This window comes from Amycolatopsis sp. lyj-112, from assembly GCF_046549055.1.
Classification (GTDB): Bacteria; Actinomycetota; Actinomycetes; order Mycobacteriales; family Pseudonocardiaceae; genus Amycolatopsis.
In genome coordinates this window covers 574233-631903 of sequence record NZ_JAJPWS010000004.1, presented here as the reverse complement: position 1 = coordinate 631903, position 57671 = coordinate 574233, and the positions used below count along the sequence as shown (strand labels likewise).

Here is a 57671-nt window from a genome sequence, read left to right as displayed (position 1 = left end):
GCTGAAGGAAGCGTTCCGTGGGGGCACGCCGGTGATCCTGTCCGGCCGGTCCGTGTACGGCCACGAGATCACGGTGTGGCTGCGGGGGCAGGGTTTCTCCGGCATCGCCGAAGGCGCCGTGGATGCGCTGCTGGTCAGGATCTGGCAGCTCGGCGCGCAAGGGTGTATTCGCTCAATGTTCAGGGCCATGAACATCTTGCGGAGTCTTGGAGGAACTGGAGCTTCCTCGATGAGCGGCCAGAACAGCTCCACAAAGGAGGAAAGTAATCATGTCCGATGTCGAAAAGGGTGGGTTGATCACGAAGGTGTTCGGCCCCAAGAAGCGCTGGAAGGCGTACAAGGCACGCGCGGAGCAGCTTCCCGAGAACTACCGGACGACGGTCAAGGCGATCGAGCGGTACCTGATGCACTTCGTGCCGACCGACGCCGACAGCAACGCGTCGATGTTCGAAGACCTCGCCGACCTGTTCGAACAGGCAGCGGCGGACGGAACCCCGGTCCGCGACATCGTCGGGAAGAACCCGGCCGAGTTCGCCGATGCGTTCGTCCAGAACTACTCGCAGGGTGGCTACGTCCCCACCCGTGCGCGGAAACAGCTGACCGACGCCATCACGCGTGCCGAGGAAGAAGGACCCCGATGACCGCGCGCACGACCTCCGAACCGGCGATCCGCGTGCGGGGTTTGGAAAAGTCGTACAAAGAGTTGCAGGTGCTGCGTGGCGTGGACTTCGACGTGGCGCGGGGCAGCATCTTCGCCCTGCTCGGCTCGAACGGGGCGGGCAAGACCACGGTCGTGAAGATTCTCTCCACGCTGCTCAAGGCCGACGCGGGCACCGCGGGCGTCCACGGCTTCGACGTCGCCACACAGGCCGCGGACGTGCGGGAGTCCATCAGCCTCACCGGACAGTTCGCCGCCGTCGACGAAATCCTCAGCGGGCGAGAGAACCTCGTGCTCGTCGCCAAACTGCGACATCTCAAGGGTCCGGGCAAGATCGCGGACGGTCTGCTGGAACGGTTCTCGCTGACCGACGCGGGCGCGCGGAAGGTGTCGACGTATTCAGGCGGCATGCGCCGCCGTCTCGACATCGCGATGAGCCTCATCGGGAATCCGCCGGTCATCTTCCTGGACGAGCCGACGACCGGCCTCGACCCACAGGCGCGCATCGAGGTGTGGGACGCGGTGAAGGACCTCGCCGAGCGTGGCACGACTGTACTGCTCACGACGCAGTACCTGGATGAGGCCGAACAGCTCGCCGACCGGATCGCGATCCTCCATCAGGGCCGGATCATCGTGAACGGCACCCTCACCGAACTCAAGCAGCTGCTCCCGCCTGCCAAGGTCGAGTACGTCGAGAAGCAGCCGCGTCTCGAGGACGTCTTCCTCGCGCTCGTCGGTGACAACGGCAAGAACGGCGACACGGCACGGACGAGTAAGGAACAACGATGACCACGCACTTCGTCGGCGACACCACCGTCCTACTGGGACGATCCCTGAAGCACGTCACGCGCAGCGTGGACACCATCATCACGACCGCGATCACGCCGGTCGCCATGATGCTGCTGTTCGTCTACGTGTTCGGCGGCGCGATCAACACAGGGTCGGCTTCGTATGTGAACTACATGCTGCCCGGCATCCTCTTGATCACGATCGCGTCGGGCATCGCCTACACCGCACTCCGGCTCTTCAACGATATGAAAGGCGGCATCTTCGAGCGGTTCCAGTCCATGCCGATCGCGCGGTCGTCCGTGCTGTGGGCGCACGTGCTGACCTCGCTGGTCGCCAATCTGATCTCGCTGGTGATCGTCGTGGGCGTGGCCCTGCTCATGGGTTTCCGCTCGAGTGCCGGAGTGCTGACGTGGCTCGCGGTCGGCGGCATCCTGCTCCTGTTCACCCTGGCGTTGACGTGGCTCGCTGTGATCGCCGGTCTCTCCGCGAAATCCGTGGACGGCGCGAGCGCGTTCTCCTACCCGCTCATCTTCCTGCCGTTCCTCAGCTCCGCGTTCGTGCCCACCGCCACGATGCCCGGCCCGGTACGCGCTTTCGCCGAGCACCAGCCGGTGACGTCCATCGTCAACGCCGTCCGCGCCCTGTTCACCGAGCAGCCTGTCGGCACCGACATCTGGATCGCCCTCGCCTGGTGTGGCGGCATCCTCATCGTCGCCTACGCCTTCGCGACGATCACCTACCGCCGCAAGATCTCCTGATCGGGCGAATCCGCTTCTCAAGAAATCTCAGCTCTCCGGAAAGGATTACAGCAATGACAGATACGACTGGGGGAACAGCCGGCCAGGGGAACTTCCGACGCAGGACGCTGTTAGGAGGCGTGCTGGGTGCCGGCGCGCTCGCCGGTCTCGCCGCCGGCACCGCCTCCGCGAGCACATCGAGGAGCGGCGATGGCGGCTGTGACGAGAACGGCGTCGAGCACGGCTGGGGAAAGGTCGCCGACGCGTTCCGCGCGAACTTCAAAGGAAACCCCGGCGAGATCGGCGCGGCATGCAGCGTCTACGTGGGCGGCCGCCCCGTCGTCAACCTCTGGGGCGGTCTCGCCGATCGTCAGGCGAACCGGCCGTGGCGCAAGAACACCATCGTCCGGGTCGCGTCCACGACGAAGGGCATGACCGCGATCTGCGCTCACATCCTCGTGCAGCGCGGACAGCTGGATCTCGATGCCCCGGTGACCCGGTACTGGCCGGAGTTCGGTGCCGCCGGCAAGGACCGGATTCCGGTGCGCTGGCTGCTGTCGCACCAGGCCGGTCTGCCGATCCTCGACGGGCCGCTGACGTTCGAGCAGGCGTGCGCCTGGCATCCGGTCATCCGCGCTTTCGAGGCGCAGAAGCCACTGTGGAAGCCGGGCACGGAGCACGTCTATCACGCCCACTCTTACGGATTCCTGGTCGGAGAGGTCGTGCGCCGGATCACGGGCAAGTCACTCGGTACGTTCTTCGCCGACGAGGTCGCACGTCCCCTCGGCCTGAGCGCCTGGATCGGGCTGCCCGAGAAACATGAGTCACGGATGGCCCTGATCGAGGACGCCGCGCCGTTGACCGTGGAGGAGCTGACCGCCGGGATGATCAAGCTGACCGGGCTGGACGAGGACACGGTCACCGCATGGATCAAAGCCCTGTACAGCCCAGGCTCGGTCCAGACCCGCGCCGGCCAGCTCGGCGGCGCCTTCGACGTCACATCCGAATACTGGAACACGCGTGCCTGGCGCGCGGCGGAGTTCCCCGCCGCGAACGGGCTCACGGACGCGCGATCGCTGGCCCGCATGTATGCCGCCACGGTCAGCGACGTCGACGGAGTGCGGCTGCTGAACCTGTCGACGGTACGGAGAGCTACGGTCGTCCACACCAGCAAGACGACGATGCACGGGTTGCCGCCGGGGCTGAACATCCCTGCTGACCGCTCCTTCTACATGTCGCTGGGGTTCATGCGGGCGTGCTTGCCGATGCCGATGGTCGGACCCGGGTCGTTCGGCCATCCGGGATCCGGCGGTTCGATCGGCTTCGCCGACCCCGACGCCGAGGTCGGTTTCGGCTACGTCACGAATCTCTGGTCCTACCGGCCCGACGACCCGCGGGCGGCGAACTTGGCCAAGGCAGTCCGAGCCTGCCTCGGATGAGGAAGACATGCGTCGGGTAGCCGCTCACGCGGTCGAAGGCTGGGCTGGAGATACCGACCGTTGCGGCGAATAGAGCTGGAGGCTGACGTCAGTACGGAGATGCGCTAGGTGTCGGCCGACGTCGCGGCAGCTGCCGGGTGACTAAATAAGAGTACGGCGATTCTTCTGGTACGGTTTGCAGATGATCTCCCGTATCACGGGCGATTTCCCGCCCGAAGGGGCTCACCTCCCCCCCTCGGACACCCGCGTTATTCACACGCAAAGAGGTCGTCGCGTAGACGGCCTCTTTTTCGTTGTTGTACCGCAGGTCAAGCCTCAGATCCCGGTAGAGCTTTGCTAGCTTGCCCGGCTCGCTGTCGGCGAGCGCTGCCCCGATGTCGCCGAGCGAGTCGATCATCGCGTAGACCTCGGCGTCGGTGATCCCCGCTGGCTCGCCCGCGGCCGCTAACGCTCCCTGCGCAGCCGCTCGGTCCGCTTGGGCCTCGTTGATGCTTTCGACCAGTGCCGTCGGGTCGACGCCAGCGGCGATAGTGGCCTGGAATCGCCTGAGATTGGCTTCTGCCTCCTCCAGTTGTTTGCTTGCGACTCCATCGCCCTCGCTCGGACCATTGGCTGGGCGCCCAAGAGCTGGCTGACGGTCTGCTCGATGTTCTGCTGGTCGAACAACCCACCGATCCAGCCGTTCACCGCGTCCCGCAGCGGCTCTTCCCGGAGATAGATCGTGGGCGGATGTGTGAGCAAGGCCGGTGCACCCGGTGCCAGAGTTCGGGCCGGGCATCGGTAGTACCTGCCGTACTTGCGCGGGCTGCCTTCCATCTTCCGTTCGCATGCGGCACACCGGATGAGACTGCGGAACAGGTACACGTGCTTCACCGGGCGGCCCGTGCGTTCGGCCTTGCGCGCTGTCCGGAGGCCGCCTGCCGCTTTGGCTCGCCGGATCAAGTGCGCCTGCGTGAAGTCTTCGACCGACACGATCTTCGGATGAGCGGGCTTACGTGATCGAACCACCCGGTCCGGCTTTGCTCGCCGAAACCGCACGACGTTGCCGGCAGCGACGTCATCTGGATCGAACAGCATCTCCTGCCGAGCCGACCGCCCAAAAACCGTATAGCCCGTATAGCCCGTATAGCCCGTATAGCGAGGATTCTCCAGGATTGATCGCGTTGTGCTGCCCTGCCAGCCGTCCGCGAGCCGATGCCGGTTCTGCTCCGGTCGTCGAGCCGAAGGGCACGGGATCCCATCGCGGTCGAGCCCGTTCGCTATCGCTTGATCACCCATCCCATCGAGGTACTCAGCGAAGATGCGGCGCACGACTTCGGCCGCCGGCTCGTCGATCGCGAGCACCCGCAGACGGAACCCCTCCGCTGCCTTCCTCGGGTTCGGATGTGGTCCGCCATCTACGACCACGTACCCGTACGGAGCGCGGCCACCCTGGTGGCGTCCCTCGTTAACGACCTGCGCGTCCGTCAGTCCGATCATGGCGAGGCGTTCCGTTCCTAGGAGGCGATCATGCGGCCCTACGTCGCACAGGCCCAGAACGTTCCCTGGATCGCGCCCCGGCTGGCCGCTCCGAGAACCCGCGCCGGGATCCGGCTGCTGACCACTCTCGCCGGTGTCGCCGCGCGACCCCGGGTCGGCCGTATCGCCGCCCGCTTCACCAATCCGCCCTCGGACTCCATCGACCTGCCCGCCTACGCCGGGTGAGACCGGAAGAACAGCCCGCCTGCCACTTCTGCCGGTCCTTCCGCATGGTCGCCGCACGGTCCCGAGGGTGGAATTGAGCCATCGAAGCCGTCAACCGCAGGGAGGTCAGCGTGGCACGCCACCGCATCACCGAGGTGACCGCGCTGGCAGGCCGGGCACCGTCGTCGGCCGTCGGCAACGCCTTTCTTGCGTCGCTGCACGCCGAGCACCGGGATCATCTGCTGCGGTTCACCCGCCGCCTGCTGCCCACCGACCCGCACCGGGCCGAGGACGTCGTGCAGGAATGCCTGTTCCGCGCCTGGCGGAACAGGGAGACGCTCGCGGAAAAGGGCGGTTCGGTCCGCGCCTGGCTGTTCACGGTCGCGCGCAACCTCATCGTCGACTGGGCCCGCCGCGACACCGCCCGTCCGGTGGTGTTCGGTGACGACGACTTCGATCTGCTGCCGGGCGGCACCGACTTCGCCGACGAGGTCGTCGAGCGGTGCGTCGTCGAAGAAGGGCTGGCCCAGCTGACGCCGATGCAGCGCGAAGCCCTCGAACAGGTCTACCGGTACGACCGCACCCGGCAACGGGCGGCGGTGAGCATCGGTGTGCCGGTCGGCACGGTCAAATCACGGGTGCACCACGCGCGGATCGCGATGACGGAGGTGCTGGCCTGCAACGGAGTCACGGCCGCCGGGTGGTGACCCGGACGGGCTCAGGCCGATTCCCGGACCTCGACGCCGAGGGTGGTGGCCAGTTTCCGGGCCAGGCTCCGGGCATGAGGAGTTTCGTACCGGGAGCATTCGGCGAGGGCGCGCACCCGGTGCCGGTGGGCTTCCTCCGGCCGGGCACCGGCGTCGGCGAGTTCGGCGAGTTCGGCCATGATCTCGATCTTCGTTTCGGGCTGGCGCTCTTCGGCAAGGGCGGACAGCAGCTGTTCTTCGGCCTCCTCCAGACGTCCGGCCCTCGACAGCACCCGCCCGCGAAGTGTCTGCACCCGCGCCACCCCGAACGTCGCGTCGTGCCTGCGGAACAACGCCTCGGCCTCGTCGAGCAGGCCCAGCGCGCCCGTGACGTCCCCGCTCGCCGCCAGGCTGTCGGCGAGCCTGGTCAGCACCATGGACAGCAGTTCGTCGTTGCCTGCCGCGATGGCCGAACCCCGGTAGTAGGCCTCGCTCTGCCGTTGCACGGCCACGGCTTCGTCGAACTCGCCGAGGGTGTGCAGCATGCTGCCCAGCAAGGACAGCGCCAGAGAACGACCGTTCGGATAGCCGGCCTGCTCGAACAGTTCCACCGCGCGCCTGCCGATTCGCGCGGCCTCGCGGGGCGAACCGAGCCGCCGGGTGATGGCCGACCCGTAGTACAGCGACCACGCCTCCGTCACGACGTCGCCCGCTTCGCCTGCCGCCGCCACCGCGAGCTTATGCGCCGCCAGTGCCTCACGCGGCTCGCCACAAAGCGCGTAGAGCGCCCATGACACGTAGTTCAGTTGCTCGGCGGCGGATTTGACGTCACCGAGGGCCTGCGCCGCCGCCGCGCCCGCCCGGAACACCTCGCGCCACAGAACGCCGGTGCCACGCAGATCCGAGTACCAGTGCATCGCCTCGGCCAGCTCGAGGATCCGGCGGTGCTCACCCCGAGCCACGGCCGCACGCAGCGCGCCACGCCAGTGGGTCTGCTCCCGCGCCAGCCACCGGGCCGCGGAATCCCGGTCGCGCACCGGATCGGGCCCGTCGACCGCGATCGTCACCTCCGGCCGGTCGTGGTCGAAGAACTGCGCGGCCTTCGTCGCGACCGTGAGCAGCCAGTTCCGCACACGTTCTCCGGCGGCGTGCACATCCTCGGTCCGCTCCGCGGTTTCGAGCCGCTCCATGGCGTAGACGCGCAGCAGGTCGTGGCTGGTGTACCGGCCAGGCGTGCCGCTGAAGCCGAGAAGGCTGGCTTCGGCGAGTTTTTCCAGCGCAGACTCCGCTTCGTCCGCCGAGTGCCCGGAAGCCACCGCGGCGAGTTCGACGGAGGTGTCCGGACCGGGCACCAGCGCCAGCCGTCGGAACACCAGGGCGACGGCGGGAGTCAAGTGGTGGTAGGAAAGTTCGAAGGCGGCGCGCACCTGGAGGTCGCCCGCGGTGAGTACGGACAGCCTCCGCCGTTCGTTCTCCAGCTGGTCGGCCAGATGCGCGATCGTCCACTGTGCCCGGCTGGCCAGCCGGTTGCCCGCGATGAGCAACGCGAGCGGCACCCCGCCGCAGAGCTGCGCCACCCGCCGCGCCGCGTCCGGTTCGGTGTTCAGGCGGCGCGTTCCGGCGATCACGCGGAGCAGTTCCACCGACTCGTCTTCCGACAGCGAGCCGAGCGAGATCCGGTGCCGCGCGTCGAGGCCCGCCATGGTGTTCCGGCTCGTCACCAGCACCATCGATCCGGGACTGGTGGCCAGCAGCGGCCGCACCTGGGCCTCGTTGGCGGCGTTGTCGAGGATCAGCAGCACGTCGCGGTCGTGCAGCAGGGAGCGGTAGAGGGCGAGGCGGTCTTCGGGATCGTTGGGGAGCCGACGTTCGTCCACCCCGAACCCGCGCAAAAGCCGGTGGACCGCGCGTTCCGGGGTGAGCGGTTCGAGATCCATGCCGCGCAGGTCGAGGAACAGGCAGCCGTCGCCGAAATGCCGGGTGAGCCGGTGCCCGGCGTCCATGGCGAGCGCGGTCTTGCCCGAGCCCGGCAGGCCGTGGATCACCGCGACCTGCAGCCGGGATGACGACTCGGCGGCCCGCGCGACGTCGTCGAGGATCCGCTGTTCGGCTTCCCGGCCGGTCAGTTCGGTGAGGTTGGGCGGCAGGGCGGCGACGATGGCAGCCTGCGGAGTTTCGGGCGGAGCGGGTTCGTCCTCGCGCTCCGGCGCCGCCCGGCGCCCAGAGCGGGCGAGATCGGCGAAGTCGGCGGCTTCCTCGCCGGTCAGGCCGAGGCCGTCGACCAGCAGTTCCGCGGTGCGCCGCTGCGGGTTGCGGACCCGTCCGCGTTCCATGTCGCTGATACTGCGCACGCTGATCCCGGTCCGCTCGGTCAGCTCTTCCTGGGTCATCGGGATGCGCAACCGGTAGAAACGCAGGAAGTCACCGAACGCGGTCGTACCCACGCGGCCAAACTCCTCTCAGCGACGGGCGTGCCGAACACCGATGATCCTGCCATGGCCCGGTGTCCTGGTTTCGAGCCGAATGGGCACCCGAAACGACAACGGCCCCGGCCCCGCGTCGGGAGACGGGGCCGGGGCCGGGGGCCGAAACCGGATCAGGGCAGGTCGGCAGGGGACAGCAGGCGGAGGTCGGCCACGGTGGGCGCGCCCGTCGTGCTGAGCCGTCCGGCTTGGCGGGTCATCATGATCTCCATCACCTGCCGGGCGTAGCGCGCGTTGCCGAACGATACGCCGCGTTCCACGGCCGCGAAATGCTTCCGCAGCGCGATGACGGTCTCCGGCGCGCACTCGTAACCGTTCGTCGTCGCCATCCGGTGCACGATGGTGACGAGATCGTCGGTCGTGTAGTTCTCGAACTCGATATGCCGGGAGAACCGGGAGGCGAGACCGGTGTTGGAGGAGAGGAACATCCGCATCTCCGCCGAGTAGCCGGCGACGATCACCACCGTGTCGTCGCGGTGGTCTTCCATCAGTTTGACCAGGGTGTCGACGGCCTCCTGCCCGAAGTCGCCGCCCGTGGCACCCTGCGGCGTGAGGGCGTAGGCCTCGTCGATGAACAGCACGCCGCCGCGCGCGGTTTCGAACGCCTCCCTGGTCAGATGCGCGGTGTGCCCGACATAGCGGCCGACCAGGTCGGCACGCGCGACCTCGACCAGATGGCCTTTGCGCAGCACGCCCAGCGCGGCGAGTAGTTCGCCGTAGAGCCTGGCCACGGTGGTCTTGCCGGTACCGGGCGCACCGGCGAACACCAGGTGATTGCTGATCGCGGGGACCGGCAGGCCCGCCTGCCGTCGTTGCCGGGCGGTGGAGATCAGGTTCACCAGGTCGTTGATCGCATCCTTCACCCCGGTCAGGCCGATCATCGAATCCAGCCGTGTCCGCAACGTGGTCAGCGCGTCGTCGTCGCCCTGCTGGGCGCCGGCCGCCACCCCGCCGGGTACGTCGGCGGGGAGCAGGAGCGAAAGGCTCTGGTCGTCCGCCTCCGGTTCGCTCGCGAGGCGGAACGCCTGCTGGTCCACCATCTCCTCGAACACCTTGCGCGCGGTCCGCCCGTTGCCGAAGTCGTCGCCGCGTTCCATCTGTCCGAAATGGACGGACAGGGCGTTCCTGGTGTCCTCGGGCACCTGGTACTGGTGCGCGGTGCACATCCGCTCGACGATCGTCACCAGTTCGTCGTTGGCGTAGTTCTCGAACTCGATGGTCCGCGTGAAGCGCGACGCGAGCCCCGGGTTGGACTGCAGGAACGCGGTCATCTCCTGCGAATAGCCGGCGGCGACCACCACGAGGTCGTCGCGGTGGTCTTCCATCAGCTTGACCAGGGTGTCGACGGCCTCCCGGCCGAAATCCGGTCCGCTGCCCTTACCCTGCGCCGTCAAGGTGTACGCCTCGTCGATGAACAGCACGCCACCCAGTGCCTTGGTGAAGGTCTCGGTGGTCTTGATCGCCGTGCCGCCGACGATCTGGGCGACCAGATCGGCCCTGGCCACCTCGACGAGATGGCCTTCGCGCAGCACTCCCAGTTCGGCGAGGATGCTGCCGTAGAGCCGGGCGACGGTCGTCTTTCCGGTACCGGGCGGGCCGGCGAAGATCAGATGCCTGCTGGTCGGCGGCGCGACCATACCCGCCTGTTCGCGTCTGCGCGCCATCTTGTTCAGGTTCACCAGCGTCTTCACCTGATGTTTGACGCCGCTGAGACCGACCAGCGCCTCCAGTTTCGCGAGCGGCGCGCCGTCGTCTTCGGCCTGCTGCGGTGCGGTGCCGTCCACGTCGGTCTCGGCGACCTCGGCCGTGCTCGCGGTGCTGCCGTCGATATCCGGGGTGCCGTTGGCGTTGCTGGTCAGGTTTTCCACCGACAGCCGGGCGCTGGGCACGGTGACGCGCAGGCCGCCGCCGGTGTTGTCGGACGCGGTGCAGTCCACGACGCTCACCGCGTCGGCCGACTCGATCCGCACGCCGTCCCGGCGATTGCCGCTGACGTCGTCGGCCGTCAGCTTCGCCCGCGCGCCGGCGTCCACCTGGACGCCGTGGCCCCGGGAGCGCCGGACCGTGGATCGGGACAGCATCAGCTCTCCGCCGTCGCGTACCGACACGCCGTTCTCACCGGCCTCGACGATCTCGCAGTCCCGGAGCGAGCCGACGCCGCCCGGCCCGATCAGCACCCCGGACTGTCCCGGCTGGAACACCCGAAGTGTGCTGACATAAGGACTTCCGCCTTCGGAGATGCTGAGCCCGGCCTGACCGGCGTCGCGGACCTCGCAGTCCTCCAGCCGGCCGCGGCCGTTGCCGGTGACCTCGATGCCGTTGCCCCGGCAGCCGTTCAGCGTCGCCCGGCGAAGGAGCGGGTTGGCCGCCGCCTCCACCAGGACGCCGTTGCCCGCGACGTCATGGATCTCCAGCCTGTCGAACTCGGCCGTCGCGCCGTCGGTGACCAGCAGCCCCACCGACGAACCACCACGGACCACCGTGCGGCTGAACGACGGGCCGCTCGCCTCGTCGATATGGATACCCGCGCCGGTCGCGTCGGCCACCTCGCAGTCCTCGAAGGACCCGCGGGACCGTCCGGTGACCCGCACGCCGACACCGCCGGTCTTGGCCGTGCGGCAACGGCGCAGCACGGGATCGGCGCCGTCGGCCACGGTGATCCCGTCGCCGGTGGTGTTGGTGATCCGGCATTCCTCGAGCACCGGTGAGGAGTGGGTGCTGACGAAGACGCCGCTCGCGCTGTCCCGGACGGTGGTGTCGAGCACCTTCGTCGCGCTGTCTTCTTCGAGCGCGATCCCCGGCCGTCCGGTCGCGGAGATGTCGCAATGCTGGATGGTGCCCTGGGCCTGGCCGTTCGCGCAGACGCCGTTGCCCTTGGCGTGCCGAAGGGTGCAGTCCCGCACCGTCGGGTTGCCGCGTTCGGCGATCACCACGGCGGAGGTCTGCACGTGTTCGACGACGCAGTCTTCGATCATGCTGGGAGCGGGCGAGGTGACCACGATCCCCGCGCCGCCGGGGTTGGTCACCCGGCAGCCGCGCATCGCCAGCGAACCCGAATTGCGGGCCAGCACGGCGGTCCAGGCGGCGCCGATGATCTCGCAGTCCTCCACCGCGGCCTGGCCGCGCGAGATGTCGACCGCGGGCAGTTCCTCATGCTGACCGCGCAGCACCAGCCCGGTGAGTTTCACCGCCTCGGCGGCCAGTTGCAGCGCGCTGCCCTGCCGCGAAACGATCTCGACACTGCCGCGTGCGTCGCTCGCCGCGATGGTGACGACCTTCGTCACCACCAGCGATTCGTCATAGCGGCCGGGAAGCACGGAGATCACCGTGCCGTTGCGCGCGTCCTGCAGCGCTGCCGAAATGGTGCGATACCCCTGATCGCGGTCCACTGTGAGCACGTGCCGTGACACGAGCGCTCCCCTCGTCGTTCTGCGGGCGGAACCTTCGGCTCCACCATGGACAACGCAGTGGGTGCCCGATTGGGTTCACCGATGGGGGAATCTGCCGGTCCTTCTTCCTGTTCGTTTCCCGGCGGTGCGTGCTGGACTGGGACGATGAGGCGACCTCTGGCCGTGGCGTGCGTGACACTCACCCTTCTGGCGAACGGTGGTTTGGCGGCCGCGCAGGACACCGAGCTGCCGCAGATCCCGCAGGCGTTGAAGGCCGGGCAGCCGTGCACCGCCCCGTCGGGCAAGAAGGTCCCCTCGGTGCCGTGGCAGCTGCCTTATCTCGGCGCGGACCGGCTTTGGGCGCTGTCGACCGGTGAAGGCGTGACCGTCGCGGTGGTGGACACCGGGGTCGACGGGTCGGTCCTGCCGATCCAGCCGGTCGGTGACGCCGGTACGGACTGTGTCGGGCACGGCACGGTCGTCGCGAGCCTGATCGCCTTGCCTCTGGCGGACGGTGCCAAGGTTTCCGGGCTCGCACCCGAGGCGCGGGTGCTCGCGGTGCGCGGTACGGACAAGGCAGGCGCGGCGACCGCGGCGAGTATCGCGGGCGCCCTCGACGGCGCGGTCGCGGCCGGTGCGCGGATCATCTGCGTCGCGACGGCCGTCACCGAGGCGGATCCGGCGCTACGGCAGGCTGTCGACCGGGCCGTCGCGGCGGGCGCGCTGATCGTGGCGGCGGCGGGCCGCGACGTGACCACCGCGCGCGACGTCCCACCGGGCCCGTACTACCCGGCGGCGTTCCCCGGCGTACTCGCGGTGACCGCCATCGGCCCGGACGGGAAACCGGCCGCCAAGGCCGCGCCCGTCCCCGGATCTCTTGCCGCACCGGGAAATCTCGTGGTGGGCAAGGGACCAGGCGGTGGCCCGTTCGTCGGTGCCGGACCCGCGTTCGCCGCCGCACACGTGGCGGCCGCGGCGGCGCTGATCCGGTCGTACCGGCCCGAGTCGACGGCGGCCGACATCACCCGGCGGTTGCGGGAAACCGCCTACCCGCAGGCAGGGGTGACCGTGCTCGACCCGCTCGCGGCGTTGACGTCGGTCGCGACGGCCGGTGGCCCGGCCGCCGCCCGACGTGAGCCTTTGGTGGTGATGCCGGCGTCGGACCTCGCGAGCGCCAGGCAGGCGGCCTGGCTGGTGGTGGCCGTCGTCGTGGTGACCGTCGCTTTGCTGGGCGCGGCCGCTTTCGTGATTCCGCGAGGACGGCGACGGGGATGGCGCGCCGGTTCGTAAGTGCCGGTTCGGCTTCTCCGGAGTCCGTGAAGGCCTCCTTGAGGGACTCAGAGTCCCTCAAGGAGGCCTTCACGGACCCGCCGGGCAAGCCGCCGGGGAAACCCTTCCGGCGCTGATGGGGGGCGGCGACGGAAGGGCGGGTCCGGTCATTTCGTGACGAGCGCCGCCTCGTGGGCCGAGAGGGCCGTCTGCACGATGGTCGTTCCGCGCCGCGTGGCGTACTGCGCCCGCCCGGGGATCAGGACGCGCGGCCGCACCTCACCGAACACGATGCCTTCCGAAAGCGGGCACGAGAGCAGCATCATCGGGGTGTTGACCTCGACGAGCCGCCGGAGCAGCGGATCGTTGGCGCCGCGCCCGATCCCGTTGGCGCCGCGGGCTACGACCAGGTGCAGACCCAGCGCGTTGCCCTGGGCCAGCGGGTCGAACAGTTGCTGGAACAGGGAATTCGACGACGACGCCACCATGTCGTAGTCGTCGATCACCACGAATACCTGAGGCCCGGTCCACCAGTCACGCAACCGCAGGCGCGCCGGGGTGATGTCCGGGCCGGGCGTCCGGGTCTGGACCGCCCGCGCGACACCGTCGATCATGTCGTGCACCGAATCCCCGGACACCGCGTAGCCCAGCTGGTACTCCTGCGGCACCGCGTCGTACAGACCGCGGCGATAGTCCACCGTGATAATCCTGGCCTCCTGCGGGGTGTACCGCTTGGTGATGCCGTCGATCACCAGCCGCAGCAGGTTCGTCTTCCCCGATTCCACGTCGCCGATGACCATCAGATGCGGATTGTCCTCGAAGTCGTGCCACAGCGGCTCGAGACGCTGATCGTCCATACCGAGTGCGAGGCGCATATCCGCGTCCGGCTCGGGGAGTTCGGTCCGGTCCAGTACCGGCGGCAGCATCCGGACCGGGGGAGCGGACGGCCCGGACCACGCCGAGGCGATCCGGTCAACCAGTGCCTCGACGTGTTCGGCGACGTCGCGTTCCACTCCGTCGATGGACGGTAGCGCGGTGAGGAAATGCAGTTCCTTGTCGGTGAGGCCACGGCCGGGGATCTTCGGCACGGTCGCCGCCGCGCGCATGTTGATCACCGAATCGACCGCGTCACCGAGCCGGAGTTCGAGTTGCGTGCCGACGAGGTCGCGGACGGCGCTGACGATCTCGCTCCACCGGCTCGACGCCATCATCAGGTGGATGCCGTAGTTGAGGCCACGTGAGGCCAGTTCGACGAACGTCGGCAGCAGGTCCATGAAGTCCTGCCGGATCGTGGACCAGCCGTCCACCACGAGGAAGACGTCACCGTGCCGCTGGTCGGCGTAGTCCCCCGCGGCCCGCTTGCGCCGGTAGGTGGCCATCGAATCGATGTCGTTGTCGGTGAAGAACCGCTCCCGGCGCGTCAGCAGGGCGGTGACTTCGCCGATGGTGCGCTGGATCCGTTCGACGTCCAGACGGCCGGTCACACCTCCGACATGAGGGAGTTTTCGCAAACTGGTCAGCGTTCCACCACCGAAGTCGAGGCAGTAGAACTGGATCTCGGCCGGGGTGTGGGTAAGCGCCAGCGCGGTGATGAGGGTGCGCAGGGCGGTGCTCTTGCCGCTCTGCGGTCCGCCGACGATCGCGACATGCCCGTCGCTGCCCGCCAGGTTGACGAGCAGCGGATCCCTCGACTGCTCGAACGGCCGGTCGATCAGTCCGATCGGGACGGTCAGCCCGCCGCGGCCGTACCACTCCTGCGCGGTGAGCCCGTGTTCACGGGTCTCCACCAGCGGCGGCAGCAATTCGTCGAGGGAACTGGGCGCGTCCAGCGGCGGCAGCCAGACCTCGTGCGCGGGCGGACCGGCGCCGCGGAGCCGGTCGACGGCCAGTTCCAGCAGGCTCGGCACCGAACCTTCGGGCTCGGGTTCGGCCACCACCGGTTCGGGTTCGGGCATCGGTTCGGTGCGGGCGGCGAACTTCGAGGTGAACGGGACGATCTGCTGCGCCACCACCGCCTGCTCGACATTTCGGCGCACCACGCGGTGCGGGCCGGAGACGTAGGCCGCCTTGAACCGGTCGAGCGCCGCGGTACCGCTTTTGAGGAAACCGTTCCCCGGATCGGAGGGCAGCTGGTAGGCGTCCGGTACCCCGAGTACGCCACGGCTTTCCATCGCCGAGAAGGTGCGCAGGCCGATCCGGTACGACAGATGCGATTCCAGCTGGTGGATCCGGCTTTCGTCGAGCCGCTGCGAGGCGAGCAGCAGGTGGACGCCCAGCGACCGCCCGAGCCGCCCGATCATGATGAACAGGTCCATGAAGTCGCGGTGCGCCGACAACAGCTCGCTGAACTCGTCCACCACCAGGAAGAGGGTGGGCAGCGGATCGAGCGGAGTCCCGTTCGCCCGCGCCCGTTCGTAGTCCAGTGCGGAGCTGTAGTTGCCCGCCTTGCGCAGAAGTTCCTGGCGCCGCACCAGTTCCCCGTTGAGCGCCTCGCGCATCCGGCCGACCAGCGCGGCCTCGTCGGCGAGGTTCGTGATCACCGCCGAGGTATGCGGCAGCCCGTCCAAGCCGAGGAATGTCGCGCCACCCTTGAAGTCCACCAGTACGAAGTTCAGGACCTCCGACGAATGCGTGAGGGCGAGCGCCAGTACGAGGGTGCGCAGCAGCTCCGACTTCCCGGAACCGGTCGCACCGATCAGCATGCCGTGCGGGCCCATCCCGGACTGGGCGGACTCCTTGATGTCGAGATCGACCGTGGTGCCGGTCGGGCCGACGCCGAGTGGCACCCGGAGCCTGCCGCCGGGGCGTTTCGCCGCCCAGCCCGCCGCCACGTCGTAGGTCTGGATATCGGTGATGCCCAGCATGGCCGTCAGATCGAAGTTCGCGGCCATCGGTTCGGCCGACTTCTGCCGCGCGCCGACCCGGTAGGGCGCCAGCCGCATCGCCAGCGCCGTCGCCGTGTTGAGGCCGATCCCGTCCGGACGGCCGAGGTCGCCGGCGACCTCCTTGTTGTGCTGATCGACCGTGATCAGCTTCAGCATCCCGTCCCCGAGCCGGAGCCGCAGGGTCAGCGGGTCGTCCTGAACGGACAGTGCCGAAGAGAGGTCCACGACCGTCGTGTTGCGGTAACCGTCACCGGCGAGCCGGTTCGTGGGCGGCACGGTGACCCCGTCCACGAACAGCATCACGCAAGGCTCGTGGAGGTCGGGCAGGGCGTCCGGATCGAATCCGGGCCGGGTGGCGAATTCGTCGCCCATCGCGTTTTCCAGTTCCGCGATGGACTCCACCACCAGCCGGGCTTCCCCCGCGCCGTCCGTTTCGCTGGGGTGGAGGTTGTGCGGCAGCCATTTCACCCACTCCCAGGACGCCCGGCGTTCCGGCGCGGCGAGCACGACGATCCGCAGTTCCGCAGGGGAGTGGAAGACCGCGATATGCGCGATCATCGACCGGGCGAGCGCCCGGATCCGCTCGCCCTCTTCGGCGGTGGCCTGCACCAGGATCCTGGCGAACGACGGCAAGAACACCGCGACCGGCTGGTCGGTCACGGTGCCGTAAGCGTGGATGAACCGGCGGAGCGCGTGCGCGGACAGCGGTTCCAGGTCGTCGACAGGCTTGGTGGACAACGGGTTCAGCCGCCACGCGAGCCGCTGCGGTCCCCGCGCGACGCGGATCTCGCCGAAGTCGTCGTCTTGGGCGTCCCGTTCCCACATCCGCGTCGTACCGGGCAGCGACCACAGCGAGGTCGGGTCGGGATGCCGCCATGCCAGTGCTTCCCGTTGGCTGGTCACCACTTCCCTGACCTTGCGGCGGGACTGGGCGAGGTAGCGGAGGTAGTCGCGCCGGGCGTCGTTGAGTTTCTGTTTGCGTTCCCCAGCGCTGCGGCCCAGTTGGCCGACCAGCATGGCCATCGAGGACACCGTCATCAGCCCGGCGGCCAGATAGCTGAACGCGCCGTTCTCACCTGGGCGGACGAACAGCAGCACGGTCGCCGTCGACGACAACGCCATCGGCAGGTACATCATGACCGCGCCGGCGCTGCGCTGGACTTCGGGCAGCGTGGGCGGTTCTTGGATGCTCAGCTCGCCCTCGGGCATTTCCGGTCCTGGCCGTCGCGTCCCCTTGCGGAATGTGATTACACTCAAGGCCGGATTCCTTCCCTCTCGGACGCGCTGTGGTGGCGGCTCCACTAGAGGTGACGAAATCCGACCACGCGACGGTTCACTCACGATGCCGCGCGTCGGTCGCCCGATCGAAGGCGTGTGCCATGGCGACCACTTCAGGGCTGTGCAAGCTCCGTGTCAGTGCCCCGGCGGCCAGTTTCGCACTGGCCGTCCCGGTGGATATCCCGTTGATCGACCTGATGCCGACGATCCTCGGCCACGCGGGTCAGGATCTGGCCGAAGAGGGGGTGGACCACGACGGCTGGATCCTGCAACGGCTCGGCGACCCACCGCTGGACCAGGAGTCCACGGTCGACGTACTCAAACTGCGTGACGGCGAGACCCTGCACCTGCGGCAGCGTCGTGAACAGCTGCCCGCCGTCCATTTCGACGACATCATCGACGGCCTGTCCACCGAGGCCCGCGCCCGGCCGGATTCGTGGAGCCCGGGGGCCACCCGGTGGACGATGCTCGGCAGTGTGCTGGCCGCCGTGGCGCTCGGGTTCTGGCTGCTGGTGACCGCGCCCGCCGCGTGGCCGACCTTGTTGTCCGCCGGGGTGGCGGCCTTCTTCCTGCTGGTGTGCGCCGCCACGGCCGCCCGCGCGCTCGGTGACAGCGCCGCGGCGCTGTCACTGGCGCTGGCCGCGGTCCCGTTCGTCGGATTGGCCGGTTCGCTCATCCCTCACGGACCCGAAGGTCCGGTACTGACCGGCGCGCGGCTGCTGGCCGCCTGCGTCGCGGGCGCGGGAGCCGCCGCACTCGGGATGGCGGCGGTGGCGGGTTTCGCGCCGGTCTTCATCTCGGTCGCCACGTTCGGGCTGTTGTGCGCGACCGGTGGTCTGGTGATGATGCTCGGTGGCGACGGCGGCGCGTCCGCCTCGGCGACGATCATCGCGGTGATCGCCGTCCTGCTCGGCGCCTTCGTGCCGAGGATCGCCTTCCGGCTGTCCGGGCTGCGGCTGCCGGGGTTGCCCACCACCGCCCAGGAACTGCAGGAGGAACTCGATCCGCATCCCGGTGACGAGGTCGTCGGCAAGGGCCTGATCGCGGACGCCTTCGTGACCGCGTTGTTCGCCGCGATCGGGATGGCCTGCCTGGTCACACTCGAATTCGTGGTCCGCGACCCGTCGTGGCAGGCCGTCACCTTCGCCGCCATGCTGAGCGCGTTGCTGCTGGTGCACGGCCGCGCGCTGGGAAGTGTGTGGCAGCGGCTCTCGGTGATCGTGCCGGGGGTGTACGGCGTACTGCGGCTGTTGCTGGCTTCACAGCTGGATTCGGCCACCCCGTTGCCGATGGTGGCGGGGGTGTTCGCGCTGGCCGCCGTGGTGCTGGTGGCGCGCTGGACGCTGCCAGGTCGCAGGCTGCTGCCGCAGTGGGGCAGGCTCGCGGACATCGCGGAGACCCTCGCCGCGGTTTCGCTGCTGCCGCTCGCGTTGTGGCTGCTCGGCGTGTTCGCGTTCATGCGCGGTTTCGGGGGCTGAGGGAGATGAACGCCAAAACCGATCAGGTACAGGCACACAAGTTCATGCTGGGCAGGCTGTCGTCGGCTTTGCTGCGTGTCGATCCGGACGCGCCGGAAAGCCCGCTGAACCGGACGTACCGGGGCAGTGTCATCGGCGTGCTGATCGCCGTCCTCGCCTGCCTCGGCATGCTGGTGTTCGGCCTCGTCTCACCGGGCGGGAACAAATCCTGGCGGGTGGAGGGCGCGCTGGTCGTCGCCGACTCTTCGGGGGCGCGGTTCCTCTACGCGGGCGGCAAACTGCTGCCGGTACTGAACTATGCCTCGGCCAAACTGGTCGCCGGGAACCAACTCGCGGTCAAACACGTCTCCGAGGCCTCGCTGAAAGAGGTGCCGCGCGGTGAGCCACTGGGGATCATCGGCGCGCCGGACGCGCTCCCCGCACTCGCCAACGATCCGTGGGAGGTGTGCACCGCTGTGGATCGCGATCAGGCCGGTCCGACGGCCTTGCGTGTCGGCGGCGCGACAGCGAACCCCCTCGCGGACGACGCCGCGGTCGTCGCGGTCACCCCGGACGGGACGACCTTCCTGCTGTGGAAGGGAAAACGGCATCGGGTGGTGACCGATCGCGGCGCGCTCGACGCGGTGGACGGGGTGCTCCAGTCCGTCAAGGTGCCGACGGCGTTGCTGGACGCGTTGCCCGCGGGCCCGGATTTCGGGCCGCCCGCGATCGAGGGACTCGGCGATGCCGGACCCGCCCTCGGCGGAGCGGAATCGCGGATCGGCAGGCTGTACACCGTTTCGGGGGAACCCGCGCGGCATTACGTGCTCACGAAGGCCGGCCTCACTCCGCTGTCCGAATTGGACAACCGGCTGCTGACCGCCGATCCGGAGATCCGCCGGGCCGCGTACGGCGGCGGGGAGATCGCGGTGACCCCACTGCCGGGACGGGTGGTCAGCGAGCGGCTGGCCTCGGTCGAGCAGCCGCCGCCCGCGAATCCGCCGAAGGCGACGACACTCCACAGTGGACAAGGACTCTGTGCCCTCGTCACCCCGGACGGCGACACGCCGCGTACGCAGGTGGCGGTGGCCGACAGGTTCACCCGGCAGGGACAGGTGCCGGCGAGTCAGCCCGGTATCGCGGCGCCCTGTTCCCGGGTCGACCGGATCGCGGTGCGACCCGGGGGAGGTGCTCTCGTCAGGGCCTCGGCCGCGTCGGGACGGGCCGGTGACGCCCTCTTCCTGGTGACCGACACCGGGGTGAAATATCCAGTTCCTCCAGCGGGCGTGAAGGCACTCGGTTTCGAGTCGGCCGCCTCGAACGGGTTGCCCACCACCCTGTTGAACCTGGTGCCGACCGGCGCCGCGCTGGATCCGGCGATCCTGCGCGACGGGGGAACGGTGCTGCCCGCGGCCGCCACCTGCGGTTCCTGACCGGAGGAACCGGGGCCGGCAACTTCTGCCGGTGGTTCCGCATGGTCTGCGGGGCCAGGGCTTGGTGTCCTTGCCATGGAGCGTCATGGCGGATGGTGAAGTCCGCGACACCGCGAGGAAGGGCGAGCGACCGATGACCACGAATTTCCAGAAGTCCGACAGCGGGATGAAGGGTGGCCTCGCGGCCATCGAAGAATGCGAATCCACGTGCAAGGTCATCCACTCGGGAGTGACCTCGGTCCGCGGTGATCTGAGGTCCGGCTGGCAGGGCGCGGCTTCCCAGACCTTCCTCAACCAGCTGGAGCTGTGGGAGACGGATTACCTCCAGGTGCTCAAGATGCTCACGGAGATCAAGGACCTGGTCAACGAAAGCGACAAGACCATGAACGTCTCCGAAGACGAAATCAACCTGACCGCGATGACGGCGTTCGGCGGCAACGAGGGCAACCGCATCTTCAAAGAACTGTCCTGACCACTTAATTCCCGATTCAGAAAGGAAACGATCATGAGTACTTCCTATGACGGTTTCGCGGTCAGCGGCAATGTTCCGCACCTTGCCGAGCGGATGGTCGCGTTGAGCAAGCAGATCGACTCCGCGCTGCTCGACCTGGAGCAGTCCATCAAGCCGATGACCGACAGCTGGATCGGCCAGGGCGCCACGTCCTACACGGATCTGCAGCGCCGGTGGCACGCCACGACGAAGGCCATGGAAAGCCGGTTCACCAAGGGCCACCAGACGCTGTCCATGTCCTTCGAGAACTACCAGCGCACCGACGCGAACATCGGGGCGAAGTTCCAGATCTGATTCCGGGTTGCTTTCGGGAAAGGGAGCAAGGGCGTGGCGGACAAGCCGGACAGCGGCGACATCAAGATCACGGTCAGTTTTCTGAAGGACTTCCAGTCCGGCGTCCTGCAGAAAATGGTCACCGAACTGGAGGCGAGCAAGGACCTCGCGGAACTGCAACTGGCCGCGAACAACCCCACCGGAAAACGACGGCTGCTGGCAGGCGCCGAAACATGGGAGCCCGCCAAGCTGCTGATGGAGAAGTACGAGGGGAAGAGCGGTACCGCGCCCACGTTGTGGACGCAGGTCGACGTGATCCAGAAACGGCTTGTCCAGCTGAACGAGAACATCTCCGAGGTGCTGCGGATCGCGGATCTCGGCGAGGACGAGAACATCAAGCTCTCCACCGAACTCAACATGAGCCAGCTCGGTGAGATCCTCGGGACCAAGCCCCCTTCTCCTCCCGCCGGTAACGGTGGCAACGGCGGTACGGGAGTCTGATCGCGATGCCCGAGCCCCCGACCAATCCCGCCGGACAAATCGGCAAGAACAGCTCGCAGACGCCGTGGGAAGATGTCCTCAACATCTTCGACAGCACAAGCGATTCACTGGGTTCCAAAAAGATGCCCAGCCGGGAGACAATCCTGGGTTTCCCGTGGCTCAAATGGGACGTGTGGGGCTCCACGCATGGCTCGAAGGATCCTAAGGGGTGGGATTTCGTCGCACGCAGTTCGACGTTCTCCATGCAGTATTGGGGCGTCGCCAGCGCCAACTATGAGAAGTTCGACCCCGCGATGAATACGTTCTACGGCAATATGAGAGAAACCCTCGCATCCATGCAAGGTGATCCCAACTATAACCCGCTGGGGCAACCATGGACGTTCACGAGGGCGTTCGACGCGTTGAACGGGACCAAAACCCTGCTCGAACGCCACGCCGGGGATTTGAAGGGCTGGCGGGACAAGGTCGGGAAGAAGGGTGACGACTTCCAGGGGACCGGCGCCGGGGCGTTCCGGGAGGTGCTGGACGATCTCATGTTCCGGAATAACGACCTCGTACGGCAGCTGGGAACGCGTTCCAGTGGGCTGAACGTCGCCCATACCACCACTGATGATGTGAATACAAAAGACATCAACGAAGCCGAGACCGGTCTTCGGTGGGCCTTCAACAAGCTCCAGTCGGGCTATACCGAATGGATGACCAAGTCGAGCGCCGCGTACCCCACCAAGCTCTTCGGCACGATCCCCAATACGGATTGCAAACTGGCTTGGCCTGGCGGCGCGTTGCAGGCGATCTGGAATAGCGATGCGTTCAAAAACGATCTCGAGTCGAACAAAAGCGACTGGCACAACGGTCGCGTGACCGAGGCCTACCCGACAAGCAAACTGATCGGTGCGGACGCCAGAAACCCCGCGTTCTGGGAAGGGATCATGTCCGCGGCGCGGGATCTGTGGACCGATCATCTCGAGGCCACCCTCGATGTCGCGGCCAAGGCCGTGCTCGCGGAACTCCCCAAGGGCTATGACGTCGCCAGGTCGCTCCTGCCACAGATCAGGGAGCCACATCGGCTCAATCTCCACAAGCCGCCCCCGCCGCCTCCGCCAGGCTCGCAGGGGCCGCCCCCGCCTCCTCCTCCGCCGGGGCCGCCGAAGGACGGACCCAAGCCCCCCGGGCCCAAGGACGGGCCGAAGGACGGGCCGCCGAAGGTCCCGGATCTCACCAAGGACAACAAGAACTCCAAGGATTCCAAAGACGGCAAGGACAAGGGGCTCAACGGCGGGCCACCTCCGCCGACTCCTCCGCCGGGGCCCAAGCCGCCGCCCGCCCCGCCGAAGCCGGACGACAAACTGAAGGTGCCGACCGGCTCGACCATCGGCCCGGGCGGTGTCGTGCTCGGCCCCGACAAGAAGCCCCTGCTCGACCAGCTCGGGCGCCAGATCGTCGTGCCGCCCGGATCCCGGATCGGTCCCGACGGCAACATCATCGGCCCGAAGGGCGACAAGCTCGCGGAGAAGGACCGGTTGGCCCGGCCGGAGCCGGTCAAGAAGGACGAGTCGCGGCAGTCGGAGCTGGACAAGTACCTGAAGTCCTTGCGCGGAGACGGCACCCCGTCGATGCCGACGTTACTCGGGTCGCATTCGCCTTCGGTGTCGTTGTCGTCCAGCGAATCCCCGGGCCTCCACAAGGGATCTTCGGTCTCGAATTCGTCGTTGGGGTCCATCGGTTCGCCGGGCGGCCTCGGTTCGACCGGTTCGACCGGCGGGCTTGAGACGCCCGCGCCGCCGGAAAAACCGGTGACGACCGAGGGCGGCCCCTCGCTGATCAAGAACCAGCAGGGGAACGGGAATCAGCAGAACGGAATGGGCGGCGTCCCGTTCTACCCACCGACCGCGGGCGGCATGGGTGGCGGTGCGGGCGGAGACCAGAACAAGGGTGAACGCGACCGGACCACCTGGCTGACCGAGGACGCGGAGACCTGGGGCACCGATCCGAAGCTGCCGCCTTCGGTACTGGGTGGCCGCAGGCGCGGAAACCGGGCAGCGGGACGAGGTGCCGGCGGTCCACGCAACTACGGACAGGGAGGAAACGATGGCCGACTGGCTGGAGGAGCAACTTCACCAAACCATGGCCACGCTGAGGGATCAGCGTGACCGGATCGAGGCGGCGAAGGCCGATCTCGCTTCCCGGACGTCTTCGGCGACCTCGGCCGACCGGATGGTCACGGTGACCATGGATTCGCAGAACTCCGTGGTGGGCATCAAGTTCAACACCACGAAGTACCGGTCCATGCCGCCGGAGCAACTGGCTCGGACACTGCTCGACGTGCTCGAACGCGCCCGCCAGGAGATGGCGGACAACGCTGTCGAGGTCTTCGGTCCGCTCATGGATCAGCGCGACGACCTCCGTGCGGCCATGACGGGCAACACCGAGGTCGACAAGGCGTTCTCGGCTCTGTGGAAAGAGGCGCCTTCGGACGTCTTCGGCAGGGGAAAGGACTGATCTTCCGTGGCGCTGGGTGGACCGGACACGACGAAATGGGTGTGGGAAGAGGCGCTCAACATCTTCACCCTCGACCCCACCTTCCCCGTTGTGCCGCAGCGTTCGACCGTCCTTGGCGTGCCCTGGTTGACGTGGCGCGTCTATACCCACCTTCGCGGTCCCAGCAACAAGGTGCCGACGAATATGATCCACGCGGAAGGCATGACGTTCTTCACGTCCTGGTACGCCGTCGCCGACGCGAGCACGGAATTGGAAGGGGCGGCGGCGACCTACTTCGCCAATGGCAACAAGGTCGTCGACTCCCTGCTGGAGGATGTGAACGACGTCGCCAGGCATTCCACCTTCGACCTGGCGGCGACCACCTTGGGCGGGATGGCGAACTGGCTGACCGCGCAGGTCACTCCGCTGGAAACCTGGCGGAACAAGACCGGCCACCGCGGCGACGACTTCCAGGGCACCGGTGCGGGTGCGTTCTGGAACGTGCTGGACGAACTCGCCAACAAATGCGATGACCTCGTCGCCCAGATGACCAAGGACCGCACGTCCTGGGAGACGCTCCGGCTGGTCGGCGGCTTGCTGAAGCGCACCGGCGAAGTGCTCGATGAGGGACGCGCGCGGTGGCAGGGCGGCGAAGTCTTCACGTACGACACCGGCCTGGGGTTCTCGGTCACCGCGCCAGGATCGGAGTTGTCCACCCCGCAAGGCGTGGTGCGCGCGATCTGGCAGGCACCCGAACTGGTCGAGGATTTCGGGAGTCACTTTCCCCCTAAATACACCAGGGAGAAGGACGGCTGGCCGACGAGCACCTATCTCGGCGGAACACTGGACGAAAGCAATGGTGCTCCGCGCGAAAAGCTGGAGGAGGCGGCGCAACACGTCTGGAAGGAACATCTGAAGGTCGTGGACGCCCACGGGGCCTCCGTGGCTTGGTTCCTCGACTTGGCCTACCGGCAGACCCTCCCGTACCTGCCGTCGATCCGGACCCCGGTTCATCTCAACCTTTCGGGAGGCACCGGCGGTCCCGACGAGGGTGGGGCCGGCCCCGGAGGCGACGGCCCCGGCCCTGGCGGGGGAGACGGTTCGACCGAGGACAAAGGCCCGGTCACCACCACCACGTCCTCGGGTCCGCCACCACCGCCGCCGCCGTTCACCCAGGTCGGCGGCCCCGGCGCCAAGTTCCCCCCGCCGATCACGCAGGTCGGTGGGGGAAACACGTTCCTGAAAGTGCCCACCGGTTCCTACGTCGGCAGGGACGGCGTCGTCATCGGCCCTGACGGCAAACCCGTACTGGGGCCCGATGGCAGGCCGATCATCGTCCCGCCGGGCTCCCGGGTGAACGGGAACGGCGAGATCGTCGGACCGAGGGGCACCGGAAACCTCGAGCAGAAAGACCGGCTGCGCAAGGCATACCCGCCGCCGGGTACGACCGTTTCCAGCAACGCCGGGGATTCGTCGATGGAGCGGTACCTCAAGTCGTTGCGGCGTACCCCGCCGCCGCTTCCACCGCTGCGCGCGCCCGACACGATGCCCATGACCATGTCGAAGTTCGATCCGCAGGCCAACTTCCACAGTGGACCGGGCTCGCTCGGTGGCGGCCGGATCGGGGTGTCGTCGGACGTGTCGTCGCTCGCCCCATCGCAGGGCGGGAAGCCGGCGAGCACGTCTGCCACGGGGCCGCCGACGCTCGGTGGTCCCAAAGGGGCGGCGGGAACCGGCAGCGGGAGCGGGGTGCCGTTCTATCCGCCCTCGGCGGGCGGGGCGGGCGGCGCCGGAGGGGGCAAGGGCGAACGCGACCGGGATACCTGGATCGCCGAGGACGAAAAAACCTGGGGCACCGACCCGACGGTCGCGCCGGGCGTGCTCGGCAGGCGTAGGCGCCGGACCCGTAGCCCGGGTAGCACTCAGCTGAGTTCGAATCCGCAACGCGACTACACGCTCGGACTCGGTGACGGCAACTCCGCCACCGGTCAAGGCACCGGCAATACCACGGGATGAGGACGAGACCATGACTGATTTCCGGGCGGACCCGAAGGCCATGCAAACCCTTTCCGAGGCGTATCGGGATATCTCGGCCAAGATGCGCAAGATCAGTGAACTCGGCACGGACCGGAGGGACTTGGTCTTCGAAGCCAGTGGAGACGACGAAATGGGCGAGGAGATCAAGTCCAATCTCGGCGACCCGGTGACGAAGATCGAAGACGCCTTCCTCTCGATCGGCGAAGTCGTCGAGAACCAGACCAACGTGACCAACGGGATGGCGGCGAAGCTCACCTTGGCGGAGAACGAAAACATCGCGAACGTCCACGGTGGACTCAAACGCTAGTGGCGTATCGGGTCGCGGGGTCGTGAGTGGCGATTCGGGTTAGAACCCGAATCGCCACTCACGACCCCGTACGCGAAGCCTTGATGATCTCCCGGCGGTCGTGTGGATGCCGTCGGCCAACCTGAGCCAGTAAAGGAAGCGGGAACACCATGCCCTCGGTCGCAGAAGAGTCCACCGGCGTCGCGGTCGCCACGGCGGAGGCGGCGGCGCCCGCCGTCCCAGAAGTGAAGGCGGACAAGGAAACCACGTCGTCTTCGGAAGCCGGGACCGCCGCGGCCGGTGCCGTACCACCGGTCGTGGACACGGGCACCGACGTCTCGTCCTCGCCACCGGCGGGCCGGATGTCCAAACCGGTGATCGTGGCGGCGGCCGTCGCCGGTGTCGTGCTGGTCGCCCTTCCACTGGCACTCAGCGGACTGCTCACCGGCGACCAGTCCGGTGAGGGGCCCAACGCGGCGGGCTACGCGAAGGATCTCCCGCCGGACGGCGGGTTCGTGCCGGGGCTGGCCGCTCCGCCCACCGACCTCGGCGGCATGCCCGTCGGTCCGCCCGGTGCCGCCTTGCCCGGCCAGGTGGCCGACGGCGTTCCGGCAGGCCAGGCGGGCGCGGCCGCCGATCCCGGAACCGCCGGTCTCCCCGGTGGGCCGCCTCCGCCCGCGGGAGGAGGCCCGGCTCCGGCGCCTCAGCACCAGGCCCCGCCGCCCCAGCAGCAGCGGCAGGGGCCGCCCGCCCCGGCCGCCAAGACGGTCTCCTACGACGGCATGGCGGGCAAGGGATGCGGTGGCGGCACCGGTTTCACCGGCGTCGGCGCCTACAGCGACGGCAAAGCGGGCTGGGTGAATCACGGCGGTGGCGGCTGCGGCTCGGCGTTCGTGTCCATCCCCATGTCCGGCGACGCGAACAAGGACGACCCCAGCGCCTACGGGCTGTGGACGTTCAACACCGGCCCGGTGACCGCCGGTTCGTGCGCGGTCTCGGTGTTCGTCCCGAACGGCGACGCGACCGTGGCAGGCGGGAGCCCGTCGGTGTACCGCGTGTTCGACCGGTTCGCGGTGGACAAGGGCACACCGGTGGGGTCGTTCCAGATCAACCAGAACGCCAACCACGGCCGGTGGGTCAGTGTCGGCACGTTCCGGATCAACGGCGCGAAACTGGCCGTCCAGCTGCTCAACCGGGGCCGTGACTGGTCGGGTTCCAGCAAAACCTACGCGCACCACGCCGCGGCGATGATCAAGGCCAAGTGCCAGGCCTGAGGGCGTCCTACCCTCGGCCGCGAGTCGGTTCGACCGTGTTCTCAAGTCCGTGAAGGCCTCCTTGAGGGACTCTGAGTCCCTCAAGGAGGCCTTCACGGACTGCCGCCCGACACGACACCCACCGCGTGCTGGTGAACCGTTCGGCTATCGGGCCGCGTTGTCTCAGGTGAACCGGTCAGGAGGTAGTTCGTGCCCATCAAGGTCGATCGCAGTGACTTCGGCGATGTGCCGGAGTGGGCGCGGACGCTTCTCGAGGTCCTCGGTGTCTCCTGGCCTGCCGCCAACCAGCACAAGTTCCGGCGGGCGGCCCAGGAATACGACACGGTCACGGAACTGCTGAAAGCGCTTCCGGACGATATCGCCAGGGTCAAGCGGGCGATCGACGAGAAGCTGTCGATGCCAGAGGCGGGTGACGCGTTCGACAAGAGTATGGCCCCGCTCACCAATGGGACGCCGAACTTGCTGGACGAACTGGCCACCGGTACGAAGGGGATCGCCGACGGCTGCCGCAAGGTCGCGCTGGACGTCGAGTACACCAAGTTTTCCGCGATCGGCCAGCTTTTCCTGCTCGCCTACGAGATCGCGATGGAATACGCTCTCGCCTCCGTCACCGCGGGCGCGTCTCTCGCGAACATCACCTGGCATTACGCCCTCACCCGCGGCTACCTGACGGCCCTGTTCAAAATGCTCGTACGGGCGATCGTGTTCGAGGTGTTCATCGGCGTCACCGGCGGGCTGCTCATCGATGTCGCGGTGCAACGGCTGCAGCATGAACGAACCGAATGGGACAGCGATTCCACCAAGCAGACGGCGATCGGGGGTGCGGTCGGCGGCGTGCTCGGCGGCGCCGTCGGCGAACTCGGGGAGAAGCTGGGCCGCAAGATCGGCGGCCTGCTCGGCAAGGACTTCAGCAAGATCGCCACCGACGATCTGCTGAAGCTGGTCAAGGATCTCAAGCTGCCGGGTGGCGGCGAACTCGCCGACAACTGGGTGCGCGACATCGGCCGGACACTGACCGACCGGGCGGGCAAACAACTCACCGACCCGGCCACCGCGTTCACCAAACGGGCGGTCGAGGGCTTCGGCGACGAGGTCGGCGACCGGTTCGTCACCGCCTTCGGTAAAACCCTCGGTGACGACGCGGCCCGGAAACTCGGCCGGGACTACGCGAACAGCTTCGTGGACAACTGGAGCAGGCACGGCCTGGACGGCAGCGGGGCCTTCAACGACAGCCTGCGCAACGTGCTCGCACCGCATTCCGACAAAATCGGCAAGGACTCCGTCGATCTGCTCACCGACAAGGTGCCGGACGTGCTGTCCCGGAACGCGACCGACCGGCTCGGCGGAAACATGGTGGCCAGGGCCACCGAGTTCAGCACGATTTTCCTCTTCGAGGGCGTCTCCGGGGTGATGGGCCAGGCGGCGATGGCCGCCATCAACGGCGAATCGGTGTCCGCGGCCGAGTACGGGATGGGTTTCGCCGGCGGCGTGGTCGGCGGCGCCGTCAGCCACAAACTCGAAGGGATCGGGGAACGGGCCCTCGACTCGGCGGTCACGTCGATCAAGGAGCAGTTCAGCGGCCTGACCGGTGGCCTCTCGACGGGTCCGCCGCTTGACGGCAAAAGCGGATCGGACGCGACGGGCTCAGGCCCGGTGTCCGTGCCGACCACCACGAGCGCCGGTTCCGCGGCGCCGAGCACGACATCCACCTCCGACGTCAAGTCCACTTCGGACACACGTGCTCCGGCTGACAGCAAGACGAATACGCCTTCTGACACCAAGACCTCGGATGCCAAGGCGACTCCGGCTGCCAAGTCCGCTCCGGATACGAAGACCGTCTCGGACGGCAAGTCCGCACCGGCGACCAAGTCCGCGTCGGACGTCAAGACGAGTTCGGAGGCGCAGTCCGCACCCACCGCCGTGCGGACCTCGTCCGACGACGGGACGGTTCAGGACTCGTCGCCGGTGTACGAAGAAGTGTCGACGTACGAGGAACAGCCGGAGGACGAGGAGCGGCCGCAGACCCGGCCCTCCCCGCTGCGCACCACTTCGGAAGAGCAGGACGGTGGCTCGACTTCGGCCGCGGCCGCCGGGCCCGTTCAGGCCGAGCCGACCGTTCAGGCCGAGCCGCCCGTGACCGAGCCGACCGTGACCGAAGACGCCGACACCGGATCCGTCGAGGTCGTCGAGGAGACCGAGGACCGGGAAGAACCGGCGCCCGCGATCGAGCTTGATCTCGGCAAGCCGTTCGTGGAGGACCTTTTCGACGGCTTGGAGCTGAACCTGACTCCCGCGCCGCGGCCGATGGCGCTGCGGGAACAGGAGTGGACGTCGCCGCATCCGGACGGTGGCGAGCCGTTGACTCCGACGCGGCTGGTCGACGAGTTCGGTTTCCCGCTGGTGAATCAGCAGCGGTTCCAGTGGCTGGCGAACTGGTCGAACGTGGTGTTCGACGTCCGGCCGACGAATCCGGATTCGGTGCGCTGGCTCGAACAGGGCGCGGTGCCGAAGCCGAAGGACATCAAGGCCAAGACGGTCAGCGAACTCGACACGCTGTTGGGTGCTTCGCCGGATGCCATCGGCCTGGTCGGCTATTTCGAGCCGCGGCTGCCGGATGATCTGTCCGACCTGCCGCCGGACACGCAGAAGAAGATCAAGGCCAGGTTCGCCAACCGGAGTACGGAATTCACCGCGCTCGCGGAGGAGATGGACCAGCTGGCGGAGCAGGGCCGCTATCTGGTGGTGGACAAAATCGTCCAGGCCAAGACCGAAAGCGGTGAATTCCGCCCGATCACCGGCGATCACGACGTCTACCACATCCGGTGCGTCGACGACGGTGCGTCGTTGACGACGTCCGATTACAACGACGTCGTCGAGCTGCTGACCAAACGGAATATGGGCGTACAGCACGGCGCGCATATGTACTGGTCGCCCCAAGGTGAGTTCCAGGAAAAGATCTTCAACGACATCGTCGAGCGCCATCAGGAAGGCACGCAGGACGCGGAACCGTTGATCCGCTTCGATCCCGGCCAGCCGCCTCGGCTCGTTTTCGCTGACCCGCTGTCGGCGCACGTCCAGACCACCGCCGAAATCACCGAGACCACCGAGACCACTAGGCCCGGCAAGGACGAGCAGGATCTGACGCTCGCGGATCTGCCGCCGTTCCTCGCCGCCGGTCAGGCTCTCGGCTCGGCGCCGGTGCTGTCCGTCGAAGGGATCGACGCCCTCCGCGACGAATTGGCACGTTTGCTGCCCGGTGCCAAACCTGCTCAGCTCGACGCGATCGGGAAAGCCGTCGACGACGATTTCGAATCCGCGCTCAGCGGTCTGTATTTCCCGCTCCGCACGGACAGGAGCTGGCGGGAGGTCTGGATCCGGGCCACCGTCGGCGGCGACGTGGTGAGTGAGCCGAGGGAGAAGACCAAGGCGGATCTCACCGTCCAGGGCGGTACTTCGAACTCGGAAAACCTCGCCGTCCTCCGTGCCGGTGACATCGGGGCGGCGGTGACCGTCCACGCGCCGACCGGACCGTATCTCACCGTCGGCGGCAAGGCCGCGCTGGCGGCGCCCGGCGCGACGCAGACCGTGTCGGTGTCCACTTCGGACCAACGGGCGATCCGTTCCGGCGAAGGATCCCGGCGGGTGGGCCTGAACGTCGAGTTCACCGTCAGCGTCCACGATCACACCGGCAACGCGGTCGCGCGGGGCGATGCGGTGCCCGGACAGGTCACCCTGCGCGTCCCCGACGACCTGCTCCGGCTCACTCCGCCGGCCGGGCTGGCCGCGAAGGATCTGACCGCCGACGTCGGGCGCAAGCTCCAGAACCCGGTGCCCGAGGCGGTCACCGACCTCGGCGAGGTGTTCACCGGAACGGCCGGGCTGCTGCACCGGTCGGTCACCGCGTTCGGCGCCCCCGGCCGGGACGCGTTGCGCGCGTTCCTCGGGAACGCCGGTATCCGGGAGAACCTGGGCGCCATGCTGCAAGACTGGGTCAGCTCGCCCGCCCTGCTCAGCGCGGACGGCGGCAAGGTGGCGGCGGTGCGGATGAAGGCCGTGCTGACCAAGGCCGAACTGGTCGGCCCGACGAAAGAGACGCAGCTGCGGTTGCACGAGTCCGCGACCACCAGTTCCACCGTTTCGGCCTTCACCAAACGCGGGTTCGACGCCTCCCTCGCGTTCGGTGGCGGAGGCGGCGTCAAGGGCGCGCGTGTCGCGGCCGGAGTCGGCGTCGGCTACTCCGCGCGGACGGTGGACACAGCCGTGGCCGGCCGGACGTCGACGGCGAAATCGGGTGTCCAGCTCAAGGGAGACATCGGCCTCTACCGGTTCGAAGCCACGATCGTGGTGCAGGCACTGGACGGCAAGGAAACCACCACCACGGCGACGGTGTTCGCCAGGGTGGGGATGGCCGAAGCCGCGGCACAAGGACTGCCGGTCCCGGACGGCACCGGCGACGGCCTGACACCGGCGACGACGAAGAAGTTCCCGTCCGTGCATCTGGCAGCGGGGCTCGCGGCGGGCAATGTGCGGGTCGGCGAGTTCGACGGCGCCGAGGCCGTGCTGACGGAGATCCGCGGCAAGTTCCAGGAGCGCGGCCGGTACGCGGATCTGCTGCCCGCCTGGGAACGGAAAGGGGGCGTCAAAGCCAAAGGCGCGGCGCGGACGCTGGAGATGCTCGCCAACGAGCACCGGTTGCAGACGGCGCTTTCCCCGCTGGCCCTGCGCAACCGCATGGACGCGTTGCTGGGTGCAGGGGTGTCGGTGACCCTCAAGCGCGAGGGTGCTTTCCGGCAGGACCACGTCACCATCACGGTCCGGCTGGAGTCGAAGCGCGTCGAGCATGTCGGGCGGGCGACGGGACGCGTGGTCCGTAACGCCACGACCACCGGTCCGGCGCTGGGCGCGTCGTCGGCGACGAACAAGGGCTGGACGGCCGGGCCCGAGGGCAAGGTGACCTTCGGGGCCACGGTGACGGCTTCGGGGAAGTACGGCAGTAGTAGCGGCACCCGGACCGGCGCGGGACCGGTCGCCGAATCGACGTATCTCACCATCGGCAGCGCCGATTCGGAAGGTTTCGCGCACGAGGGCCGGTTCGTCGTCTCCATCACCGGTTTCTCGCGTTCGCACGCGATGGTCCGGCAGACGCTGCCCGGGCTGCCGGGGACGCAGGTGCCTGCCGTCCGGCAGATCTGGGCGACGCCCGAGGAATCGGGCGACGGTCCCGTCCTGCTCCCGGCGAACTTCACGGTGTGGATGTCGGACAGCCTGACGCTGCCCGCCGATCCGGCGAAGTTCGCGCCGGGTGCTCCCCGGGTACGCGAGCTCGACCCGCCGCGGTCGATCACCGGCCATTTCGAGGCGCTCGCGCCGCCCACCGTCGGTGATTGGGTCGGCGTGGAGAGCATCGCCCACACCGGAAATGTCAGTTCGGCGGCGCTGGACGCGCTGGTCGAAGCATCGGACGGCGACCGCGCGCTCGCGCTGCCCGGCGGTGACGCGTGGACCAGCGTCCAGGCGATGCTGAGCACCGACAACATCAAGGCGGCACTGCGGTCGTTCACCCACGGTGTGGTGAGCACCGACCTCGTCCACAGCCGTCGCCTCGCCGACCGGGTCGGCCGGATCGGTGTCGTCGCGCGGCTGGCCAACCCGACCTTCGTCCAGACGGCCGACGACGCGGCCGCGGAACGGTCCACTTCGGGTGGCTACCGGTTCGACGGCGGCAAGAGCAAGACCAAGGGGCCCGCGATCACCGTCGGTGTGGCGGTGACCGGCTCGGTCACCGGCGATCCTGCCGCTTCCGCCACCGGCGGCCTGACCGCCAAACCCTGGGCGAAGGCGACCACCAAAGCCGACGCTCTCGACATCTCCGCGACCGTCGACCGCAACGTCACCACGGCGGCAGGCACACAACGGGTGCTGGCCCGGTTCGACATCGCCTTCACCGTGCTCGCCGAAGCGCGGCAGCAGACCGCTTTGCTGCGCCCGGACGCGCGGGGAGCCGCCCGGTTCGTCGACCTTCCCGGCGCGGCACTGGTGTGGCTCACCGAAGACCAGGCTCGCGAATACGGTCTCCTGCCGGCCAAACCGGCGGGCCCGCGTGAGCGGGACGAGCGGCTCGCGGCACCCGTGACGCTGCCGACGGAGAAACCGGGAGCGCTGGGGCTGGGTGCCGTCGAGCAGCTGCCCGACCTGTCCGATCTCGTGCCGAAACTTTCCGCGAAGCTGGCCGACGCGAAGGTGCCGTTGCTGCCGGGCGTGTCCTTGGACGACGCGATGAACAACTGGGCGAGGCTGACCGACCTCGTCTCGCCGGACAGCGTGCAGGGGCTGGTGGACAGCGCGCTCGACGGCGGCATCCCGCTGCACACACATCTGCCTAAACTGTTCACCGACAGCGGATACCAGCTCCTGCTGACCGCGAAAACGGTGGGCGACCCGGCTTTCCGGAAGGTGGTCAACGACGGCCGGACCGTCGAGCACAGCACGGTCCGCGCTGTCCGGACCATCCGGGCCGAGGGCACGGCCACGTCGTGGTCGGCCGCGCTGCGAGCGGGCGGCCAGAAGAAATACCAGGACGGTGACACGACGACGTCGGTCGGGGGCGCGGCCACCAAGGGCATCGGCGCCGTCAAGACGACCACCACCACAGAGGTCCTCACCGAACAGGAAACACAGCTGCGGACCGGAACCGGCCCGGCCGCGCTGTTCGACGTCCCGGTCGAGTTCATCCTCGAAGTGCGCCGTGACGGCGAGACCGTCGCGTTCGCCGCCACCGGCGAGCGGATGCTCGGAATCCGCCTGCTGGCCGACAACCTGACCGTTGACAACGGGAAACGGCCGGCCACCGGCGAGGATTCCGAGCCGGTCGGGTTGTCGCCGGAGGACGCCACCCCCGCCGCGCTGGAGCAGTGGCGGAAGGGCACCGTCACCCGGTTGCCGGAAATGGCGTCGGTCGAATCCGTGCGTGCCGCCGCGCGGCTGCGGAAGGTCGTGCGGGACGCGCTCACCGAGGCCGGGGCGGACGGCGGGATCACCGGCTACGGCACGGGTTCGATCAACGCGCTCTGGTCGAGTCTGAGTCCTCAGCTGCTGCAGGCGTTCCTGCCCGCCATGACGACGGGAAGCCTGCCCGTGCCGACCTTGCGCGAGGCGGTGGTCCTACGGGGCAAGAAGGCGGACGTCGAGGTGCACGCCCGGCTCGCCGCGCCGCGGACGGTCGCGCTGAGCGATGGCGTCAACCTGGAGAACCCGACGAATTCGACGGTGGCCCGCTCGGCGGAGCGGAAGGTCGTCGAGGTCGGGGAAATGGGCGTCACCGGGCCGACGGTCACACCGGTCGACGAGTCGGGCAATATCGGCGGGCTGATCACCGGCGTCGACGCGCGCTGGACCAGTGAGCCCGCGGACGCCACGGTCGACGGTACGACGGTGTCCGCCGTCGCGAATCTCAAACCGGTCGGGCGGACCGCGCTGGTGCGGTTCGACGTGGACTACCGGATCGTGGTCAAGGTCGACGGCCGGACGGAGGTCGTGGACGTTTCCCTGCCCGCGTCGGCGGACGTGCGGATGCCGATCGACAAGCTGTCGGACGTCACCGGCCAGAAGGTGCCGCGTATTCTGAAGGCACGTCAGGGAAGGGTCGCGCGGACCGCCAAGGCGTGGCGCGACGCCGAGGTCGGGGCGGAGGGCCATCGCCGCCGGGCCGAGCAGCTGGTCGAGAAGCTCGGTGTCGGCGTCGACTGGAGCGCCACCGTCGACGCGGCACGAGTACGACGTCCCGGCACGCTGGAAGAGCGGCACCACCAGTTCGCCCGCGAGACCGAGAAAGCCTTACGGGAAACGGAAACCGTCGCCGTCGCCGCGCGACTCGAGTTCGACCGGGTGTCCTCGGCCGCCGACGTCGCCGAGACGCGGCTGGCCGCTTTGGCGAGCGAGACCGGCGACCTCGACGATCTTGCCGACGGAGCCGCGGAAGCCGCGCTGACCTTCCGGAACCTTTCCTCCGAACTGGCCAACGCGCAGGCGCCGGACGACGTGCGGCGGCTGACTCAGGAACGGGCTGAAGCAAAGCTTCGCCGCAACCTGTTCCGTGAGGTGCTGGACGAACAGTGGGAGGCGCTGGCCGTCGCCCATACCGAGGCCGAGGAGGCGCGGGAACAGCGCATCGCCGCGACCGGTCAGCTGGTCCGCACCCAGGCCTCGCTGCAGGCCGCGTGGCTGGATTTCGTGGACACCAAACAAGATTCCTGGTGGCTGGCGAAAGGCGCGCTCGACGCCGAATTCACCCGGCTCACCGAGGCTCCGGGTTCTCCCGACGACGAGAAGTGGCGGCACAGCCGGGCCACCGACGCGCCCTGGTTCTCGGTGGCGAAACCGCTCGACCCGGCTCAGTGGGAGCCGCTGCGGGCGACCACGCCGAGGCGGGCGGTGGCCACCGAGACCGCCGACGTGCTGACCACGCTGCTGTCCGAAAAGGACAAACGATACGACGGCGTGATCCGGTACGGCGTCAGCCGGTTCGAGGTCGACGGGCGCGGGGTCACGGAGTTCACCGTGCCGATCAATCTCGTCCCCGGCCACGGTGTCTCCGACGAACAGCTCGCGCAGCTGCGCGAGCGGGCCGCCGCCGGGATCGAGAAGCTGATCAACAACCGCCACGGCCTCCCGAACGGCGACCAGCTGCACGTCCGCGTCGAGTTCACCGGCGACCGGCTGACCGACCGGGACGGCGACCCCCGATACCGCGCGTACGACGTCGTCGCCGGTGACGGCGAACGCACCACCCAGACCACCTGGCGAACGGATGCCACCCCGGAGGAACTGGCCCACGAGCTGCTCCACTACCTCGGCGCGGGCGACGAAGAGCACGACAAGGACCGGGTGTTCCTCAGTCGCGAGGACGACGGCACGACCGGTGTCGTCACCGGCGACGAAAGCATCATGGGCAAGGGCGTGGTGGAACCCGGCGTGACGCCGCGGCTGCTGCCCCGCCACACCTGGATGATCCAGCAGGTACTGCAGAGCCAGCTGGGACCGGGCTACCGCCTGACCGACCCGGGCCAAGACGAGCTGCCGGGTACACCGCCCGCCGCGGCCGCCGGGCCGGTGGAGGCGCGTCCGGGCCTCACCGTCGCGCAGCGGGCGACCCTGTCCAGGCTGGGCAAGACGGTGGTGCCGGTCGACGGAAAGCCCGTGACCGGGAAGCTGGTGGACGCGCTCGCCGCCGCGGTCGCGCCCGGATCGTCGGCACGGCAGGCGGAACTGCGGGAGCTGGGTGCGACGCTGCGGGACACGACGGCGGCGAAGATCGCCGGGGCCTTCGGGGTCCGGCTGCACGTGGTGACCGAGGACGGGGGCGACCTCGGATACGGTCCCGCCGGGCGGCGGCCGGTCCGGATCGTCCGGACGGCGGACGGGGAGTTCCTGGCGACCCGCGACCTCGACGCGAGGACGCCGTCCAGGCCCGCCCCCGCAACCGAAAGCACCTCCGCCGTCCAGGTCGTCACCGCGGCCATGGTCGGCGCCGGCGGCAGGGTCGTCGGAACCGCGTTCCCCACCAAGAAGAACGACGACCAGATCGCCACCACCTGGGCGACGATGAGTGCCCGGCGGCCGGTCGTCGAATACAACGTCCTGCTGCCGAAGACGGAAGAACAGCTGGCTTCGACGCAGCCGACGGCGGCTCCGTCGGTGAAACGGCCCGCCCCTTGGGTTTCCCCGGACGCCGCCCAACAGCCGATCTTCCTTTTCCTCCATTCCGGCCCGAACATGTTCCGGATCAAGGTGGTCGGGCGTTTCCTCCCGAAGCGAGTCACCGGTGCCGAATTCGCCGCGTTCGTCCTCGACGACGTGGGGTTCCAGCAGGCACTCGCGTCGCGCCCGGACGCACCGATCGTGTTGCTTGCCTGCGAATCCGGCAAGCTCAACGAGCCGGGTGGCGGCGGTTACGACTTCCGCCGGGAGCTGAAGACACGCGGCCACGGCAGGACGGTCTACGCGCCGACCGAGACGATCAACCTCGTCCAGGTGCTCGCCGGTGTCAACGTGGACAAGGAAGGCGAATTCGTCGAGATCGCCGAGCACCCCGACGAGGTGGTCGAAGCGGTCACGGAGACTGTCGACACGGTGGTCACCTTCGCCAAGGGTTCGCGTGTCCTGAACGAGGATTCCCTCGCCACGGCAGGGCGCTTCGCCGCGTGGGCACCGGCGGCGGCCGACGCGATGACAAGCGATCCTTCGCAGCCGCCGCCATGGATCCAGGTCACGGGCTACGGCAACGCGACGATCGGCCGGACGGAAACCGCGCTCGCCAGGGCGAACGCGGTGGCGGCGGCGCTGCGGCCGCTGCTGCCCGCTCCGCCGGAGGGCAAGGCACCCTTGGCGATCAGGCCGGCGGCCGCGCACCGGAACAGCCTTCCGCCGCTGACTTCGGCCGACCCCGCGGAACGGCGGCGCTCGGTGACACTGGCGCTCGTCCGAACCGACGGCGACCTCCGCTCGGAACTCGGTCTCCTGCCGGATGAGACGGTGACGTCCTGGTTGTCCCGTACGGCGACGCGGCTCGGTGAGGATCCGCGACTCTGGGCCACCTCGCCGCTGGTCGCCTATCTCGACCAGCACCTGCCGCTGGACACGTCGAACGTCAAGACGATCGTGATGCGGCTGGCGGTCGATCCCCGGGGCCCCGCGCCGCGGCTGTCCCAGCTCGTCGGCGCCCGTGGTCACGCGTGGGCGGAGTTCGTGCTGCCGAGCGGCGCCAAGGAATCGATCGGGTTTTACCGGCCCGACGGCGAAAACCCGGCGGTGCGGCTCGGCGACACCGGGCACACCGCGTCCGCGAGCTACGAGGTGTGGGTCTCGCCTGAAGACGCGTTGCGCGCCCTTGATCATTCGCTGCGGCACCTGCGAACCCCGTATCAGGCGCTGTCGTTCAACTCCCTGCAGTTCGCGAGCGGGTTGTTCGAACGCGCCACCGGTACGCCCGCTCCGTCGGCCGGGTGGCTGACGACCGGGCCCGAAGATCTCGACCGTCGGCTGCGGGAGATGATCGGAGGCGTCGAAGAGCAGGCCGACGCCGACCTGCTCGACCCGAACGTGGACGCGCTCTTCCGACCAGGCTCGGACGTCGTCGACCCGGTCGCCCTCAGCGGTCTGTCGAGGTTCGTCCGTTCCCTGGCGGAGGAACTGCGGACGCGGCCGCCCGCCGGACGGCTGATCGCGATGGTCGTGAAGCGTGGGCAGGACGGCGATCTGGCGGTCCAGCGGGGGACGAACCTGGAAGCCGCGCTGCGCACCGCCCTGGAATCCGCCGCGGTCGACCACGGCCTCGCGCTCGACCACCTACCGATCCGGGTCACCTACCTGCAGGACGACACGAAGGCCGAGTCGGCGACGATCGGTTATGCCCGGACGGAGCCGGGTGACGGCATCCCGCCGGGGCAGTCGGTCCAGAACTGGCTGAACGAGCAGGTCGCGGCTACCCAGGTGGTCCAGCAACGCACGGTCGCTCAGTACCTCATGCGCTCCGGGCTCCCGGACGCCCTCGACCGGATGCGGGTCTTGAACGCGGACCGGCCGGTGTTCCGGTTCCAGGTGAAGACCCGGCACCGGGACGTGGCCGCCCAGTACACCGGCCATGCCTGGGTCGAGATCCACGACCCCTTCGGCAACGGGACGCTCATCGACTTCGCGCCGGAGGATCCTCCTACACCGCAGTGGGCGACCGTGCCGGGCACGGTCTCCGTGCTGCCGGTGAGGGACAAGCCCACCACGTACAGCGCGGAATACCTGGTGAGCGCGAACGACGTCATCCGGGGGCTGGGGCGGGTGCTCGCACTCTCGGGACAGCCGTACCGGTTGACGAGCCACAACTGCACGACCTTCGTGCAGGACGTGTATTCGGCGGTCCGGGGGGCACCCGCCCCCGGCGCGGGCCGCTGGGTCCAGGGGCCGACCGACCTCGAGCGCACGCTCCGGCGCGGCGCGTCCCACATCACGGTCCGGCCGTTCGACGCGGCCTTCCCGACGGGTCCCGTCCCGGCCGCCCCGCCGCGTCGCGCCGAACCGGCTCTTGCCGCGGACATCGTGGCGGGCTATCGCGAGATCACCGCGGATCTGCCGCATTTCCGCTTGTCCGACAAGGATTTCGACATCGCTCTCGCCGAGTTCTCCCGGCTGGCGGGCACCGGCGACCTCCGGCAGGGGCCCGATCTCGACCTTCCCCTGGAGCAGTTGGACAACGCGCTCGGAGAGCTGGAAGAGCGGGCGGAGGCCGCGACAATCCCCGAGGAGCAGTCACGGCTCCGGCTGCTTTCCCGGCAGGTGCGGGCGCTGGCCAACGACGCCCTGCTGCTGTCCGCCTTGGCGCCGACCCGCGACACGGTCCTGGAACTTCATGCGCAGCAGCGGGTGCGGAGCATGCTGGCCGAAGTCGCGACGATCATCCACAGTGGACAGGACCCGTTCGCCGCCGAGGACTCGCCGTGGCGCGGCCTCGACTACGACCGGACCGCGCCGCTGCCGCGCAGGCTGGCCGAACTCATGCTGGTGGACACGCCGCCGGTCGTGGTCCAAACCCTGCGTGAAGACCCGCTGTTCCAAGACCTGATGCGGAATCCGGAGGCACTGGCCGACGCGCTGTTCGCCGCTTCCGGCGGTTTCGAGTCGGCGTTCGCGGCCGCCGAGCTGGACCAGGATGGGGTCCCGCCGTCGGTCACCCTGGACCGGGTGCGCGATCAGCTCCGACGGAACGCGCCGTCCGAGCTGATCGAAGACCTGACGGCGCTCAACGGCTTCGAGAACGGCCTGAACGTCGTCGCGGTGCTGTTCGCCGCGCCGGTACCCGCCGATCCGGAGGTGCGCCTCGTGGTCGGCGGGACGCCGCGTTCGGTGACCCGTCCGGCTGGCAAGCCGTGGACGCGTGAAGACGCGACGAGGCAGTGGTGGCAGTCGGCGGATCCGGCGGTGTCCGTCGACCACCGGATCGCGAATCCGGTGACGCGCCAGGACATCGGCGCTTCGCACCGGGAGACGCCCGCGGTGACCGTCCGGTCCGAGGACGGCGGGTTGAACCGGTCGGGACGACCTTGGCGGGCGACGATCGGCTACGACCTGCGCCGGTTCGAGGTCGAACGCGACGGCCACGAACCCGTGCGGGTCCGGCTGCACACGGTCCGTCTTCGGCTGGACGTCAGCGGACAGTCCGAAGTGGACACCACGAACTTCAAGACCCGGGTCGAAGCGGCGGTGAACGACCAGTACAACCAGGGTTACCGGCTGCCCGGCGGCGAGCAGCTGCTGGTCGAGGTCGAGTTCACCGATCGCGAGGACGCGCACGGCACGGTCTTCGTGACCGGCCCCGGCACACCGGCCGACCAACGGCACTGGCCATCGGACGGGACCGGGGTCCAGTTCGCGCACGAGGTCGGGCATTACCTCGGCCTGTACGACGAGTACTTCCTCGACGAACGCGTGGTCGCCGAGGTTCCGGTCTTCCAGCACGCCGTGGGCGCGGGCCGGGTCGCCACCGGGCCGGGCCTGATGACCGCGGCCGCCATCACCGGCGACGTCGTCCTCGAACCACGCAACCTCCAGCTGATCTCGGACCGGGCCCGCGCGCTCGTCGGAGACGATCCTCAACCGGTACGGCACCTTCGGCGCGGCGAACGGGAGCCCGGCTTCCTCGCCACCGAGCAGGAAGCGCAGGAGTTCCTCGCTCAGGAGAAGATGGCCGGCTACCTGAAGCAGGTCGCCCAGGTGCTGAAGGACAGCCCGCATCTGGCGTCGACGGGTGCGGCGGAACTGGCCGCCATCCGCGCGTACACGCATACGCAGTCCGGGGTCATCGACAATTACCTGGCGGGGAAGGAAAGCCCGGACCACGCGGCGCCACTGACCCGGCTGCTGGCCTCGGCGGTGACCCGTTTCCCGGCCCGTCACACCGGAGTCGTGACCCGGGTCATGGGTTTGCCGATAGCGGCCGCCAAGGAACTGTTCGTCGAGAACGGGCGGTACACCGACCACGGCTTCTTCCGCGGCATGCGGGGCGAGGGCCGGTTGTACCAGGGCAAAAAGGTGATCGTCACCGCCCTGGTCCACGACGGCGCCTGCATCGCCTCGGCGTCCAACCGGCCCAGCGAACGCGAGGTCCTGCTTCCGCCGGGGACCGAATTCGACGTCCTCAAGGTCGCGGAGGTCGGCGACGAGCTGCACGTGAAGGTGCGGCAGAGCGAAGCCACGCCCACCCGGATCGGCACGCCGTTCACCGGTTCCCCTGGCGACGGCCCGGCCGCGAACGGCATCGAGGACCGGCTCGCCTTGGGCAAGGTGGTCCGCGAGGCGGACGAGCTGGCGCCGGATCTGGCGAGCCGCGACACCCGGGCGCACCGCGACAAGATCGTGCGTGCCCGGCGGCGGGCCCTGCGCGAGGCCGGGCCGCCGAGCCGGATCAAGGTGACCACGTGGCGCTCGGCCGCCGAGCTGGACGCGTTCCGGAAGGGCCGGTTCGTCACCGAACCGACCGTGCTGATCGCCGGGGACGGGCCGGGCAACGTCACGTTCGTCATCGACGACGCCCGTGCCGTGCCGCAGGAGGACGGCAGCATCCTGCCGCCGGGGTCGGCGTTCGAGGTCGTCGAGGTCTCCAGGGCTGCCGAATGGGACAAGCCGACGGTGATCCACCTGCGTCACCTCGACCCGGTCGAGGTGGTCGATCAGCCGAGTCCGGTCGCGCGGGTCCGGACCGTGGACGAGCAGGCAGGGAAGGTCGTCGACGTCCTCCGCCGCGGCTTGCGCGAACGGGACGGCGACCTCCACCTGACCGCCGCCGAAGCCCTCGTCGAGCAGCACCCGGATCCCGGCCGGGTATGGCACGCGGCGCTGAAGGCCGTCGTCGGCGATCCGGATCTCGCGCAGCGGGTCCGGACGATCACCTACCAGCGGCGGGAAGGCGGCGCCGTCCGGTCGGTCACCTTGCCGGACTCGGTATGGGATCTGCTGGCGGTGCCGGGCGACTCGCTGGAGCAGTCCGGTGACGAGATCACCGAACCCGTCCGGATCGCGCCGCCTCCGACGGCGGGCGCCCTCATCACCGAAGCCTGGCAGCGGGACGCCGTGCGCTGGAGCGAACTCCTCGACGAGGACGCGAACGGTCAGGCCGCACCGGATCCGGCGCGAAGGGACACGGACGGATTCCCGGCCACGCGGGGCGAGGCGTGGGCGAACCTGCTCGGTGCGCGCCAAGCATTGAGCCGGGTGGAAGCGGCGCACGCGGAACTGTCGTCCCGTCTCGCGCCGGGTGGCGCGGGAGGTTCCCGGGACGCCGAGCGCGTCGCGGACTCCGAAGCCGCACTCGACGTGGCGCGGGACCGGCTCGGCCTGGCGACGGCCGATCTCCGTGCCTGGGGCAACGATCCTCACCGGCTGGACCGGGCCTATCAGGAGTGGCGCGAGGCTTCGCTCAAGGAGCGGCCCCGGTTGCTCGGTGGCGCCGTCGACGGTCCCCGGAACCACGGGCTCGGCGACACGGACGGCGGCGGTCAGGCCGAAACCGAACTCGAAGACGAGCAGGCTGAAGAGCCGGTCGCGACGTCGTTCCGCGCGGCGGCGGTGTCCGGCGGCGACGGCCGGCACCTGACCGAGACCGACCTGAAGGTGGCCATCACCGACACCGCGGCACGACTGGACCGGGTGACGCGGAGGCTGACCGGCCGGGTGTTCTCGATCCCGGACACGCAGGCGTCGTCCCGGCCGAGCCGTGCCCATGCCGACGAGATCGCCCAGGTCACCGAAGAAATCACTGATCACCGGGCGTATCTCGACTCCCGTAACGCCGAGCTGGCCGTCCTCAAACGCGCCATGGTCCGGGCCGAACACACCGAACTCGCGGCCGCCGCGGCCGAGCGGATCGACGAAGACACCCCGGCCCGATTCCGGGAGACGAGCGAAGAAGACCGCGAGAACGCCGTCCGCGAACACGCCGAGGTGGCCGAAGACGTCGCCGAACTGGAGACGGAACTCGATGTCCTGATCCGCCGCCGGATCGAGCTGCGGACGACGTCGGCCGCGCTCGAAGCCGACGCTCGCCGAGCCGCCGCGGCGGCGTTGGAACAGGTGTACCGGCCCCCGGCCAGCGCGGGGATCGACGACGTGACACCGGCGATCGGGTCGGCAGAGGAGGGGGAACTGGCCGCCGAGTTCGTGCGGCTGAGCGGCAGGCTCGACGCCCTGCGGGCCGAACTCTCGGAGGTACTCGGCCGCGCGAAGGACGGCTCGGACACCTGGCACGAGCCGCTTTCGCGCACCAGACCCGGGATGGCGCCCGCCGTCCCGGATCCCCGGCTCCGGGCCGTCGCGCGGGTGGAGACCGTGCACGTGGCCGTCGGGCTGGACTCGCCTCGATCGCTGGCGGCCAAGCGCTGGCAGGCCACCTATGACGAACTGACCGCACAGGGCTTCTCGCACGACGACGCGTCCCGCCACGCCACCGAAGTCCACCGGCGCACGATGACAGAGGCAACGGCCGGACGCGTCGACGTCCTGGGCCCGAAGGCCGACGTGCGGCGGATGCGCGCGCCGCTCACCCAGTGGGTCACCGGTGACGACGGGCTTCAGCAGCGGGTGCAGGTCGGCAGGCAGTGGATCACCGAGGTGACCGTCGGGATCGGACTGGTGCCGCTGCCCACCGCGTCGAAGACCGAGGTCGACACGCTCCGGGCCAGGCTCCGCGACGCCCAGATCCTCCTCAACGCCGGTTACCTGCTGCGGAACCGGTCGCAGTTCCGCATCCGGGTCGTCGAGAACGAGTCCCCGGAGTTCACCTTCACCGTCGGCGATGTCGTGACCGAGTGGGAGGCGGACCGGCACCTCACCACCGAAGCGACGGACCAGGAGATCGCCAGACGACTGCTCGGCCTGCTCGGGGTGACAGCGGACGAGACGGTCGCTCAGCTCGACGCCGGACTGTGTGATCAGCTCGACGGTGTGCTGAACGCACCGGTGAAGTCCGTGTCGCCGGCGTTCTTCTCCGGGGGACCGCGCCGCACCGAGCCCCGGCCCGAACTCGTGCTCGACCCGGCGCGGGACACCGGTGAACAAGCACTCGCCGGACTCGCGGCGGAGCTGGCACACCACGCGCGGTGGCGGCACGGGAAGAACCGGGCGATGCCCGTCGTCACGCTCGTGATGGACGGCGATCGCGACGCCCTGCGGGAACTGCTGCTGACGGAGGTGCGAGGAAAGCTGGCGGACACCGGCATCACCGCGCCGCTGACCTTCGCCGAACCCGCCGCCACGGACGTCCCCTCGGACGGCCAAGTCCGGTTCTTCGTCGACTGGGCGCCGGACGGTCCGGCGGCACCGATCGAGCGGACCCCGCCCGGCCGCCCGGACGAGAACCACGAGGAGGCCCCGGCGACACTCGCGCACGACGACCGCGTGCGAGTGCTGGACGACGAGCGGACCTGGGCGCACAGCTCGGCCACGCATGCGGACGAGGAAGCCGAGTGGACGAGGCTGACCACGCCGGCGCGGCCGTGGCAATGGCAGAACCTGCGCGCCAACGCGCATTTCGTGACGGTGGAGCAGGTGGACGCCGTCCCGATCACGCGCGTCCAGGACCACTCCGATCCCGGCGGACCCCCTCAGCCTGTCGACGGCCTGATCGCCTATGACCTTCGCCGGTTCAAGGTCGACGGTGACTGGGTGCAGGAGTACACGATCCGGCTGCACCTGGCGAGCGAGTCGGTCGACGACGAGGCGCTCGCCGCGCTCGAGCATCGGGTCCGCCTCGGGGTGGCCGCCCTGTTCAACAACCGGTACCGGCTGCCCAGCGGGGATCAGTTGCACGTGCGGCTGGAATTCCGCGACACGGCCTCGGACGCTCATGCCGTCGTCAAGGTGGCGGCGTCGGGCCGGGCGGGTCAGACCCACTGGTCGGCGGACAACGAGCTGCACATTCTCGCCCACGAGGTCGGTCACTTCCTGGGGATGGTGGACCAGTACCGGATGGTCCACGAAACAGACGCTTATGCCCACCAGGATCGGGATTCCGCGACCCGGCCCCACACGGTGGTACGCCCGGCGGGGCAAGGGCAAGCCAAAGTGCGGGAAACCGTCGCCCTGCTCAACCAGGTCAAGGACGACCGCGGTCTCTACGCCGAGCAGGAGGACGAGCCCGGCGTCGTCGTCCCGCCGCGCGATCTCTGGAAGATCGAGCGGACAGCGCGCGGATACGCCGCGGTACAGGATTCCCTCGACCCGTCCGATTCCCCGGTTGCGGAAGAAACCGTTACCGGAGAACAAGAACTGTCCGCCGAGCAGAAGCGCGCGCTGATCTCGTCGATCCTGGAGGTCTCGGTCCGGCTTCCCGGGAATTCGGGGATCTGGCTCGCCGACCCCGCCACCGACGTGACCACGTTGGAGCTACAGGAAAAGATCGTCCAAGGCCTGCCCGCCGACGACCATTTCTTCACCGTGGTCGTGCATGTCGGCCCCTCCGGGATGCCGGAATTCCTCGGCACGCCCATCACCCCGGACGTCATGGCCGATCTGCTGAGTCACCTGCACGCCGGGAACGTGTGGTCCTCGGACCGTGAACTGCGCTTCGTTTCCTGCGGCCTCGGCGCGGAATCGCGGGAGTACGTCCCCGCCGTGCTGCGCGACCTCGAAGTGGAGGTGACCTCGGCCTACGCGGCGACCACCAGGGTGTGGGGGGTGCCGAACCTGAGCGGCCAGGGCGGCAACGCCTACGATCTCGTGGTCGCGGGCCAGGTCGGGTTCGACGCTTCGGGCAGGCCGGTCTTCACCGACGACGGACTTTGGGTGCAATACATCCTCGACGAGGACGGCGAGGTCCTCCCCGTCGAGCATGGCGCTCACCTGGTGGCCGGGCCGGACGGCCGACTGACCACGCCGGACCTCCCTGGCTACGGGATCGTGGACGACAGCCAGTCGATCGACAGGCTGATGCCCGGAGCCTTGCCGTTCGGTTCGCTCACCCGGCTGCCCGGCGCGGACGATTTCGAGGACCGGTACGACACCGTCTTCGACGGGTTGCCGAATCTCGCGACCGACGACCTCGGTGCCCGCTTGGACCAGCTGTCCCGGCTGGCCGAGGGCGGCCGTCTGGAGAACCACACCGACGCGGTACTGGAGTCGGACGGGATTTCGGCCGCGTTGAGCCGGATCGACCAGAACCTGGAAAACCTCGCCGACGCGGGTACCCGGGCGAAGGTGCGGTCGCTGGTGAACGACGCGGTGATGGCGGCGTCGCTGGTGCCGTCGCGGGAGCAGGACGTCCCGGACAATTCCCGGTTCCGCCTGTCGACCGTGCGCGACCGCCGCGTCCTGCAGCCGCTGTCGATCGACCGGCTCCAGCAGGTGCTCGGCGACATCGCCGTGAACGTCGAAGTGGGCCGCGATCCGTTCACCACCGACAGGTCGACCGTGCGGGGGATCGACTACCGGCCGGATGAAGGGCTGCCGCAGCGGTTGGCACGGCTGGGACTGACGAACCTCACCTTCGAAGGCCGCACCACCCTCCAGGAAGACTCGCTGTTCCAGGTCCTGCTGGAGAATCCCGTCGCGTTGACCGAAAGCCTGTTCGCGGCCACCGGGCACGACGAGCAGCTGTTCATGAACACCTGCGGTGCCGCGGCCACGAACACCGACGTGCGCACCGTGGTCCCGACCATCGCGGGGCTGCTGATGGTCGGCCGTGGCGTCGTCGGCCGGGTCCGGAACCAGCTGGACGTGACGTCGCGGGAACGACTGGCCCGCCGCGATCGCCCACTGGGCAGGTCGATCGGTGACCTGGCGCGCAAACGCGTCGCCGAGGCCGACACCCGTTTCGCGGCCATCGAGAACCGTGCGAAACAGCTGGCGGCACAGGAGACCAGCGGCCCCGCTCAGCGCGCGGAATGGGCGGACTTCACCTCGCAGTGGAGCCGCACCATGCAGAAGCTCGCCGCGGTGATCTGGCTCAACCGCGGCGATGGTTCCTCCGTTCCGGTACTGACCAGGAAGATCGTGCCCGGCGCGTGGGAGCTGAGCGTTCCCTTGTTGCTGCCGGTCGTCTTGGACCGGCCGGACCGGCGCACGGCCGGGTTGGAGGACGTCCCGTTCCGCGAGACCGCGTTCCAGCCCGTCGCGTCCACGCCGCGAGAGCGCTATCGCGGCCAGCAGTGGACGGAGCCCCCGGAGCCGGTGTCGCCCTACCTCGCGACGTCCGCCGAAACATTCTGGGACCGGATCCGGTCGGGCACCGGTGTCCGGATCTTCACGACCGGGCACGAAATGGTCCTCAAAGCCGTCGATGACCGCGGCGAGCGGATGTTCGTGGTCAGTGACCCGAAGAAAGCCCAATTCGACTACTTGACCATCGACCAGTTCGTCCGGTTCGCGAAGCACAACGGCCTCATGGCCGGAAAGGACGTGCAGGAGGACCGTGCCGTCACGGTGCCCAGCCGGTCCGGTCCGGTGGAGGCGGTGATCAATGAGCCCGAGCCCGCTCCCGCCGATCCGGTCACGCTGTCGGCCGACGCCGTACTGGACGGCGCGACCCGGTTCGGCGACGACACCGGGATCTGGCTCGATGACCCGGCGACCGATCCGGCCGCACGCGAACAGCAGCGGAGGGCGGTCGAAAGCCTCCGCGAGGACGAGCGGTTCTACACGGTGGTCGCGCATACCGGTCCCAGCGGGATGCCGGAATTCCAGGGACAGCCGATCACGCCGGAGGTGATGGTCGAGCTACTGGCGCGTCTTTCCCGCGAGCGGGTCTGGACCGGCAAGCCCTTGCGGTTCGTCGCGTGCGGACTGGGTTCACCGGACATCGAAGGCTATGTGTCCACCGTGCTGCACGGTCTCGCGGACAAGGACATCGTCGCGGACGCGTACGCGGGGGATACGGCCGTCTGGTCCACTCCCGGCCGGGACGGGAACGAACTGGTGGTGGCGAGCCGGATCGGTTTCCAGGAGAACGGTTTGCCGGCCGTCGTCGGCGACGGCCGGTGGCTGCGGTTCCGGTTCGCCGAGGGCGGGCGTACCGAGATCGAGGTGACCGAGCACGATTCCTATCTCGTCGTCGGGGACGACGATCCGCCGCTGTTCCGGAAGGCGCCCGGCGGTTTCGACGTCGTCCCGACGGCCGAGGGCCATCTGGTCGACCTCTCCATCCCCGACTCGATACCGTTCGGGACGGGGCGGGAGAACGGTGTCGGCCTGCCGGAAACCGTGCAGGCGAAGCTCGGCGAGTTCGCCCGGCTGATCACCGCGCGGCCGTCGCCGCCGCCGGTGGAGGTGCGGGGCAGGCGCGGCGATTCGCGACTGGCGGCGATCGTCAGGAAGCTGCGGTCGTTCTTCTCCGGGAACGATGTCCGGCTGCGGGTGATCGCCTCCGGCACGGAGCCCGGCGTCCTCGTGTCCACGATCATTCCGGCGGCGGACTCCGGTGACGGCACGACGTTCGGCGAACCGGCCGGGGTCACCTCCGACGAACTTCTCGAACACGTTGCCGCACCAGGGAACCGGACCCTCCGGATCAGTACCGGCCCGGAGCGGGCCTGGCGGCTGGACATCGGTGATCAGGTCACCGTGCGCCGGGGCGAGGGTGAGCCGGTGCGCCTGCCGAGGGCCGAGTTCGCCGAGCGGCTGTCCATCGTGCTGGAACAGCGACGGCGGGGACGGCCCGACGCAGGGTTGGAGCGCTCGCTGTTCGGCGACACGTTGAGCACGGTTGAGTGGGGCGAAGTCTCGTTCAGCGTGGAGATCGGTGCCGAACGGATGCCGACCCCGACGGAGATCGAGCGGGACTACGGACTCGACACGGCGTCGCAGCGCCGTTTCCAGAAGACGGCGGATTCCGCCGGAACCACGTTCGACGCACGGCCGGTGAACCCGGACGCGCTCCGTCACGCGCTCCAGGGCGCCCGGCCCGCGCCCGCCGGGCTGGCCGCCAGGACGGTCACCACCTGGGACGTCCACCTCGGCATGCCGGCGGAGGCCATCGGCCTGGCCGCCAGGTTCGCGCCGCAGCGCCCGAACCTGGCCGAGCTTTCGCCCGAGGTCCGAGTCAGGGTCACTCGCCGTTACTATCAGCGCTGGGAGGAGTACACCAGCCAAGCGGACACCCTCCCGGCAGGCCACCGCGTCTTCGGCGGTGTCGTCCAGACGAAGACTCCGGACGGCTGGGTGTCGTTGATCGGAACCGGCTCGCGGCACATTCGCCTTCCGGACGGCGACAGCTCGATGCTGACCGACGACGCCGAGCAGGACGCGCCGCTGCTCGGTTCCGCCGTCCACACGACACCGCTGGGCCGTGCCGGTATTCCCGCCGGTGTCGACGTCGACGAGGCGGGCGAACCGCTGATCCGGTTCGCGCCCGGGACGCCGCCGCGACCAGTGTCCTTTGAGGACGATGACCCCGAAGTGTCCCGTGTGGACTCTCCGGAGACGAGGTTCGACGAGCTGCGCGAACTCGCCATGGAGCGGCCTTCGGACGGGTACTGGGACGCGTTGCAAGAAATCCTGGAGGACGGCGCGGAGAACGGCGACACCGAGGCCGCCGCCGCGGTGCCCGTTGCCTCGTCCGCCCCGGTATCGACGGGAAGTACGCTCGAGTACGAGGTCGAGTCGGACGGATCCGAGCCGCCGTTCACCCGGGTCGCCAACAAGGGCGGCGTCGTGTCGAGCGACGAGTCGCCTTTCCTGGTGCCGGTGATCCACCGCGAGGTCGTCGAGCATCCGCCGATCGAGTTCTCGGGAGACAACACGCTCGGGTTGCCTCAGTCGTCGCCCCAAGGACATTTCAAGGAGTTCTACGCGACGCGGGAACGGGTCGACGCCGCGAACGCGAGGCTGGCCGAGGTCGGCAGCAAGGTCACTCTCGCCGTTAATCCGGGCAACAAGGTGCGAGTGGGCGGACACTCGTTGGTGATGGTGAAGCCGACGTTCCGGGAATCACCTTCGGCGGTGTGCAGCGAGTTCGCGAGCGCGATCATGGGCGGACCACCCCGGCAGGTGGTGCTCCGATCCACCGAGGGGCCTGCCGTGCTCGGGCCGTTGCGCGACGGTGGGTCGCTGCGCTTTCACGGTACGCACGAGGTCGCGGCCGCGCTGGCGGAGTTCGCGGGGACCGCCGGTGCTGTCCTCGATCCGCACCAGGTGGTCGCGGGGATGAAGACCGCGGGAGTCGACAGCCCGCAACCAGGCAGGGAGTACGGCCGGGCACTCCGCACCGGCACGGACAACCGCGCCCGGATCGACCAGGCGGCCGCTGTCTTGGGCGCGAATCAGTACGCGTGGGCCGCGCCGGGTGAGGCGTATGTCGCCCAGTCGATCGCCGTGCCGGGTAAGAACGGCCCGGACTACCACACCGTGTATTCGACGCGAGTGCCGTCTTCGGCCAACTCGACCTGGGGCTACCACTTCGGCGCGGTCGCCCTCAATTCCGAGAACGACCAGGCGCAGATCACCATCGAGATCACGCGGGGGGCCAGGCTCCGTGCGGATCTGCTCGACCAGGCGATCCGGGCGAATCTCGACCTTCACGGTGCGGGACTGGACGCCGAAATCGAGCGTCACAAGCCCGATACGTTGCAGCGGCGCTTCGGCGAGGCGCTGCGGACCATGCGTGACATCGAAGCGGAAACCGGTCCTTCTCACCGTGAAGGGAACAAGGAGTGGCGGGACGCGAGGGCCGTCGCGCGGCAGGCCATCACGGGCCTGGCCGGTGACCACCTGCCCGCGTTGGGGAGGTCGTGGCGCCTTCGCAAGTACGACCAGTCCAAGGGAAACACGTTCTTCGACGTCTGGGGCGGCGTCGACGCGCGTGGCGAAGCCGCGCTGCTCGCCAATCCTTTGGTGATGGTCGCCACCTCGGTGGTCGCCGACGCGGCGTATCAGGCTCCGCTGGAGAACGCGCGGGTTCTCGACCCCGCCAAGGTCGCCGACGGCACACAGCCACTGGATCCGATCGCGGCCGGGCGGCTCACGTCCTTGGCGAAAGACGTCGTCAAAACGGCGTTGTGGCGGCACCGGACCAGTTTGCCGATGCCGGAGGTGACCCTTGAGGGCTATGGCAACTCACGGTTCCACGCCACCCGGACCGGAATGCGGCGTGCTCGGCTCGCGGAGGCCTGGTTCCAGCGCGAACTGAACCGGTTGCTCAACGACAAACAGCGGGATCTCCCGGCCGGGGAACCACGGCTGACCGCCGATCGCATCCCGGTCACGCCGATCTCGCACGGTCGTGCGACACCGCCCGCCGTACCTGACGCGCGGACAGCCCGGCGGGACGTGCGTGCGTCGATGACGGCGGGCAACGGGCCGCGTCCGACCGGCTCGCTTGTCGTCGCGCGAGAGGGGACCGCCGAGCAACCGGACGGCTATTGGGACTCCGGCGTGCCGAGCGACCGCGAAGTACGATTGCTCGACCTGCTGGCCGGGATCGGATACGGCCCGTTGGACACTCCGTCGGATTTGTTCAACCTCGCACTAGAGATCGATTTGATGCCGACCGCGGACATGTCCTACGGCAACTTCGAAGCGGAGGCGGGGCTGGCCGTTTGGCAGGTAGCCGGTCTGCTCGCCGAGTCCGGCGGCGAGTTCACGGTGCCGAGGCTGGCCGCGATGCGCGCGCTGACCGACGTGACGCGCGCCGATCTGCGGTTGTCCGAACAGGCCACGATCACCGTGGATCACCTCGAACTCACCGCGAGCCGGCTCGGCTGGTCCGGCGGTCTGACGGACGTACTCGCCCATATCGAGAACCTCGGCGGCGGCCGCCTGACGGCTGATGCGCTGCGTAGGTCCACAGTAGACACTCCGGTGGCCGGCTCCGTTTTCGACGCGCTGGTGCCGACGGTGAGCCCGGCGCCCGCGAGCACGGTTCCGCTCGACGGAAACCGCGGGATCAGGCTGGACGACCCGCGGCTGGCCGGAGTCGTCGGGAGTTTCCCGGCGGATGACAGGTTCTTCACCTTCCTCGCGCACGGCGACGCGAACGGTTCTCCGGTACGCGGCGATTCCGGAACCGGGAGTACGCCGCTGAGCCCGGCCGAGGTGGCCACGATGCTGGTCCGGGCCAGGGAAGAAAACCTTTGGGACGGCGTGAAGCCGTTGATGTTCGCGTCGTGCGGTGCCGGTAGCGGCGGCCGCAAATCGTTCGCGGCCCAGGTGCTGGCCGAATTGCGGGCACGCGATATCGACGTGGAAGCCGTCGCCCCGGACGGTCCGGTGTACTTCGTGCCCGACGTGGCCGATCCGGAGGGACCGGGTCACCTCGTGGTGACCGGGAAAGTGGGTGTCGACGGGGCGGGGCGACCGGTCGTCGCGCCCAATGAGAACTGGATGCACCTCACCGGGTCCTTGGGCGGGGCGCTCCCGATCGGCGCGCATATCGTGGTGGAGGAAAGGGAAAACTGGCGCACCGAGAAGCTTCCGGCCGGCTATGACCTCGGGCAGTCCGTCGACGATCTGGACGGCGCGGTGCGGTTCGCCAACGCTCCGCCATCCGTCCCGCTCATAACGACGGACACCCCGACGGAGGACATTCAGTTCGATATCGAATTCGATCAGAAGTCGGCGGTGCCGGGGCAGGTGACGACCGGGGCCGACGTGCTGCGATCGATCGAGATCGACGGCAAGCCGGTGGATATGGCCCGGCTGGGCGATCCCGACTACTACGCGAGGTTGCTGGCCAGCGCGGGCGATGCCCGGAGGGACGCGGTCGATCGGCTGGGCAAGGTGGCCGCCGCACAGGGACAGCTCGTCTCCTTCGTCGAACGCGCTGTCGCGCTCGCGCAGCGGCGGGCCGCCGAGGGGATCGCGCCGCCCGTGCTGCGGGTGGGCGTCCGGCATGGGAACAACCCGTTCGACCGTGCGGTGGTCATGGGGGATCGGCGTGGCCAGGCGGTGGCCGACGTGCTGCGCGCGCTGCTCACCGACCGCCTTCCGGCGCTGCGTGACGCTGGGCTTTCGGTGGCGGATTTCAGCATCGTGATCGAGCGGGCGGCTGATTCCGATCGCCGGAGCCTGTTCGACCTTTCGGTCGACGACGCCACGGCCCGTAAACGCCGCCGGATCAGCGTCACGATAGGCGCCACTGCCGGCACCGCGCCCGCGCCGGTCCAGTCCACTGTGGACGCTTCTGGCCCGGTGACGACTTCGCTGCTGAGGCTGGCTCCGGTCAATCGAAACCTGTCGCAGTTGTCCTCGCAGTCGTCGATCAGCATCAACTCCATCGAGATCACCTATCCGTATCCGGGCAAGGTGCTGAACCGTAATGTCGTGTACTCCGGCCAGCGCGAAGTGCTGACCGTGCACGGCCTGGAACCGGTTCTGGTGGAAGGGGACACGCCGCACGACGCGTTCCGTGAAGCGGTCGTGGCCAGCTTGCCGCACGGGGCGCTGCTAGAGAACGCGCGCATCATCAAGCAGCTCGACGGATTCGCACTGGCCAACCCGGACAACGTCAGCCTCGACAAGATCGCCGACGCCGCAGGGGTGCGGGTCCATGTGATCAAGCAGGACGGCACCTGGGACGGTCACGGCCCGGCGACCGGGCGACCGGTGCACATCCTGCGCGCCGACGGCGTGAACGCCCACACCTACCTCGGCACGAGAGAAAACGTCCACATCGGACGTCCGAACGTGCGCTACCCCGGTTCGACGGTGCTGCTGACCGAACACGGCCGCAAGGTGCTGCACCGCGGCGAGTTCGAGATCGAGACGATCAGGGGTGAGCACTACGTCCGGCTTTACACCGCGATCCTCAATCCGGCCGATCGCGAGTCGGTGAACAAGGACGTGCACCAGGACAAGAAGGATGGTGTGGTCACGCCGTTCAGCGGCCAGCGGAAGACCGATACCGGACCGAAGGTTTTCTGGGTCGGCGGCGGGCGGCCCCTGCGGGCCGTGCAATGGACCGCGAAGTACGAGACCGACCCGAACCGTGAAGAGCATATGCAGCCGATGCTGCGGTCGTTCCTCGTGCCGCTCGAAACGTTCTCGAAGGTCACGAGCCAGTCCGTGGTCGAGGCCGCGGCCTCGGGCAACGAGCTTTCGATGAACGTCGACCAGAACGGCGACACCAATCAGTTCGGTCTGCGGGGTACCCATTTCGCGGACGTGCAGCAAGTGGTGCTCCCCGGTTCGCTCGTCACCTACACCATCGGCGGGCAGGTCACCGTCATGCCGGAGGTCGCGGGCCGTCAGGAGGCACTCGACGACCTCTACGTCCGGCTCGGCCTGCGCCCTAACTTCGACTCCGCGGCGCTCGGCAGGGAGAACGACCCGTGGTTCACCTGGTCCGCCGCCGGTCAGAAGTCCTTCCGCAACGACCCGAAAGCCTTGCGAAGCCTGGCGAGGACGCTGAGCAACCACTACCACACCTGGATGGGCTCACCCGAGGCCTTCTTCAGCCCGCCCGCCGACGTCATTCCCGAGCCCGGCAAGGGAACCGGCAAGGGGGCGGCGCCCAACACCCCGGTGCGACGGCGTGAGGAGATGAACACCTTCCTCAACACGCAGGGTCCCGGCAAGGAGATCGTCGTCCAGCTCGGCGAAAAGCTCTGGACGTCGCTCGACGCCGCTGTCCGCGACCAGGTCGGAGCCGGTGTCCAGGTCAGCGCGGAGGACCTCCGGGCCACCGTGACGAGCCAGCTCAACAGGTCCTTGAACGTCCCGCAACCGGTTCTCGTCGAGGCGACGAAGACGAACGGGCAAGCGGAAACGCGCAAGGTCGACACCGCCGAGAACATCGAAGCGGCCATCAAAGCGGATCCGGAGATTCCGGCGAGGGCGGCGGGCGTCGTCGCCGACGCCGTACTGGACGCGCTGGAAGCGGGATTCGGGCAGGAGGCCCGGAGCGGGGAATTCGGACGAGAACTCCGGAAGGTCGTCCTGCGTGTCGTCCAGGACCGGTTCCAGGGGCTGGCAGGCCCGTGGGCCGCGGAGATCGAGAAGAACGGACGAACGAAGGAAGAAGAGAAAAAGAAGAAAGACGAAGAGAAGAACGGGCCGAAGCCGGATAAGAAGGCGGAGGGCAAGGGCGAGGGCAAAGAGAAGCGCGCGAAGAACTTCCTCACCGGTTTCCGTGCCGAGGAGTTCACCCAGACCATCGCCGCGGACCTCGTCAAGGACGAAGCCTTCAAGAGGCTTCTGCGCGAGACGAACGTGACGATCGGTCCCGATTCCTTCGCCGCGCAGTTCAAGGCCCGGATCCTGTCCAAAGCGATCGAGCCGGTCGTCAAGAACGACCTCGTCGGCCTCGGGGAAAAGGAACTCGGCGATCACCTTCTCACCAAGATGAAGGAGGTGGCCGACGCGCTGACCAAGGAACTGACGAACAAGAACTCGGCGAGGTTCGGGAGCCCGGACTCGCGCCGCAGGCTCGCCGGGCGGGCCGCGACCCTGCTGCAGGACAAGAAACTACTGGACAAGGTGACCTTCACGCCGGTGAGCCGCGGCACCGCCGACACGTTCATGAAACAGTTGCCGGAATACGCCACGCAGGCGGAGATCGGGTCCGCCATCGCCACCGACGAGCGACGGATCAAACTCGACTTCGACACCCGGAAGAGCATCCTCGTCAACGGTGCGATCGAGGGCGCGCCCTATGAGAACGAATACGCGAGCTGGCGCGACAACTACATTCTCGGCTACACGCGCAAGCACGATCCGGCCGTGTTCCGCAAGCACCGGCGGATCGGTGGTGAGCTTTCGGAGACGATCAGCACGCAGCTCGAGAACCCGGACGTCCAGTCCGGCCGGGTGATCCTCGACGAGCTGCTGGCGGGGCTGGACGAGGGTGTCACCGACGACCACGCCAAGCTGGCCCGCAAATTCGACGAGACGATCAAACCCCAGCCCGGTCAGCAGGACCAGCCGGGACGGCCCGATCGCGCACCGGGGGAGCTGCGGCCGAACACCTTCAGCGAGCACGCCCAGATGGTGCTCAACCGGTACTTGAAGCTCACCTCCGGCCATGAGGACGCCGACCGGTTCGTCCGCCGTGAAGCGATCGTCAAGGCGATCCTGTTCCACGACATGGACAAGGTGAATTCCAAGCACCAGTACGGCGACGCCCAGGTCAGTCATGATCTGGAACCCGAGCATCGCGGTGCGATCGAGTACATGAACCGCAACGAAGGTCTGTGGGCCAGCCGGCGTGACTTCGAACTGGCGCGCGCCTTCGTCGATTCGGATCCGTTCGGCTACTACTTCCGCGGCATGGGAGGAATGACCGCGCAGGGCGTGTACGACTTCGTGCACAGACTCGCCGTACGTATGGGACGGCCCGACGGCAAGGCGCCGACCGCGACCGACGTCCAGAACCTGTTCCGTGAATTCCACCAGTACTACCAGGCGGATTTCTCCTCCTACAGCGCGCAGGCGAAGTTCGTCAACGACACCGACGGGCAGGTGCAGGAAGGCTACGACAAGCTGACCGGGGTGGCCGTCGTGAACGGTGAGCACGTGCTGGTCGGCGGCGAGCACCGGTTCGCCTATTCCGAGGAGAAGCGTGCCGGCCGGAAGCCGACGTACGAAGAGATGTATCTGGAACTGGCCAAGGTGTTCGAGCAAGCTGTCGCCGACGAGCCCGAGCGGGTCGCCGAGACGGCGGTCGTGGCACAAGGAGCCGATGCCGTCCCTTCGGTGACGGCTCGGGTCTTCGACGAAGTGGCGCGCGACCTCGGCGTGAATCTGTTCGAACTCGAAATGCGGACGATGTATCCGCTCGGGGTGTTGTTCTCGGCTTACGAGCGGGATCCGAACACCCCGGTCGCCGACATCTACCGTTCGTTCGCGGACGGCGGTCTCACCGGGGTGTGCGGTGAGACGGCCAACCTGCTGTTCAGGATGGCGCACGAGCCCGCCGATCCGGTGAAGGCGACCGTGTCCGACCTGGCAGAGGTGATCAACGGTGGCGAGGACGTCGGTGTACTGGTGACGACGCGGACGACGCACGCGTTCTACCTGGAGCTACGGGGCGACCGCGCGATCATTCACCAGAGTTATTTCGGGCGGTACAGCCTCGCGGACAGTTTCGCCGCCCATCGGTCCTATCCTCGGGCGGTGCTGGCCGACCGGCTGGTTTCGTTGCTCGGCGAGTATCGGAGTGG

General features: G+C 68.6%; 23 protein-coding genes (1 of these 23 only partly in view). 18 read left to right on the top strand and 5 right to left on the bottom strand.

Going from position 1 to position 57671, the window contains the following annotated elements; genetic code table 11:
* Nucleotides 1-269 precede the first annotated feature (269 nt).
* The 4 genes from ACLJRL_RS18510 (at nt 270) to ACLJRL_RS18495 (ending at nt 3623) form a co-directional block, all read left to right on the top strand.
* The gene (locus ACLJRL_RS18510; RefSeq protein WP_410657431.1) at nt 270-641 is read left to right on the top strand and encodes a DUF1048 domain-containing protein; all 372 of its coding nucleotides are present in this window, start codon (nt 270-272) and stop codon (nt 639-641) included.
* Entirely contained in the window at nt 638-1447 is an 810-nt protein-coding gene (locus ACLJRL_RS18505; protein ID WP_410657430.1) for an ABC transporter ATP-binding protein, read from the top strand. The genes ACLJRL_RS18510 and ACLJRL_RS18505 overlap by 4 nt, the downstream gene beginning before the upstream one ends.
* Nucleotides 1444-2205 (top strand): ABC transporter permease, encoded by a 762-nt coding sequence (locus ACLJRL_RS18500; RefSeq protein ID WP_410657429.1) that lies wholly within the window; start codon nt 1444-1446, stop codon nt 2203-2205. The genes ACLJRL_RS18505 and ACLJRL_RS18500 overlap by 4 nt, the downstream gene beginning before the upstream one ends.
* Before the next feature lie 119 nt (nt 2206-2324).
* Nucleotides 2325-3623 carry a serine hydrolase domain-containing protein gene (locus tag ACLJRL_RS18495; protein ID WP_410657428.1) on the top strand — a complete coding sequence of 433 codons (1299 nt, stop codon included), beginning with the start codon at nt 2325-2327 and terminating at the stop codon, nt 3621-3623.
* Nucleotides 3624-3711: 88 nt separating this feature from the next.
* Here ACLJRL_RS18495 and ACLJRL_RS18490 read toward each other — a convergent pair whose 3' ends face one another.
* On the bottom strand, nt 3712-4020 hold the full coding sequence (locus ACLJRL_RS18490; RefSeq protein ID WP_410657427.1) for a hypothetical protein: 309 nt from the start codon (nt 4018-4020) through the stop codon (nt 3712-3714).
* 47 nt (nt 4021-4067) lie between these two features.
* A complete protein-coding gene (locus ACLJRL_RS18485) occupies nt 4068-4967 on the bottom strand; it encodes a recombinase family protein (protein ID WP_410657426.1) in 900 nt (299 codons plus the stop codon).
* Between the two features lie 165 nt (nt 4968-5132).
* Here ACLJRL_RS18485 and ACLJRL_RS18480 point away from each other — a divergent pair, with 165 nt between their 5' ends.
* Both ACLJRL_RS18480 and ACLJRL_RS18475 read left to right on the top strand, forming a co-directional pair.
* Complete coding sequence (locus ACLJRL_RS18480) at nt 5133-5327, top strand: hypothetical protein (protein ID WP_410657425.1); 195 nt, start codon at nt 5133-5135, stop codon at nt 5325-5327.
* A gap of 110 nt (nt 5328-5437) precedes the next feature.
* Nucleotides 5438-6013: a sigma-70 family RNA polymerase sigma factor gene (locus tag ACLJRL_RS18475; RefSeq protein WP_233599024.1), complete on the top strand. Its 576-nt coding sequence runs from the start codon at nt 5438-5440 to the stop codon at nt 6011-6013.
* A gap of 11 nt (nt 6014-6024) precedes the next feature.
* On the opposite strand, the gene ACLJRL_RS18470 is transcribed toward ACLJRL_RS18475, so the two are convergent.
* The gene (locus tag ACLJRL_RS18470) at nt 6025-8436 is read right to left on the bottom strand and encodes an NB-ARC domain-containing protein (RefSeq protein ID WP_410657424.1); all 2412 of its coding nucleotides are present in this window, start codon (nt 8434-8436) and stop codon (nt 6025-6027) included.
* A gap of 152 nt (nt 8437-8588) precedes the next feature.
* Nucleotides 8589-11885, bottom strand: coding sequence for a right-handed parallel beta-helix repeat-containing protein (locus tag ACLJRL_RS18465; protein ID WP_410657423.1), 3297 nt, complete (start codon nt 11883-11885; stop codon nt 8589-8591).
* Nucleotides 11886-12056: 171 nt separating this feature from the next.
* Here ACLJRL_RS18465 and ACLJRL_RS18460 point away from each other — a divergent pair, with 171 nt between their 5' ends.
* The gene (locus ACLJRL_RS18460) at nt 12057-13154 is read left to right on the top strand and encodes a S8 family serine peptidase (RefSeq protein WP_410657422.1); all 1098 of its coding nucleotides are present in this window, start codon (nt 12057-12059) and stop codon (nt 13152-13154) included.
* Nucleotides 13155-13300: 146 nt separating this feature from the next.
* Here ACLJRL_RS18460 and eccCa read toward each other — a convergent pair whose 3' ends face one another.
* The gene (eccCa, locus tag ACLJRL_RS18455; RefSeq protein WP_410657421.1) at nt 13301-17275 is read right to left on the bottom strand and encodes a type VII secretion protein EccCa; all 3975 of its coding nucleotides are present in this window, start codon (nt 17273-17275) and stop codon (nt 13301-13303) included.
* Nucleotides 17276-17397: 122 nt separating this feature from the next.
* Here eccCa and eccD point away from each other — a divergent pair, with 122 nt between their 5' ends.
* The 11 genes from eccD to ACLJRL_RS18400 all read left to right on the top strand — a co-directional run.
* A complete protein-coding gene (gene eccD, locus ACLJRL_RS18450) occupies nt 17398-18774 on the top strand; it encodes a type VII secretion integral membrane protein EccD (protein ID WP_410657420.1) in 1377 nt (458 codons plus the stop codon).
* A gap of 5 nt (nt 18775-18779) precedes the next feature.
* The gene (gene eccB, locus ACLJRL_RS18445; RefSeq protein WP_410657419.1) at nt 18780-20186 is read left to right on the top strand and encodes a type VII secretion protein EccB; all 1407 of its coding nucleotides are present in this window, start codon (nt 18780-18782) and stop codon (nt 20184-20186) included.
* Between the two features lie 85 nt (nt 20187-20271).
* The gene (locus ACLJRL_RS18440; RefSeq protein ID WP_410657418.1) at nt 20272-20658 is read left to right on the top strand and encodes a WXG100 family type VII secretion target; all 387 of its coding nucleotides are present in this window, start codon (nt 20272-20274) and stop codon (nt 20656-20658) included.
* A gap of 33 nt (nt 20659-20691) precedes the next feature.
* On the top strand, nt 20692-20991 hold the full coding sequence (locus ACLJRL_RS18435) for a WXG100 family type VII secretion target (protein ID WP_125787229.1): 300 nt from the start codon (nt 20692-20694) through the stop codon (nt 20989-20991).
* Nucleotides 20992-21024: 33 nt separating this feature from the next.
* On the top strand, nt 21025-21471 hold the full coding sequence (locus tag ACLJRL_RS18430) for a hypothetical protein (RefSeq protein WP_410657417.1): 447 nt from the start codon (nt 21025-21027) through the stop codon (nt 21469-21471).
* Between the two features lie 5 nt (nt 21472-21476).
* Nucleotides 21477-23621 (top strand): hypothetical protein, encoded by a 2145-nt coding sequence (locus tag ACLJRL_RS18425; protein ID WP_410657416.1) that lies wholly within the window; start codon nt 21477-21479, stop codon nt 23619-23621.
* Nucleotides 23596-23970 carry a YbaB/EbfC family nucleoid-associated protein gene (locus ACLJRL_RS18420; RefSeq protein ID WP_125787281.1) on the top strand — a complete coding sequence of 125 codons (375 nt, stop codon included), beginning with the start codon at nt 23596-23598 and terminating at the stop codon, nt 23968-23970. The genes ACLJRL_RS18425 and ACLJRL_RS18420 overlap by 26 nt, the downstream gene beginning before the upstream one ends.
* A gap of 6 nt (nt 23971-23976) precedes the next feature.
* Nucleotides 23977-25965 carry a hypothetical protein gene (locus ACLJRL_RS18415; protein ID WP_410657415.1) on the top strand — a complete coding sequence of 663 codons (1989 nt, stop codon included), beginning with the start codon at nt 23977-23979 and terminating at the stop codon, nt 25963-25965.
* Nucleotides 25966-25975: 10 nt separating this feature from the next.
* On the top strand, nt 25976-26293 hold the full coding sequence (locus tag ACLJRL_RS18410; RefSeq protein ID WP_125787226.1) for a hypothetical protein: 318 nt from the start codon (nt 25976-25978) through the stop codon (nt 26291-26293).
* A gap of 149 nt (nt 26294-26442) precedes the next feature.
* The gene (locus ACLJRL_RS18405; RefSeq protein WP_410657414.1) at nt 26443-27546 is read left to right on the top strand and encodes a hypothetical protein; all 1104 of its coding nucleotides are present in this window, start codon (nt 26443-26445) and stop codon (nt 27544-27546) included.
* Between the two features lie 189 nt (nt 27547-27735).
* Nucleotides 27736-57671: the 5' portion of a hypothetical protein gene (locus ACLJRL_RS18400; protein ID WP_410657413.1), read on the top strand. It continues 733 nt past the right edge of the window; only the first 29936 of its 30669 coding nucleotides appear in the window; the start codon lies at nt 27736-27738; its stop codon lies off the right edge, out of view.

Bases quoted from the DNA above. Each gene is read 5' to 3' on its own strand.
- ACLJRL_RS18510 (WP_410657431.1), top strand. From the start codon at position 270: ATGTCCGATGTCGAAAAGGGTGGGTTGATCACGAAGGTGTTCGGCCCC.
- ACLJRL_RS18505 (WP_410657430.1), top strand. From the start codon at position 638: ATGACCGCGCGCACGACCTCCGAACCGGCGATCCGCGTGCGGGGTTTG.
- ACLJRL_RS18500 (WP_410657429.1), top strand. From the start codon at position 1,444: ATGACCACGCACTTCGTCGGCGACACCACCGTCCTACTGGGACGATCC.
- ACLJRL_RS18490 (WP_410657427.1), bottom strand. From the start codon at position 4,020: ATGATCGACTCGCTCGGCGACATCGGGGCAGCGCTCGCCGACAGCGAG.
- ACLJRL_RS18480 (WP_410657425.1), top strand. From the start codon at position 5,133: ATGCGGCCCTACGTCGCACAGGCCCAGAACGTTCCCTGGATCGCGCCC.
- eccD (WP_410657420.1), top strand. From the start codon at position 17,398: ATGGCGACCACTTCAGGGCTGTGCAAGCTCCGTGTCAGTGCCCCGGCG.
- eccB (WP_410657419.1), top strand. From the start codon at position 18,780: ATGAACGCCAAAACCGATCAGGTACAGGCACACAAGTTCATGCTGGGC.
- ACLJRL_RS18440 (WP_410657418.1), top strand. From the start codon at position 20,272: ATGGCGGATGGTGAAGTCCGCGACACCGCGAGGAAGGGCGAGCGACCG.
- ACLJRL_RS18435 (WP_125787229.1), top strand. From the start codon at position 20,692: ATGAGTACTTCCTATGACGGTTTCGCGGTCAGCGGCAATGTTCCGCAC.
- ACLJRL_RS18425 (WP_410657416.1), top strand. From the start codon at position 21,477: ATGCCCGAGCCCCCGACCAATCCCGCCGGACAAATCGGCAAGAACAGC.
- ACLJRL_RS18420 (WP_125787281.1), top strand. From the start codon at position 23,596: ATGGCCACGCTGAGGGATCAGCGTGACCGGATCGAGGCGGCGAAGGCC.
- ACLJRL_RS18410 (WP_125787226.1), top strand. From the start codon at position 25,976: ATGACTGATTTCCGGGCGGACCCGAAGGCCATGCAAACCCTTTCCGAG.
- ACLJRL_RS18405 (WP_410657414.1), top strand. From the start codon at position 26,443: ATGCCCTCGGTCGCAGAAGAGTCCACCGGCGTCGCGGTCGCCACGGCG.